55 protein-coding genes and 1 riboswitch (1 of these 56 running past the window's edge) are annotated in these 57,671 nt (G+C 37.9%); of the genes, 15 read left to right on the top strand and 40 right to left on the bottom strand.

Going from position 1 to position 57,671, the window contains the following annotated elements:
* The 3 genes from GH715_RS06055 to GH715_RS06045 all read right to left on the bottom strand — a co-directional run.
* Window positions 1–686, bottom strand: partial view of a CTP synthase gene (locus GH715_RS06055; RefSeq protein WP_163578478.1) — the 5' end (the start) only. Its footprint begins 913 nt before the window's first position; 686 of the gene's 1,599 nt are visible here — the first part of the coding sequence; the start codon lies at window positions 684–686; its stop codon lies off the left edge, out of view.
* Window positions 687–1,004: 318 nt separating this feature from the next.
* Window positions 1,005–1,514 carry a DNA-directed RNA polymerase subunit delta gene (gene rpoE / locus GH715_RS06050; RefSeq protein WP_163578477.1) on the bottom strand — a complete coding sequence of 170 codons (510 nt, stop codon included), beginning with the start codon at window positions 1,512–1,514 and terminating at the stop codon, window positions 1,005–1,007.
* Between the two features lie 111 nt (window positions 1,515–1,625).
* Window positions 1,626–2,213: a P-loop nucleotide/nucleoside kinase family protein gene (locus GH715_RS06045; RefSeq protein WP_163578476.1), complete on the bottom strand. Its 588-nt coding sequence runs from the start codon at window positions 2,211–2,213 to the stop codon at window positions 1,626–1,628.
* 130 nt (window positions 2,214–2,343) lie between these two features.
* Between GH715_RS06045 and GH715_RS06040 the strand changes: the two genes are divergently transcribed.
* The gene (locus GH715_RS06040) at window positions 2,344–3,483 is read left to right on the top strand and encodes a phospholipase D-like domain-containing protein (protein ID WP_163578475.1); all 1,140 of its coding nucleotides are present in this window, start codon (window positions 2,344–2,346) and stop codon (window positions 3,481–3,483) included.
* A 284-nt stretch (window positions 3,484–3,767) separates the two neighbouring features.
* Here the strand turns inward: GH715_RS06040 and argS are convergent, their stop codons facing one another.
* From argS to speE, 5 genes are all read right to left on the bottom strand, one after another.
* Entirely contained in the window at window positions 3,768–5,435 is a 1,668-nt protein-coding gene (gene argS, locus GH715_RS06035; protein WP_153834846.1) for an arginine--tRNA ligase, read from the bottom strand.
* A 13-nt stretch (window positions 5,436–5,448) separates the two neighbouring features.
* Window positions 5,449–5,877 carry a YwiB family protein gene (locus tag GH715_RS06030; protein ID WP_153834845.1) on the bottom strand — a complete coding sequence of 143 codons (429 nt, stop codon included), beginning with the start codon at window positions 5,875–5,877 and terminating at the stop codon, window positions 5,449–5,451.
* Window positions 5,878–5,890: 13 nt separating this feature from the next.
* Window positions 5,891–6,928, bottom strand: a complete 1,038-nt coding sequence (locus GH715_RS06025) for an AimR family lysis-lysogeny pheromone receptor (protein ID WP_153834844.1) — start codon at window positions 6,926–6,928, stop codon at window positions 5,891–5,893.
* Between the two features lie 74 nt (window positions 6,929–7,002).
* Window positions 7,003–7,875 (bottom strand): agmatinase, encoded by an 873-nt coding sequence (gene speB, locus GH715_RS06020; protein ID WP_153834843.1) that lies wholly within the window; start codon window positions 7,873–7,875, stop codon window positions 7,003–7,005.
* Between the two features lie 14 nt (window positions 7,876–7,889).
* Window positions 7,890–8,717 (bottom strand): spermidine synthase, encoded by an 828-nt coding sequence (gene speE / locus GH715_RS06015; protein ID WP_153834842.1) that lies wholly within the window; start codon window positions 8,715–8,717, stop codon window positions 7,890–7,892.
* Between the two features lie 228 nt (window positions 8,718–8,945).
* On the opposite strand from speE, the gene GH715_RS06010 reads away from it, so the two are divergent.
* On the top strand, window positions 8,946–11,015 hold the full coding sequence (locus tag GH715_RS06010) for a transglycosylase domain-containing protein (RefSeq protein WP_228760264.1): 2,070 nt from the start codon (window positions 8,946–8,948) through the stop codon (window positions 11,013–11,015).
* A 140-nt stretch (window positions 11,016–11,155) separates the two neighbouring features.
* On the opposite strand, the gene GH715_RS06005 is transcribed toward GH715_RS06010, so the two are convergent.
* On the bottom strand, window positions 11,156–11,665 hold the full coding sequence (locus GH715_RS06005) for a YwhD family protein (RefSeq protein WP_153834841.1): 510 nt from the start codon (window positions 11,663–11,665) through the stop codon (window positions 11,156–11,158).
* 135 nt (window positions 11,666–11,800) lie between these two features.
* Between GH715_RS06005 and GH715_RS06000 the strand changes: the two genes are divergently transcribed.
* Both GH715_RS06000 and GH715_RS05995 read left to right on the top strand, forming a co-directional pair.
* Complete coding sequence (locus GH715_RS06000) at window positions 11,801–11,983, top strand: 2-hydroxymuconate tautomerase (protein ID WP_018933515.1); 183 nt, start codon at window positions 11,801–11,803, stop codon at window positions 11,981–11,983.
* A gap of 80 nt (window positions 11,984–12,063) precedes the next feature.
* On the top strand, window positions 12,064–12,255 hold the full coding sequence (locus GH715_RS05995) for a hypothetical protein (protein WP_153834840.1): 192 nt from the start codon (window positions 12,064–12,066) through the stop codon (window positions 12,253–12,255).
* A 28-nt stretch (window positions 12,256–12,283) separates the two neighbouring features.
* Here GH715_RS05995 and GH715_RS05990 read toward each other — a convergent pair whose 3' ends face one another.
* Both GH715_RS05990 and GH715_RS05985 read right to left on the bottom strand, forming a co-directional pair.
* On the bottom strand, window positions 12,284–12,778 hold the full coding sequence (locus tag GH715_RS05990; protein WP_153834839.1) for a YwgA family protein: 495 nt from the start codon (window positions 12,776–12,778) through the stop codon (window positions 12,284–12,286).
* Window positions 12,779–12,797: 19 nt separating this feature from the next.
* On the bottom strand, window positions 12,798–14,102 hold the full coding sequence (locus GH715_RS05985) for an HD domain-containing protein (protein WP_153834838.1): 1,305 nt from the start codon (window positions 14,100–14,102) through the stop codon (window positions 12,798–12,800).
* Window positions 14,103–14,178: 76 nt separating this feature from the next.
* Between GH715_RS05985 and GH715_RS05980 the strand changes: the two genes are divergently transcribed.
* Window positions 14,179–15,000 (top strand): lipoate--protein ligase family protein, encoded by an 822-nt coding sequence (locus GH715_RS05980; protein ID WP_153834837.1) that lies wholly within the window; start codon window positions 14,179–14,181, stop codon window positions 14,998–15,000.
* On the opposite strand, the gene menC is transcribed toward GH715_RS05980, so the two are convergent.
* From menC to pta, 3 genes are all read right to left on the bottom strand, one after another.
* A complete protein-coding gene (gene menC / locus GH715_RS05975; RefSeq protein ID WP_153834836.1) occupies window positions 14,993–16,081 on the bottom strand; it encodes an o-succinylbenzoate synthase in 1,089 nt (362 codons plus the stop codon). The two genes, GH715_RS05980 and menC, sit on opposite strands and share 8 nt — an antisense overlap.
* A gap of 71 nt (window positions 16,082–16,152) precedes the next feature.
* A complete protein-coding gene (locus tag GH715_RS05970; protein ID WP_228760263.1) occupies window positions 16,153–17,175 on the bottom strand; it encodes a nuclease-related domain-containing protein in 1,023 nt (340 codons plus the stop codon).
* A 48-nt stretch (window positions 17,176–17,223) separates the two neighbouring features.
* Window positions 17,224–18,204, bottom strand: coding sequence for a phosphate acetyltransferase (pta, locus tag GH715_RS05965; protein ID WP_153834835.1), 981 nt, complete (start codon window positions 18,202–18,204; stop codon window positions 17,224–17,226).
* A 215-nt stretch (window positions 18,205–18,419) separates the two neighbouring features.
* Here pta and hemQ point away from each other — a divergent pair, with 215 nt between their 5' ends.
* The 3 genes from hemQ to GH715_RS05950 all read left to right on the top strand — a co-directional run bounded on the left by hemQ (window position 18,420) and on the right by GH715_RS05950 (window position 20,189).
* The gene (gene hemQ / locus GH715_RS05960) at window positions 18,420–19,166 is read left to right on the top strand and encodes a hydrogen peroxide-dependent heme synthase (RefSeq protein ID WP_153834834.1); all 747 of its coding nucleotides are present in this window, start codon (window positions 18,420–18,422) and stop codon (window positions 19,164–19,166) included.
* A 125-nt stretch (window positions 19,167–19,291) separates the two neighbouring features.
* On the top strand, window positions 19,292–19,810 hold the full coding sequence (gerQ, locus tag GH715_RS05955) for a spore coat protein GerQ (RefSeq protein WP_153834833.1): 519 nt from the start codon (window positions 19,292–19,294) through the stop codon (window positions 19,808–19,810).
* 133 nt (window positions 19,811–19,943) lie between these two features.
* Window positions 19,944–20,189, top strand: coding sequence for a hypothetical protein (locus tag GH715_RS05950; RefSeq protein ID WP_153834832.1), 246 nt, complete (start codon window positions 19,944–19,946; stop codon window positions 20,187–20,189).
* A gap of 44 nt (window positions 20,190–20,233) precedes the next feature.
* Here GH715_RS05950 and GH715_RS05945 read toward each other — a convergent pair whose 3' ends face one another.
* Genes GH715_RS05945 through GH715_RS05935 form a run of 3 tightly spaced genes read right to left on the bottom strand, consistent with a single transcriptional unit; the run spans window position 20,234 to window position 22,262 of the window.
* On the bottom strand, window positions 20,234–20,602 hold the full coding sequence (locus GH715_RS05945; protein ID WP_153834831.1) for a DUF423 domain-containing protein: 369 nt from the start codon (window positions 20,600–20,602) through the stop codon (window positions 20,234–20,236).
* Between the two features lie 19 nt (window positions 20,603–20,621).
* Window positions 20,622–20,900, bottom strand: coding sequence for a YwdI family protein (locus GH715_RS05940; protein WP_153834830.1), 279 nt, complete (start codon window positions 20,898–20,900; stop codon window positions 20,622–20,624).
* 24 nt (window positions 20,901–20,924) lie between these two features.
* Window positions 20,925–22,262: a sodium-dependent transporter gene (locus GH715_RS05935; protein ID WP_153834829.1), complete on the bottom strand. Its 1,338-nt coding sequence runs from the start codon at window positions 22,260–22,262 to the stop codon at window positions 20,925–20,927.
* Between the two features lie 116 nt (window positions 22,263–22,378).
* Here GH715_RS05935 and GH715_RS05930 point away from each other — a divergent pair, with 116 nt between their 5' ends.
* Window positions 22,379–23,242, top strand: a complete 864-nt coding sequence (locus tag GH715_RS05930; protein WP_153834828.1) for a fructosamine kinase family protein — start codon at window positions 22,379–22,381, stop codon at window positions 23,240–23,242.
* Window positions 23,243–23,438: 196 nt separating this feature from the next.
* Here GH715_RS05930 and GH715_RS05925 read toward each other — a convergent pair whose 3' ends face one another.
* The 6 genes from GH715_RS05925 to GH715_RS05900 form a co-directional block, all read right to left on the bottom strand.
* Window positions 23,439–24,482, bottom strand: coding sequence for an acyltransferase family protein (locus GH715_RS05925; RefSeq protein ID WP_153834827.1), 1,044 nt, complete (start codon window positions 24,480–24,482; stop codon window positions 23,439–23,441).
* Window positions 24,483–24,600: 118 nt separating this feature from the next.
* Window positions 24,601–25,833 carry an aminopeptidase gene (locus GH715_RS05920; protein ID WP_153834826.1) on the bottom strand — a complete coding sequence of 411 codons (1,233 nt, stop codon included), beginning with the start codon at window positions 25,831–25,833 and terminating at the stop codon, window positions 24,601–24,603.
* A gap of 116 nt (window positions 25,834–25,949) precedes the next feature.
* Window positions 25,950–27,344, bottom strand: coding sequence for an L-cystine transporter (locus tag GH715_RS05915; protein WP_153834825.1), 1,395 nt, complete (start codon window positions 27,342–27,344; stop codon window positions 25,950–25,952).
* Window positions 27,345–27,954: 610 nt separating this feature from the next.
* A complete protein-coding gene (locus tag GH715_RS05910; protein ID WP_153834824.1) occupies window positions 27,955–28,404 on the bottom strand; it encodes an OsmC family protein in 450 nt (149 codons plus the stop codon).
* 60 nt (window positions 28,405–28,464) lie between these two features.
* Window positions 28,465–29,241 carry a TerC family protein gene (locus GH715_RS05905; protein ID WP_153834823.1) on the bottom strand — a complete coding sequence of 259 codons (777 nt, stop codon included), beginning with the start codon at window positions 29,239–29,241 and terminating at the stop codon, window positions 28,465–28,467.
* Window positions 29,242–29,522: 281 nt separating this feature from the next.
* The gene (locus tag GH715_RS05900; protein WP_153834822.1) at window positions 29,523–31,241 is read right to left on the bottom strand and encodes a phospho-sugar mutase; all 1,719 of its coding nucleotides are present in this window, start codon (window positions 31,239–31,241) and stop codon (window positions 29,523–29,525) included.
* Window positions 31,242–31,388: 147 nt separating this feature from the next.
* Here GH715_RS05900 and GH715_RS05895 point away from each other — a divergent pair, with 147 nt between their 5' ends.
* Window positions 31,389–32,495 carry an AI-2E family transporter gene (locus GH715_RS05895; RefSeq protein ID WP_153834821.1) on the top strand — a complete coding sequence of 369 codons (1,107 nt, stop codon included), beginning with the start codon at window positions 31,389–31,391 and terminating at the stop codon, window positions 32,493–32,495.
* Window positions 32,496–32,610: 115 nt separating this feature from the next.
* Here the strand turns inward: GH715_RS05895 and GH715_RS05890 are convergent, their stop codons facing one another.
* The 4 genes from GH715_RS05890 to GH715_RS05875 form a co-directional block, all read right to left on the bottom strand.
* Window positions 32,611–33,129, bottom strand: coding sequence for a GNAT family N-acetyltransferase (locus tag GH715_RS05890; protein ID WP_018933492.1), 519 nt, complete (start codon window positions 33,127–33,129; stop codon window positions 32,611–32,613).
* A 365-nt stretch (window positions 33,130–33,494) separates the two neighbouring features.
* Entirely contained in the window at window positions 33,495–34,586 is a 1,092-nt protein-coding gene (gene dctP / locus GH715_RS05885) for a TRAP transporter substrate-binding protein DctP (protein ID WP_240469353.1), read from the bottom strand.
* Between the two features lie 71 nt (window positions 34,587–34,657).
* A complete protein-coding gene (locus tag GH715_RS05880; RefSeq protein WP_153834820.1) occupies window positions 34,658–35,929 on the bottom strand; it encodes a TRAP transporter large permease in 1,272 nt (423 codons plus the stop codon).
* Window positions 35,930–35,954: 25 nt separating this feature from the next.
* Window positions 35,955–36,464, bottom strand: a complete 510-nt coding sequence (locus GH715_RS05875; protein WP_324186982.1) for a TRAP transporter small permease — start codon at window positions 36,462–36,464, stop codon at window positions 35,955–35,957.
* 366 nt (window positions 36,465–36,830) lie between these two features.
* On the opposite strand from GH715_RS05875, the gene GH715_RS05870 reads away from it, so the two are divergent.
* The gene (locus tag GH715_RS05870) at window positions 36,831–37,013 is read left to right on the top strand and encodes an SE1832 family protein (protein ID WP_018933487.1); all 183 of its coding nucleotides are present in this window, start codon (window positions 36,831–36,833) and stop codon (window positions 37,011–37,013) included.
* Window positions 37,014–37,026: 13 nt separating this feature from the next.
* Here the strand turns inward: GH715_RS05870 and GH715_RS05865 are convergent, their stop codons facing one another.
* On the bottom strand, window positions 37,027–38,874 hold the full coding sequence (locus GH715_RS05865) for a cation:proton antiporter (RefSeq protein WP_153834818.1): 1,848 nt from the start codon (window positions 38,872–38,874) through the stop codon (window positions 37,027–37,029).
* Between the two features lie 260 nt (window positions 38,875–39,134).
* Between GH715_RS05865 and recQ the strand changes: the two genes are divergently transcribed.
* Window positions 39,135–40,907, top strand: a complete 1,773-nt coding sequence (gene recQ, locus GH715_RS05860; RefSeq protein ID WP_153834817.1) for a DNA helicase RecQ — start codon at window positions 39,135–39,137, stop codon at window positions 40,905–40,907.
* Between the two features lie 167 nt (window positions 40,908–41,074).
* On the opposite strand, the gene GH715_RS05855 is transcribed toward recQ, so the two are convergent.
* The 4 genes from GH715_RS05855 to GH715_RS05840 form a co-directional block, all read right to left on the bottom strand.
* A complete protein-coding gene (locus GH715_RS05855; protein WP_153834816.1) occupies window positions 41,075–42,313 on the bottom strand; it encodes an aminopeptidase in 1,239 nt (412 codons plus the stop codon).
* Window positions 42,313–44,196: an ABC-F family ATP-binding cassette domain-containing protein gene (locus GH715_RS05850; protein WP_153834815.1), complete on the bottom strand. Its 1,884-nt coding sequence runs from the start codon at window positions 44,194–44,196 to the stop codon at window positions 42,313–42,315. The genes GH715_RS05855 and GH715_RS05850 overlap by 1 nt, the downstream gene beginning before the upstream one ends.
* Before the next feature lie 683 nt (window positions 44,197–44,879).
* A complete protein-coding gene (cls, locus tag GH715_RS05845) occupies window positions 44,880–46,322 on the bottom strand; it encodes a cardiolipin synthase (protein ID WP_163578474.1) in 1,443 nt (480 codons plus the stop codon).
* Between the two features lie 82 nt (window positions 46,323–46,404).
* Window positions 46,405–46,860 carry an Hsp20/alpha crystallin family protein gene (locus tag GH715_RS05840; protein WP_153834814.1) on the bottom strand — a complete coding sequence of 152 codons (456 nt, stop codon included), beginning with the start codon at window positions 46,858–46,860 and terminating at the stop codon, window positions 46,405–46,407.
* Between the two features lie 154 nt (window positions 46,861–47,014).
* A riboswitch (SAM riboswitch) is annotated at window positions 47,015–47,126 on the top strand.
* A gap of 75 nt (window positions 47,127–47,201) precedes the next feature.
* Between GH715_RS05840 and GH715_RS05835 the strand changes: the two genes are divergently transcribed.
* Complete coding sequence (locus tag GH715_RS05835; RefSeq protein WP_153834813.1) at window positions 47,202–48,872, top strand: PLP-dependent aspartate aminotransferase family protein; 1,671 nt, start codon at window positions 47,202–47,204, stop codon at window positions 48,870–48,872.
* Between the two features lie 333 nt (window positions 48,873–49,205).
* Here GH715_RS05835 and GH715_RS05830 read toward each other — a convergent pair whose 3' ends face one another.
* Window positions 49,206–50,102 carry a S16 family serine protease gene (locus tag GH715_RS05830; protein ID WP_153834812.1) on the bottom strand — a complete coding sequence of 299 codons (897 nt, stop codon included), beginning with the start codon at window positions 50,100–50,102 and terminating at the stop codon, window positions 49,206–49,208.
* A gap of 936 nt (window positions 50,103–51,038) precedes the next feature.
* Between GH715_RS05830 and GH715_RS05825 the strand changes: the two genes are divergently transcribed.
* Together GH715_RS05825 and GH715_RS05820 are read left to right on the top strand one after the other, a co-directional pair.
* Complete coding sequence (locus tag GH715_RS05825; protein ID WP_153834811.1) at window positions 51,039–51,920, top strand: SGNH/GDSL hydrolase family protein; 882 nt, start codon at window positions 51,039–51,041, stop codon at window positions 51,918–51,920.
* Window positions 51,921–51,932: 12 nt separating this feature from the next.
* The gene (locus tag GH715_RS05820) at window positions 51,933–52,535 is read left to right on the top strand and encodes a YpmS family protein (protein ID WP_153834810.1); all 603 of its coding nucleotides are present in this window, start codon (window positions 51,933–51,935) and stop codon (window positions 52,533–52,535) included.
* A gap of 40 nt (window positions 52,536–52,575) precedes the next feature.
* Here the strand turns inward: GH715_RS05820 and GH715_RS05815 are convergent, their stop codons facing one another.
* The 7 genes from GH715_RS05815 to GH715_RS05785 form a co-directional block, all read right to left on the bottom strand.
* Window positions 52,576–53,214, bottom strand: coding sequence for a response regulator (locus tag GH715_RS05815; protein WP_153834809.1), 639 nt, complete (start codon window positions 53,212–53,214; stop codon window positions 52,576–52,578).
* Complete coding sequence (locus GH715_RS05810; protein WP_153834808.1) at window positions 53,211–54,248, bottom strand: sensor histidine kinase; 1,038 nt, start codon at window positions 54,246–54,248, stop codon at window positions 53,211–53,213. Before GH715_RS05810 ends, GH715_RS05815 begins: the two co-directional genes overlap by 4 nt.
* Complete coding sequence (gene liaF, locus GH715_RS05805) at window positions 54,245–54,964, bottom strand: cell wall-active antibiotics response protein LiaF (RefSeq protein WP_153834807.1); 720 nt, start codon at window positions 54,962–54,964, stop codon at window positions 54,245–54,247. The genes GH715_RS05810 and liaF overlap by 4 nt, the downstream gene beginning before the upstream one ends.
* 141 nt (window positions 54,965–55,105) lie before the next feature.
* Window positions 55,106–55,735 (bottom strand): PspA/IM30 family protein, encoded by a 630-nt coding sequence (locus GH715_RS05800; protein ID WP_153834806.1) that lies wholly within the window; start codon window positions 55,733–55,735, stop codon window positions 55,106–55,108.
* Between the two features lie 23 nt (window positions 55,736–55,758).
* Window positions 55,759–56,067, bottom strand: coding sequence for a lmo0954 family membrane protein (locus tag GH715_RS05795; protein WP_018933472.1), 309 nt, complete (start codon window positions 56,065–56,067; stop codon window positions 55,759–55,761).
* 154 nt (window positions 56,068–56,221) lie between these two features.
* Window positions 56,222–56,383, bottom strand: a complete 162-nt coding sequence (locus tag GH715_RS05790) for a hypothetical protein (RefSeq protein ID WP_163578473.1) — start codon at window positions 56,381–56,383, stop codon at window positions 56,222–56,224.
* Window positions 56,384–56,585: 202 nt separating this feature from the next.
* Window positions 56,586–57,179, bottom strand: a complete 594-nt coding sequence (locus GH715_RS05785; protein WP_153834805.1) for a DUF3889 domain-containing protein — start codon at window positions 57,177–57,179, stop codon at window positions 56,586–56,588.
* Between the last annotated feature and the right edge of the window lie 492 nt (window positions 57,180–57,671).

The following is a 57,671-nucleotide window of genomic DNA, read 5'->3' as shown; positions in this document are numbered from 1 at the left end:
CAGAATAATGCGATTTTCTCTTTCATTTCCTGGCTGATTTCATGCTCTGTACGCAATACAATTACATCAGGCTGGATACCTAAAGAGCGTAATTCCTTCACACTATGCTGGGTTGGTTTGGTTTTTAATTCTCCAGCTGCTGTAATATAAGGAACTAATGTACAGTGAATATACATGACATTCTCTCTGCCAATGTTACTTTTAATTTGACGAATTGCTTCAATAAAAGGTAATGACTCAATGTCGCCAACAGTACCACCAATTTCAGTAATGACGATATCTGCATTTGTCTGCTTTCCTGCTTGAAATACTTTGTCTTTAATTTCGTTCGTAATATGCGGAATAACTTGAACAGTTCCACCTAAGTAATCACCACGACGCTCTTTCTTAATAACCGTTGAATAAATTTTACCTGTTGTGATGTTACTATACTTGTTGAGGTTGATGTCGATAAATCGTTCATAATGACCTAAGTCCAAGTCTGTTTCAGCACCATCATCTGTTACGAACACTTCACCATGTTGGTAAGGGCTCATCGTTCCCGGGTCAACATTAATGTAGGGGTCGAACTTTTGAATGGTTACTTTTAATCCTCTGTTTTTTAAAAGGCGGCCTAGAGATGCTGCTGTGATTCCTTTTCCAATGGAAGAAACAACACCACCAGTTACAAAGATATATTTCGTCACACTGTATCCCTCTTTCTTTTGTAATTGTTCTATCTTTTGCTTAGTATTCTGTTTTTATAGTAGTAGGCATACTAAGCTTGATGAAAAAAATGATTTAAGGGGATGTTCAAAAAGTCCGGGAAAAATTGCATTGAATCTCTGCGTCAGCTTTGCCCTTTTTGTCCTCCTTTTTGAACATACACTTTAAATAATAATTGCTTGTTAAAAAATAAAAAGCGCTCCCCTTGAGCAGGGGAACGCTGTGTAATTCCATTAATTTATGGAGCCCAATAAAAATTTTACTCAGAAGCTTGTGGAAAGTCAAGTACTCTGATGGAACTATTTTTCTAGTTCGTCATCTGTGTCAAAATCATCATCTACTTCATCTTCGATATCATCATCATCGAAGTCAAAATCATCATCCACGATGTCATCTGTATCTAGATCCTCATCGAAACCAGTTAAATCCTCATCACCAATAACTGTTTCATCAAGATCTTCTGTTTCTTCCAATGGTTCCACTGGAGCTTTTTTCTTTTTCGCTTTTTTCTTTTTCTTCTTTTTCGGTACAGGAGTAATGTCTTCATCAATCTCTTCTACCGGATACCATCTTTTTAATCCCCACAGGTTAGAACCTTTCGTCATAAAACGGCCATCTATATTTAAATCAGTATAAAATTGCGAAATCCAGGCATCTTTTTCCGTCTCGGATAATTCCTTTAGCTTTGCAACACGTTCGAAGATTTCACGGAAATCCATTGCTTTATTTTCTTCTTCTAATATTAACGTTGCAATATCAATCATTGCCAATTCATCTATTCTTTCTTTTGTTAAGTCCTTTAAACTCACGCTCTAGCACTCCTTTTTATCTAATCTATGTAAACAAATTCACTGACTAGTTAAGTTCTACCATCATATTATATGGCTTTGTTAATTGAATTGCAACAATCTTTAAGGAAGCTATTTTTGAATGAAACTTACCAGCTTATCAACCTTTTCTTCCGTTAAATCACCGGAATTATCAAAAATGTTGATATTTTCTTTTGGGATATCCCAATTAATGGTTGGTATGAAATCTACTCTTGTTTCATAAGAATCCCAATTTTCCAACTTCCATGTATCACGGTCTGTACCACGCTCTTCAATTCGTTTACGTTGTTGCTCCATATCCTGTAGTGTTACAACTACAACCTTCACGTCAACCTCTTCTTTTGATTTACCACTTGCTGCAATGACTTCTTCGATCCATTCTTTATTTCTTAACTCTGCAGTAAACGGTGAAATCATAAAAACATTTTGTCCAACACGTAAGTTTTCAATACATATATCTTTCGTTGTATCATATTCTAAATCGCGAAGGTTTTCCTTATAAAATGTTGAATCACGATCGTTTGGATCTAGATCATTCATTTCTAGAAAACGCTCTACAAAACGTCCCCCAACTGTATCACGATCAAGAAATGCACACGAGATATCTTCTGATACTTTTTCTGCTACTGTTGTTTTACCTGTTCCTGCTACACCTACAAAAAACACTAATTTTTGCACGATTAACACCTCTTTTATTTATCTGTCCTTCTATATGTTAACTTATTATCAGGAAAAACGCATCCATTATGTTGCTTATGATTTTAACCTTTTTTGGGTATAGTAACAAGAAGAAATGAGGGAAAAATATATGCTTTGGATAATCTTCTTTTTTATTCTCTTACTAATTATTGATTTCCAGCTTGGCCGTTTTCTTGTTTCCCATCGTAATAAAAGTCAGAATTGGCGGACCACTACTGAAGAGGTCGAATTGTTTGCTGACGGAAATTCTCTATTTGAGGCGATGCTTTCCGATATCGAGAAAGCCACTGAGTCAATTGATATGCAATTTTTTATTATTCGTAATGATCGAATTAGTAACCAGTTTTATACCCTGCTCGCACGTAAACATGCGGAAGGAGTTCGTGTCAGGTTGTTAGCCGATTGGGTTGGCAGTTTTAATTTTCGAAAAAAATGGCTTGACCAAAAATTTTTCATGCGTAAAATGAATCCCCCGCGCTTTCCTTTTTTCTACCATCTACAACAGCGGAATCATCGTAAAGAGCTTGTGATTGATCAGAAGATTAGCTACATTGGCGGCTTTAATCTAGGTAATGAATATGTTGGCAAAGATGTGAAACTGGGAAGATGGCGTGATTATCATTTGCGAATGGCTGGGGGAATTAGCGAGGTGTTACAGAACAGCTTTGCTATTGATTGGGGGGAAACGAATACTAGCCAAAATGCTCAAACTGGTGATGTACAGGTATTAGCAACGGAAGGGGATGTATTGGAGAAAGCATTGTTGGCGTATATAAAGAAAGCAAACCGATCAATTGAAATCGGTTCTCCTTATTTTGTACCCACCCGGCAACTTGCAGAGGCTCTTATAGCTGCATTGGTAAGAGGTGTTGAGGTGACCATCTTAATTCCAGAAAAAGCAGATCATATTGTGGCTAAAGCTGCAGCTCTTCCTTATTTGAGAAAACTGAAAGAACATGGTGCAACCATTCATCTCTATGTTGATGGCTTTTTTCATGCAAAAGTGATATTTTTTGATCGAAAAACTTGTGATGTAGGTACAGCCAACTTCGACCGCAGAAGTCTGCAGTTGAATCAAGAGTTAAACCTGATTGTTAGCCATGAGCATCCTATTTACCAGAAAATGCGCAAAGCCTATGATGCGGATATCAGCAACAGTAAATTAATGACAGATACTTGGCTCACTCACCAACCGCTATACCTTAGAATCCTGTCATGGGTTAGCATTCCATTCCGGATCTTTTTATGATTGGTTTGGGGCACCTTTCATTTCGTATTTCATTCACTCTATAACGTTTGGCACTAAATCAAGATACACTAAGTACCAAATATTTTTCTGCATGATTAGTTTTGGTACTTAATTGCAATTTAAGTACCATTTTTCCTTCTGTACCATTTATTTTGGTACTTAATTCTATTTAAGTAACAACCTTGCTTCTTCAAGATTAAAATTTGGCATTTAGTGCCAAAGGTTTATTCAAAAGAAAAAGGGCAGTCATAAGTCTTTAACTAAAACTTATGACTAGCCCTTTCTTACATACTTTCCGGTGCGTGGACACCGATTAGTTTCATTCCGTTTGCAAGTGTGATGCGAACTGCTTGCATTAATGCGAGTCGTGCTTTTGTTGCATCTAAATCATCTTCATTGATTACTTTTTCGGCATTGTAGAAGCTGTGTAAGTTTGCTGCTAGATCAAAAATGTATTGAGTGATGCGATGTGGTGTACGGTTTTGGGCTGCATCGGCTACCACTTGGGTGAACTCGCCCAGCTTTTTCAATAAATCTTCTGCTTTCTCAGACTGCAAAATGGTTGCATCATAATCTGTAAAGTTGATCCCCTTCTCTTCAGCTTGCTTCAGCATCGTACAAATACGTGCGTGCGCATATTGCACATAATAAACTGGGTTATCGTTAGACTCTGACTTGGCTAAGTCCATATCAAAGTCTAGATGAGAGTCAGCTGAACGCATAACGAAGAAATAACGCATCGCATCAATCCCTACTTCTTCCATTAACTCTCTTAATGTTACTGCTTTACCAGTACGTTTACTCATTTTTACCTTTTCACCATTTTCGAAAAGGTTGACCATTTGAATGATTTCCACTTCTAATGTATCGGCATCATAACCTAATGCTTGGATCGCTGCGCGCATTCTTGGGATATAACCGTGGTGGTCTGCACCCCAAATGTTAATCAACTTATCAAAGCCGCGATCAAGCTTATTTTTATGATAAGCGATATCTGGTGACAAATACGTATAAGAACCGTCTTGCTTGACTAGAACACGATCCTTATCATCTCCGAAATCCGTTGTGCGGAACCATGTCGCACCATCTTGTTCATAGATATAGCCTTTTTCTTTTAATAATTCAATTGCCGGGACAATTTTGTTTTCTTCATATAAGGATGTTTCGGAGAACCAATTATCAAAGGTTACACGGAATTGTGCTAGATCCTCTGCTAATTTATCTAATTCGAATTTCAATCCATATTCACGGAAAAAGGATTGCTGCTCTTCTTCTGTTTTTTCCAACAACGCTTCTCCATGTTCCTTTGCTAACGTTTCTCCAATTCCGATAATATCGGCACCATGATAACCGTCTTCTGGCATTGGAAAATCTTCCCCGAGTGCTTGCATGAAACGAGCTTGTACGGATAACGCTAGGTTATTAATTTGATTACCAGCATCATTAATGTAATATTCACGCTGCACATCATAGCCTGCTTTAGCCAAAATATTGCACAGTGCATCACCGACAGAAGCACCACGAGCATGACCAAGGTGCAAGTCTCCTGTTGGGTTTGCTGATACGAACTCTACTTGAATTTTTTCGCCATTACCAGTGTTTGATGCTCCGTAGCTTTCAGCTTGTTCTAAAATAGTTGGAATTAAATTTGTTAAGTACTGATTGTCGATGAAAAAATTGATAAATCCTGGGCCCGCGATATCAACACTTTTAATTGAAGCTTTCGATTGATCTAATTGTGCAACAATGTCTTCTGCAATTTGGCGTGGTGCCTTTTTAGCGACTTTAGCCAGTTGCATCGCGATATTCGTTGCATAATCACCGTGCGCTTTGTCCTTCGGTTGCTCTAGGACAACAACAGGAATTTCTGCTTCCGTTGCCAACTCTGCCGACAGGACCGCACACTTTATTTCTGCCTTTAAATTTTCCTGCATCTTTTGCATCACGTTCATACAATAACCTCCATTAATTTTCTTTTGCTAAGCTAATCGTTAAGCGATGACGTCTCGGTGTTTCCCCATTCAAACTGGTTCGATAACTGATGAATAATTTACCATCTTGATTTGCAACAGGTGGTTGGTATACTATTTGATCTGTTTCAGTTTCCATATGCATCGTACCAAACTGATGCCGATAAACATTTTCAGTTATTTGCTTGCTTTGAAACTTTTGTAGCATCGATACTGCTCCAGACCTTTTCACACTAACTTGGTCCGGTTGAATCGTAATCAAGGAATTGGTTTGTTCATTATTTTCGTTTGTTTCACTAAATTTCAATACAGTAGTATTATCTTTCTCCAATAAGTGACCTTTTTCTTCAACAACCGTAACATCTTTGTTTCCTAGTTCGGTAATTTCCATCGTCATTTTAATCGATACGGAAGATTTATTCATTTAATTCATCCTTCTATTGATCAAGGGCGTTTAACGCCTCAAGAGGTAATCTCGCATAAAAATAATCATCACGTTCTTCAATAAAACGTTGATAAGATGTGCGTAATAAATACTTATCTTGCTTAGCTCGTCCTAAATAATATTGTTGAAAAGGGGTAAGTTGCTCGAAACTTTCTAATATACGGATACATTTGTCTAGTTCATTTTCTGCCAAAGCAATATGGGCTTGCTCTGCCTGGTCTTCACTTGTGACACCTACTGTCTTTTTATAATAAGCGGCGATAAAAGGCAAGGTGAAGTTTTTCAAACCATACATCGCTCGTTCATATTGCAATTCACTAGCAATTTCCATTGCAACAGAAACATGGTACATAGCCTGATCATAGCTTTCAAATAAGTAACCTTGTGCCAAAATGTTATGAATATCTATTTTTTTACATGGATTATTGGTGTCTGTTAATAACTGATACCCATACTTTCGTGACAAAATCAGTTCATTTCGCTTCCAATGATAAATAAATAACGTCTCATTCAATCTCGATTCTAATAAATTATACAATAATGGATCTTTTACATGGAGAAGATCTCTTTTAATCGATTGATTAAACGTCCCAATTTTGCCATATTGATGCATATCAAAGTAACAGAAAATATGAACAAGATCACGAAGTATTTTCAGAGAGTACTCCTCATCATTTATCCTCAATCGATTTACGGCTTTGATATATTTTGCTGGTGCATCTGGCTTCAGTTGTTTAGCTCTTAGTGTTTTCCGATCATACATGATTTGATAAATTCGTGATGTTTTACGAACTAGCTTGTTAGTAGCATATTCTGTCTTTTCAATCAAGAGCTTTAATTCAGGAAATAAACCATTGGCATACAAATATTCCATCGCGGCACATTGATTTGCTGCACCTTTACTTTCTAAGCAAATCTCACTCATATCTTCTATTTCATTGGGCTGACCTTTCAACTGCTGATATACGACATGTAACGGCATCTCTGTCTCATTCAACAAAAAATCTCTCACGATTTGATTCCTTTTCATGTAATATCCCCTAATCCAATATAAACTGTAACCTATTTTATCATATTTACGTCATAGTTTACATCTCGTGTGACCTATTTTACCCAACCTAACAACATTTCTCGGATAAACTTGCTCGCTGCAATTACAGTCTGTTCCGTTGGGTCATAGTTTGGTGCTACTTCGACAAGATCTGCTCCGACGACATGCACATCTGACCGAGCAATCAAATGAATAGCTGCCAATAATTCTTTCGACGAAATCCCTCCTGCCTCCGCAGTCCCTGTACCAGGTGCAAAAGAGGGATCTAATACATCAATATCTACGGTAACATAAACGGGACGACCCGCTAATTTTGGCAACATCTGCTCTAACGGTTCAGCTACATCAAATTTCGCCATATACATTCCACTTTCTTTGGCATAACGAAACTCATCACGATCACCAGAACGAATCCCGAAGGAAAAGACATTATCGGGTCCGATTTTTTCACAGACTTTGCGAATTGGTGTCGAATGAGATAATGGCTCACCTTCATATTCCTCACGCAAATCTGCATGGGCATCAATATGGATGACCGCAAGATCTGGGTATTTTTCATAAACTGCTTCGATAATCGGCCAACTGACAAGGTGTTCGCCGCCTAGGCCTAATGGGAATTTCCCTTGAGCTAAAATTTGATCGATATAATCCCGAATCATCTCTAGGCTCCGTTTTGGATTACCAAAAGGGAGTGGAATATCACCTGCATCAAAATAGTTCACTTCTTCTAAATGACGGTCTAAATAGGGGCTATACTCCTCCAGACCAATCGATGCTTCCCGAATTCGGTTAGGGCCAAAACGTGACCCCGGACGGAAGCTGACTGTCCAATCCATTGGCATCCCATAAAGGATGACATCTGCCTCTTCAAAATCCGGGCGCGTCATAATAAATACTTTTCCTGAATAGGCTTCGTCAAATCGCATTAAGCTACCCCCTTCTAAACAGTTAAATCTTCTATAAATTTCGGTAAAACAAAACAAGCATGATGCAGCTGCTTTGTATAATATTTCGTGTCTATTTCAAAAAAGCGTTCCTCTTTTACTTTTAATGGATCATGAATTTTACTACCGATCGTAAATGTCCACAATCCACTTGGATAAGTTGGAATATTCGCTGTATACAAGCGGGTAACAGGAAAAATTTCTTTCACGTCTGCATATACTTGGCGAATTAATTCTGCTTTAAACCAAGGATTATCGGTTTGTGCCACAAAAATACCGTCATCTTTTAATGCTTTTGAGATCCCTGCATAAAAGCCTTTAGTAAAAAGGTTAACAGCTGGCCCTACTGGTTCAGTAGAATCGACAAGAATGACATCGTACGCCTTTTCACTTTCGGCGATGTGCATAAAGCCATCTGCTACACGTACCTCCACACGCGGATCATCTAATTTCCCTGCGATCGACGGTAGATATTTTTTAGAATATTCAATGACCTTTCCATCGATATCTACCAGTACTGCTTTTGTAACAGAAGGATGCTTTAAAATTTCACGAATCACCCCACCGTCACCACCACCTACAACTAGTACTTCTTTCGGATTGGGGTGTGTAAACAGTGGCACATGTGCAACCATTTCGTGATAGACAAATTCATCTTTCTCTGTTGTCATTACCATGTCATCCAATAACAGCATGTTGTTCCATTCTGCCGTTTCAACCATGTCCAGTTTTTGAAAAGCCGTTTGTTCTGTATGGTAGGTTTGCTTAATTTTTGCAGTAATCCCAAAGTTGTCTGTTTGTTTCTCGGTAAACCATAAACCCATCTGGATCGCTCCTCCATCTATGCGTACAAATAATTATTTTAGTAGTAAACAATACTATTCTAGAGTTTTTCCGTAAAAAATCAAGTAATTCTTCCATCTTGTATGTTTATCACCGGTTTTTTTTATCCATAATGCTAATGATGATAAATTGCTTCTTAATGACATAAGAAGTGGAGGTGTGGTCCGGTGAGGCGTAGATATAGACGCAGGAAGAGAAAGAGACGGTTATTGAAGTTTAGTTTTTTTCTAGTATTAATGATGGGGTCTTGTATTGCAGTACTGTTGATTGCTAGCTTTTTACTTGGTCCACCGTCCTTAGAACGACCGCAGAATACGATTTATTATAGTAATACAGAAGAAGTGATCGGAGAGGAGTATGGTTCAGAAAAAAGATACTGGGTACCCCTTGCTGAAATAGATGACCGCTTGGAGCAGGCAACGGTCTTAACAGAGGATCAACATTTTTATGATCATTTCGGATTTGATTTTAAACGATTAGTCGGAGCAATTTGGAAGGATATTAAGACGTTGTCTCTGAAAGAAGGGGCAAGTACGATTACACAGCAGTATGCTCGAAATCTTTTTCTTACACATGATAAAACATGGAAACGGAAATTATATGAGGCATTTTATACAATTCGATTAGAAATGTTTTATGATAAGGACGAGCTGTTAGAAGGATATTTAAATACGATATATTACGGACATGGTGCGTATGGTATCGAAGCTGCGAGTAAGTACTTTTTTGATAAATCTGCAGCTGATCTTAGTTGGGCCGAAGCTGCGATGTTAGCAGGAATACCGAAGGGGCCGTCTCACTACTCGCCATTTCATAACTTAGATAATGCGAAAAACAGACAAGAATTAATCTTAAGCAATCTTCATGAGGAAAACGTGATCAATGATAGCGAATATGAAACAGCCATGAATGAAGAATTATCTTTTTCAGAGGATCGTGATATTGCTAGCAAAAGTGTCGCACCGTATTTTCAGGATGTCGTTGTAAAGGAATTGCAAGAATTGCTGGATGTAAACATCGAAGACATTCGTTCAGGAGGCTACCAAGTTTATACGACATTAGACTTGAAACAGCAACAAGCAATGGAACAAGCTTCTGAAGCGATCGATAGCGACTCAGAAATTCAAGTTGGTGCAATGGCAATGGATCCAGATACAGGAGGTGTTACCGCTCTGCTTGGTGGCAGGGATTATGAAGATTCTTCCTTTAACAGGGTAACACAAGCAAAAAGAATGCCAGGGTCTGCTTTTAAGCCGTTTCTTTATTATACAGCTTTAGAAAATGGGATGACGCCTGCCACTACCTTAATGAGTAAACCGACTACTTTTGAGTTAGCGGATGGCAAAAGCTATCAGCCTAGTAACTATAATGATTATTATGCCAACCAACCGATTACAATGGCCCAAGCAATAGCGCTTTCTGACAATATATTTGCTGTTAAAACGAATTTATATGTAACACCGGAACGGTTTGCACGAACAGTCAAAAATAAATTTAAATTTAATAGTGAACTGGAGCCAGTCGCATCATTAGCATTAGGAACAGAGGTGGTAACGATGCGGGAGATGGTGACAGGATACAGCATGATAGCAAATGGCGGTCTAGATGTCGAAAGCCATACGATTACAAAGGTGACCGACGCGTATGGAGAAGTGTTGTACGACCGAGAGGAAGAACAGTCAGAGAATAAAGGATGGAATCCATTCTCTAAACAAGATGATAAGCAAGTATTGCGAAAAGAATATGCCTATATTCTCGCTGACATGATGAAAGGAATGTTTGAGCAAGAATTAAACGGCTATATGAGTGTGACTGGTGCTTCAATCGCCGATAAGCTGACACATGAATATGCTGGAAAATCTGGAACAACCAATGTCGATAATTGGATGATGGGATTTACCCCTGCCCTGACTGCTGGCGTTTGGGTTGGTTATGATGATAATCGCGAAATTGTACGAACTAGTGAACAGCAGTATGCAAAGGAAGTTTGGGCAAGTTTTATGGAATCAGCTCATAAAAATTTACCTGAAGAACATATCGTAAAACCTGACAATGTGGTGGAGGCATCGATTGATTTAAATACAGGTTTCCTGGCAGCAGATGGATGTGGACAGACACACACGATGTCATTTGTCAGAGGAACAGAGCCAACAAGGTATTGTACCGCCCATTTAGATGATGAGCATGAGCATCCTGAAGAATTGGATGAGATGATCCCGGAAGACCGCCTGCTAGAGAATTGGTGGGAATGGATGTGGACAGGAGAAGATGAGCAATAGAACGGAAAAAGGCTGGGCAAACGCCCAGCCTTTTCCGGTCCTAGTAACGAAGAGTTACCATGTGTGTATATTTTATAAAAAATTGATCTCTTAGGACAAGTATAATCGCTCATTTTCAGATAATGTTCACAAAATGTTCATTATTCTGGTAAAGCTTGCTTTAATTCATCGGATGAATTTTTCCACATCTCTGGATCAAATTCACGTAAGAAATCAGCGAGTAACTTTTGTGACTTCTCATCCATATGCTCGACAATCACATGTCCTTTCATCGATTTATCCATATGATTGACATGCTCTGGCATTGATTTATAAGCACGTTTGATCGAACGGTCGACACGGATTTCACATCCTGTTACACCATGATAATAAGGACCGATTTCTCCACGTTCAACCGTAACCCAAACAATCCAGTACAGTTTACCGTTTGGCACATCTTCTTTATTCGGAAGAAACTTCACACGACGTTCTACTTCACTTCTTGCGTGCATCGCTCCCATATCAACAAAAGCACGATCTTCATTCGGATCGATAATCACTGGGGAGATATTTTCTAGACTAATCGACCCGACACCATATCCGCCATGACCATCCGTGGAATCGTCCTTCATGATCGTAAATTGATTGGATTTCTTTTTTTCTTCACTCATGACAATCCATCCTCCTACTTATTTTACTTATTATTGTAGCATGTTTAAAACTGAGTTTTCATCTTCTGTGTTTCCCTCTTTTTGTTTTTACGATACAATAATATCGATATCCCATAACAGAAGGAGAGAATACATATGCCATACGTAACAGTACAAATGCTAGAAGGCAGAACAGATGAACAGCGCAAAGCTTTAATTGAAAAAGTAACAGATGCAGTTGTAGAAACAACAGGGGCATCTCGAGAAAAAGTTGTGGTGTTTGTCGAGGATATTGACAAACGAAATTATGGTGTTGGCGGCAAGCGGTTAATCGATTGATGCGTATTCGGATTTGACGCCCATCCACTTCCATTATTATCCTTTAGTTGATATACTAGGAATAAAAGGATGTGTTTTATTTGCTTTACGCGGATATAGGTGGATTGCAAGGTGGCGATATGTTGTTCGCTCTTATTTCGTTTATCCTATTTCTAAGCATCATTATGATTTTAATCCTATTGATATTTCGTTTTGGAAGGAAAAAGAAACAATTAGAACGAATCGAAAGTAAGCTAGATCAATTGTTAAATGAGCAGAATAACAACATATAATTGCAAACAAAAATAACCCATCACAGGGTTATTTTTGCAATCTATCGATAAATGCCCAGGCTTCTTTGATATCCTCTGGTGTATAGTTCGACTTCTTTTTCACTTCTTGTACCTTTTGTTCGATCTCAGGCTTTGGTAAATGATCGAAATATAGCATCGTACTAACAAGCTCCAAAAAGCGTGAGCTCTGTTCTTTCATCTCCTGCAAAAGCGACTGTTCTAATGGCAGCTCGGTGTTGGAATGTTTGAGAAAATCTTCTCCCTGCTCTGTTACTTGGTATCGATATTGATAATAATTGCTCTTCTTTTCTCTTACTTCTGAGACAAAACCTAGGTTAGTAATCTCCTCAATGCGCAAACTTAACTCTTCAGAATACGGCCCGTAAAAATAGAACGTATACTTTTCTTCAAAAGGTAGTCCAAGTTTTTTCATGATGTAAATGATTTTTTGCAACTTTTTGCGCCCGACAATTCCTTCCGATGCTGCGATCACTTTTACAAGCTTTGCATGATTATCTAGCAATGAAAACACCCCAGTTTCTTTAGCTTTCTTGTTTATGTAAAATTTTCTTTATTTGCTGTTTCTCCGGTCTATCCTCTGGCAACTTTTCGATTAAATCTTTTGGATAATATAACTTATGATCGGTCCGTTTCTTCCCTGATATCGCCTCTACAATATCAGACTGACGAGATAATTCACGTAATTCCTTATTTGGCATTAGCAAATGAATCGGTAACCGTTCTTCTTCCTCTCCTGGCCGGTAAAAATCATACGGCAAATCGGAGGAGGAATCTACTACTAAATAATAGTCTGGATCTAGGTCAATATCGCGGAACAGTTGATACAACTCCATCCATTCATTCATTTGCAAATTTGGATTAAATTCGGCATATTTAAACAAACGACGATTGATAAAACGATAGGCCAAATCACTTAAAATCGGATCATCTTCTTCCGACCACATTTGGAAATAATACAAGACTACCGCTTCATCCAACTTAATGTAATCTTCCAGTGACACTTCTTCCTTGAAGAAAGATACAAATGGCGTCGGCTCCACTTTAAACGTGTATCCCCCGTCATATAATGCTTTGACACGGTGTAAAATCTTCGTCAAAATCACTTCAGCACTACGAGTAACCGGGTGGAAATAGACTTGCCAATACATCTGGTAACGGCTCATAATATAATCCTCAACTGCATGCATACCCGATTCCTTGATCACGACTTGGTCTTCTACCGGTCGCATAACACGCAAAATCCGCTCCATATCAAAGTGGCCATAGCTAACCCCAGTAAAATAGGCATCACGCTGTAAGTAATCCATCCGGTCCGCATCAATCTGACTCGATATCAAACTTACTACTAATTTGTCGTGATAGGTCTTATTAATAACATCGGCAACTTTTTGTGGAAATTCAATACTAATATTTGTTAATACTTGATTTACTTCGGTATCACCAAGAATAATTGCTCTCGTGAAATCCTCGTGATCTAATTTAAAGACTTTCTCGAACGAATGAGAGAACGGCCCATGTCCTAAATCATGAAGCAATGCGGCACATAAACAGAGCAATCGTTCTTCATGATTCCAGTTAGGCCTGTCCTCAAAATTGATGAGTATTCGACGGACAATTTCATAAACTCCTAATGAATGATTAAAACGACTATGTTCTGCTCCGTGAAAGGTTAAAAAAGATGTGCCTAATTGCTTGATCCGTCTCAGTCGCTGGAATTCTTTGGTGCCGATCAAATCCCAGATCACTCGATCACGAACATGGACATAGCGATGGACTGGATCTTTAAATACCTTCTCCTCGTGTAACTTTTCATCTTTATAAGCCATGGCAAATACCTTCCTCTTTTTTCTTACTATTAGTATAATATAGTTTTAGGTGAACGAAAAGGTTTGGAGGATAATAATGAAAGATTGGAAGCAATTTTTTAAAGATAAACAAATAAGAGTGATTGACCATAGTGATCCGGAGGTGCTAGGAACAGCGATGGCATCATTCGCAGTCGATGATACGTTGTGTGAATCGATAGGGCGAAGCAGTAACAAGGCTGCGTGTCGATTCTGGGTCCATGACAACACGGTTGTTCTTGGCATTATCGATAGTCGCTTGCCAGCCGTGGACGAAGCAGTCGTTTTTTTACAAGAAAAAGGGTTTGATGTTGTCGTTCGGAATTCAGGTGGTCTTGCAGTGGTGCTCGATCGGGATGTCTTGAATTTCTCGTTTGTGGTGCCGGATTTGGATGAAATGGGGATTCATTCCGGGTATGAGCTGATGACGGCGTTTGTCCAGGATATGTATGCAGATCTTACGGATGGAATTGAAGCGTTTGAAGTCGTTGGATCGTATTGTCCTGGTGATTATGATTTGAGTATTGGTGGCAAAAAATTTGCTGGTATTTCACAACGTCGGGTCAAGAAAGGAATTGCAGTGCAAATTTATATTTGTGTACGTGGTAGTGGAGCAGCACGTGCTGAGTTAGTTCGTGATTTTTATCGTGTGGGACGTTCGATTGATGATGAGCGGTTTGCGTATCCGGACGTGGAGCCTGATACGATGAGGTCCTTGTCAGAGTTGCTTGGTAAGGAGTTAACAGTCGAGGACAGCATAGATCGAGTTTTGCGTTTGTTAGGAGATGTACAGTACACTGACTTAGCTGGTGATGAGTTAGCTATTTTTGAAAAAAGGATGAAACAAATGGTAGAGCGGAATCAAAAAGCACTTAAGTGAGCACTTTTTGATCCGTTGTGGGCAGGTTGAGATCGTAGCCGATTCCTGGCCTTTTTGGCAGCGTAACATAACCATTTTGGACTTCAACCTCTGGAGTGATAATATCTTGATGCCAATAACGGTTGGATGCTCCTGGGTCTGCGGGTAGCGTGAAGTTCGGTAATGTTGCTAACGCCAATGATTGGGCGCGCCCGATTCCTGCTTCCAACATTCCGCCACACCAAACAGGAATGTTGTGTTCTTGGCAATAGTCATGAATCTTAATCGCATTTGTGAAACCACCGACTTTTGCTAATTTAATACTAATGATTTTACAACTATTGAGTGAAATCGCTGTTTGAACATCTGCTAGAGTATGAATGCTTTCATCAAGACAAATGGGTGTGTTGATTTCATGCTGGAGTTTGGCATGATCGATGAAATCATCAGATGCTAGCGGTTGTTCAATCATCATTAAATGGTATGGATCCATTTTTTTAAGGTGGTCGATGTCGTTGATTGTATATGCAGAATTGGCATCGACCATTAGTGGTGTTGTCGGAAAATGGTTGCGCACTGTTTCTAATGTGTGCAAGTCGTTTTCCGGCTTTATTTTTAGTTTGATTCGCTGATAGCCTTGCTCTAGTGCTTGTGCAATTTTTTCAATAAGTTGCTCATCGGTGGATTGGAAGCCAATCGCTGCTCCTACTGGTATTTGGTTGGTTGTCCCTCCGATTGCCTGATAAAGTGGTTGTTGCGTTCGCTTCGCATAGAGATCCCACACTGCTCCTTCGATAGCAGTTTTTGCCATATGGTTACGGCGAATGTTGTGAAGCTTGAGTTCTGTCGGATGATTGATCTGCTGCTTTTTGATCAATGGCCAAAGGTGATGTTCCATCATATATTGCACTGTATCTGTCGTTTCTTCTGTGTACCACGGTGAATCAAAGGCTACAGACTCGCCGTAACCGATGATTCCATCTTGATCATGAAGCTCGGTAATGATGATATCCTTTTCTGTAATCGTTGTGCTACTGTTCGCAAACGGATACTTAAGCGGCATTTTCAACCGGTGCATGATTATTTTTTTGAATGAGATCATATGCGTGGCTCCTTTTTATGGCCACTTTTGATACTTTTATGGCCACTTTTCTATGTTTTATGGCCACTTTCTTATGTTTTATGGCCACTTTTGATACTTTTATGGCCACTTTTCCAAGTTTTATGGCCACTTCTATTTTTCGTTACGGCTAATATATCAGGGTGTGAGTAGTAAGCTCCTTTTTTTACTCCATATTTTATATATCCCGCTCTAACAATTAATTTTCGAGTTGCTTCTGATGATGACATTTGCATCATGTTTTGTGCTAACTGCTTTGTCACTCTATTATTCGATAATAATGCGATTTTGTATAACAGCTTTTCGTGTGCATCGGTACTTCTCGTTCGACAAAAAGGACATTGCCAACGCATTCGCTCTCTTCGCATGGACCGTTTGTTACATGTGGGGCATGGTAATCCTTTGTGTAAATCATCCCACAAAATGGCGTGTTTTTCTAGTATCGAAATCGCACGCTCACGATGATTTTCCACTAAAAATTGTTCGATTTGTTGGTTTGCTTCTTTGGAAATAACGGGAGGGTGCTTTTCTGCTAAATTTTCTAAAATTGCTGGCACTCTTTGGGATGTTAGTACGCGTTGATATTCAGGATAGTCATGTAAACGGAGGATCGCGTTAGGATTGACAAAAACTGCGAAGCGATAAGTTGGTAATTGGTCGATGTTGTGAGCGGTAAAATAGGATCGTAAATTAGCATATTGGCGATCGACTTGCAAAAGCGGATCGTCAAAACCTTCTTTGATGCCGTCTATGATACGTGTCAACTGATGGGATTTTGCATCAAAATAGATTTCTCCTGTGTGACTTTTCACTTCAAATATAACTCGGAATCCTAATCCAAGAACGAGCCAATCGAGTTGGAATGCACTGTGGTGTTCGAGTCGTAACCTTTTGATACATGTTAGAGATGGGACCTGTGCTTGATTGAGGTAATAGGCGAGGTTGTCTTCTCCAGCTTGTCCAGCTTCTTGGCGCCGGAAATGGTTGATAATGCTTGGGTACTCAGGATGTTGTTCTGGAAGGAGTTCTAGGAGTGCCCGATATTGTTGCAATAAAATGGGGCTGTCGGGTTTCATATCTATTCTCCTTTCTCCCCTTAATATAGCAAAAAGCACAGTAGAAATCTACTGTGCGTCTAATGCTTGTGCTGCGGTGATTAGTGCTAATTTATAAGCATCTTCACTGCTGCATCCTCGTGATAAGTCATTCACAGGCTGGTTAAGTCCTTGCAGAATTGGACCAACTGCATCAAAGCCACCTAAGCGTTGGGCAATTTTGTAGCCAATGTTACCAGCTTCAAGGCCCGGGAATACAAAGACATTTGCGTCACCATTCAAAACAGAGCCCGGTGCTTTTTTCTCTGCTACGGATGGTACAAAAGCAGCATCAAATTGGAATTCGCCATCTAATGTTAATTCCGGAGCTTTTTCTTTTGCGATGTTAACTGCTTCGGCAACTTTCTCTGTTTCTTCAGATTTTGCTGAACCTTTTGTTGAGAAGCTAAGCATTGCAACGCGAGGGTCAATATCAAACAGTTTTGCGGTTTCGGCACTGCCGACTGCGATTTCTGCTAAGTCTTGACTGTCTGGTGCAATATTGATCGCACAGTCTGCGAAAACATACTTCTCCTCTTCACGCACCATAATAAAGACGCCAGAAGTTTTCTTAATACCTTCTTTCGTCTTGATAATTTGTAATGCTGGGCGTACTGTGTCAGCTGTAGAATGAGCCGCACCACTTACTAAACCGTCTGCTTTGCCCATGTAAACAAGCATCGTACCAAAATAATTTTCATCCAATAACATCTTACGTGCATCTTCTTCTGTAGCTTTCCCTTTACGGCGTTCCACGAAAGACGTAACCATTTCGTCAAATTCAGCGTAAGTGCTTGGATCGAGAATTTCCACTCCATCGATAGCAACACCTAGCTCCTTCGCCTTCTGTTCCACTTTTTCATGTATACCGACTAATACAGGTTCAACTAATCCATCTTTTTTCAACATGCTTGCTGCAGTTAAAATTCGTTCGTCTAAACCTTCAGGAAACACGATTTTTCGAGCATTTCCTTCTAATCTACTTTTAATATCCGCAAATAAATCGCTCATGTTATAACCCTCCAAATTATTATCTGTATTATATGATACGCGTTTTTGTGTAATAATGAAAGTAGGAACCAAAATGAATGCGTTTCATTATTAAAATTTTTAAAAATGTTCATTTTTCTGTAAAAATTTGTTATTTGACACAGCATTTCAATAAGTATTTTTCCCCAAATATGTTATATTAAAACGAAAGAATCAATTCTAAGGAGTGAATCAAAATGCCAGAAGCAGTCGAAACAATGGATGGTTGGTACTGTTTACACGATTTACGTAAAATAGATTGGACAAAATGGAAAAAGGCTTCTGAACAGGAGCGCAAAGAAGCAGTCGATGAATTACAGAAGATGCTCCGTGAATGGGAAGAAGTATCAGAAGCACGTGATGGCAGTCATGCGTTCTACTCTATAATGGGACAAAAAGCAGATATCATATTAATGATTCTTCGCCCAACAATGAAAGAACTAGAAGAAATCGAATTGCGTTTTAATAAATCAAAATTTGCTGAGTTCACAACGCCAAGCTATTCTTATGTTTCAGTTGTAGAACTATCCAAATATATGTCGAAAGAAAATGACAACCCTGAAGACAATCCTGGTGTTCGCGCACGCTTGAAACCGAAGTTGCCACAATGGGATCATATTTGTTTCTACCCGATGGACAAGCGTCGTGAAGGTAATGATAACTGGTATATGCTACCGATGGATGAACGCCGTCAATTAATGTATGAGCATAGTTTGACGGGCAGAAAATATGCTGGTGAAATCAAACAAATCATTACCGGTTCTATGGGCTTTGATGATTGGGAGTGGAGTGTAACGTTATTCGCAAAAGACGTGCTACAACTAAAAAAAATTGTCTATGAAATGCGGTTTGATGTTGTCAGTGCACGATATGGTGAGTTCGGACCATTCTATGTTGGCAATATATTAAAAACAGATGAGATTCCAGCTTATTTAGCTGTCTAAACACACGGTATTTGCCGTGTGTTTTTCTTTATGCATGTTTACGAAACAAAATGCATATAGATGGCTAGTAGGAATGCGGAAAAAGCACGAGCATATTTCCGATTATAGAAAGGAGTCTTTTATCGATGAGTCAAAATCAAAATCAGAACCAACAGCAACCTGTAAATATGCAGCCATATACGCCACAAGGCTATTATGGTATGCAAAGCGGTTATGGAGGATATCAGTATCCATATGGACATATGCCACGGATGGATCAACTTGGACAGATGGGTCAGATGGGGCAGATGGCACAGTCAGGAGGACCGATTGGAAATGGACAACAACAGCAGCCATCTGTTTCAGACGTACCTGGTATGCTTCCGGCAGAGGAATCCTATATTGAAAACATCCTTCGCTTAAACAAAGGCAAAAGGGCTACCGTATACATGACGTTCGAAAACAATGACCGCTGGAATGCAAAAGTGTTTAAAGGAACTATTGAAGCAGCAGGCCGTGATCACATTATTTTAAGTGATGCAGAAACAGGTAAGCGTTATGTGTTATTAATGGTATACTTAGATTATATTACATTCGATGAAGAGATAAATTATGACTATCCATATAATCAAAATCCAGGTAACGTAAACTATTCACCACGCTAAAGCTTATCGCAAACTGTGGCGAAAGCCTGAGTACCTACTTTACTGTAAATTACTTTCCTAACGTGGACAAAGAATAACTTCAACAGCCCAGACACAAGTAATTGCTTGTGTCTTTTTTATGGAGGTAAAGATCGTGAAGAAAAAAGCTTCAATCGATGAAATAACGGTTGCATGTTTTAGTTTGACACTCGTATTCATTATACTTGCATGGCAAAATCAATCGACTTTGCTAGGGGTGATTGCTTTAGCAAGTTTAAGTATAAATTTATTTATCGAAGCTTGGAAAGAGTGGAAAAAGGGGCATTCATATTTCTTTTCGCAATTTATATTACGAGGTATTGGCATCCTCGGAATTATGGCTCTTATACTTTTTCTATAGGTAAAAACAATGACCCTTTGGTGGTAGCAAAGGGTCATAAAAAGCTAGATATACTTAATTACGGCATAGCCTAACAACACCCAGCCGACTAAAAATGCCAGTCCGCCAATTGGTGTAATCATCGCAAATGTTTTGATCTGGGTTGTGGCATAGATATAGAGACTGCCAGAGAACAAAATGATCCCCGCAAAGAAAAACCAGCCTGCTGACACGATACTTCCAGACGTAATTTTAGGCATTAATAAACCTGTTGCAAGTAAGGCGACAGTATGAAACATCTGATATTGTACTGCTTTTTCCCACGTAGCAAGCATCTTCTCTGATAATTTACCTTCTAGACCATGAGCACCAAAAGCTCCCAGAGCCACGGCTAGAAAACCATTTAGAATACCTAATAATAAAAAGATTTTCATCTGTATCTCCACTCCCTATTTAAAAGTCAAGTAGTGAATCTCCATTAGCACCGTCATCTTCCGCCTTTTTCTCTTGTTTTATCGGTGGTTTCGGCGCAGGTTGTCCCACCATTTTCTGCCACTCTAAATCATCAATTGAGCTCGTAGATTGAGCCGGCGCACTCTTATCCTGATCCAATAATAAATCTGTTAAAGATTGCACTGCTTTCGCATGCTCTCGTACTTTACTATCATTGTTTAATGCTTGTTCACATTCGGCTATTATCTTTCGTAAAATCTGCTGATTGGTAATCGCCATAATCGCTCATCCCCTCTCCCGCTATTATACAATTCCAAGCGAATTTAAGAAAATGATAGCAATGATGAATGGTGCAATAAATTTCACTAGTACATACCAGAGACTACCAATTGGATTATTCGTTAAATCCGATGCCTCCAACGCCTCTTGTTTGGTAAAATACCAACCGACAAATAATGCCATCGTTACTCCCCCAATTGGTAAGAACACATTGGATGATAGAAAGTCCATCGAATCTAAGATGTTGCGATCGCCAATTAGGGTGATACCACTCCATTTTCCCATTCCTAAGGAAACTGTGACACCTGATGCAAAAATCACGAGTCCAACAATAAGTGATGCTAATTTTCTCGACATATTAGCCGCACGCATCAAATAGGCAACCGGTACTTCTAGCAATGAAATCGAAGAAGAGATCGCCGCTAAGCTTAATGCTGTAAAAAATACCAAACCAATAACACCACCGAAATTCATTTGATAAAAAATTTCCGGTAATGTGATAAATACAAGTGGTGGTCCAGAACTAGGGTCAATGCCAAAGGCAAATACAGCTGGGAAAATGACAATACCTGAAATGATCGCGAATAAAGTATCCATCACACCAATTCCCACTGTCGCACCTGGTAACTGATGTTGTTTCGTTAAATAACTTCCGTACGTCATCATCGTACCAACACCTAAACTTAGTGAAAAGAAGGCTTGTCCTAATGCAGCAATATAGACAGAAGGGTCATCTAATACAGACCAATCCGGCTGAAAAAGAAAAGCAAGTCCTTCACCTGCGCCAGGCAATGTCACACTATAAATCGCCAGCGCAACCATCATTAATGCTAAAATCGGCATTAATATTTTATTGGCTAGCTCTATTCCCTTCTTTACTCCGACTAATACGATAAACATGGTAATCCCCATGAAAAGCGCATGCCAGAATAATGGCGCATAATCCTGTGATATAAAAGCCTCAAAGGATCCACCAAATCCAATGTCCGGCATCTCGGTCATTGCACCTGTTACATATCTCCACCAGTAGTACAACGCCCAGCCAGCTACGACACTGTAGAAGCTTAGAATCAGAAAGGCACTCGCAACACCTAAATACCCGACCATAAACCATGGTTGTTTCGGTGCTAATTTCTTATACGATCCAACTATATCTCTTTGCGCATTTCTTCCGATACTCACTTCTACTAATAATAATGGAATACCGATAACTAACACACTCAAAATATATAAAATTAAAAATGCGCCTCCACCATTTTCACCAGCAACATAAGAGAACCGCCAAATATTACCTAAGCCAACAGCAGAACCCATTGCAGCTAGCATAAAACCTAACCTTGATGCCCAATTTTCTCGTTGCATATATTCTTTTCACCTCTATTACCTATTAATAAATTCTTTCCTATTGTACACGATAGAACCTCGCTTTTCTACCTTGATTTTTAGATGCTATACTAGTTTTACAAGGAGGGAGCGTTATGCACGAAAAGTTACAATTAATCGGAGATGATTCCCCTGTCCAGCTTGTTCAGCCAATAGCTGGTGGTGATATCAACCAGGCTTATTATGTCCAAACAGCTGAGAAGCATTATTTTATCAAAACCAATCAACATGTACCTGCAGATTTCTTTAAAATAGAAGCGGATGGCTTAGAACGAATTCGTGCTACCAATACCATTGCTGTACCAGAAGTATATCATTATGACATCGCTAAAGGTGATGAAGAAATGGTGTTAATCATGGAATGGGTGGAAGGAAACAAAAGTATCTCGACTGGCCGAGTATTAGGAGAGAATTTAGCAGCTTTACATTTAGCTGAGACAAGTTCATCTTATGGGTTAGATCAAACAACTTTTGTCGGGGAATTGACACAGGAAAATATCTGGTATGACAGTTGGGTTGACTATTATCGGGAGATGCGCCTTCGCCCACAAATGGAACTTGCTATGGAAAAAGGGAGAATGAAGGGTAAAAGACAGAAACGGATGGAATCTTTGTTAGTAAATCTCGACCAATACATACCGAAAACTCCGCCAGTATCACTGCTGCATGGTGATTTATGGGGTGGTAACTGGCTTGTTGGAAAAGACGGAGAACCTTATTTAATTGATCCATCTGTTGTTTACGGGGATCATTTATTCAAAATAGCGTTTACTGAGTTATTTGGCGGTTTTCCGGCTGATTTTTACCAGAGTTATCAAGCAGTGTTTCCTTTGGAGAATTATTATGAAGAAGTAAAGCCAATTTATCAATTGTTTTATTTGCTTGTTCATTTGAATTTATTTGGTGAAGGATATGGCGGGAGTGTAGACAGAATTCTTGCACGGTATGGCACGTTTTAAAGTAGTTGACTGGTATATAAAGGACAAATCTTTTTTCGTGATAGAAGATTTATCCTTTATGCAAATACTGAGCAAAATCCGCTCGAAAAAGTGGATCTTCAGGCCAAACGATTCCCACAAGAGTGGAAGTGGGCGGCCTTCGCTAGCATGATGTAATTCGGTTGTTATACTTTCTTTCCATACAAGAAAAGCCATCTTATGATGACTTTTCTTGGTATTGATATACTTGATCTGACGATTGGTGTTTATTTTTTCGTTCTTTCCACCATTGTTGAATGCGGTCTGTTCTTCCTTCAACGATTGGTTGGGTGAAGGTTACAACCCATTTGGATGCTAAGAACCATACAATGGCAGCCGCAATGACAGCAAGACCCAATGTGTCAAGATTTTGATCTACTGCCAATAAATGCGCTTGTCGTCCGTATTGAATAAAAACACCATGTAATAAATAGACATACATCGTGTTTTGACCAAGTGTTGTAAAAGAGTAATGTTTATTCGGGACTAAAAGTAATACCGAAAAAACCATTATTGTTGCTACGATATATAACAATGCACGAATCAAACCACCATTAGCCGCTGCATCCAATACTTGATAAGAATGGGAACCAAATAACCATTCGGATGGTATTGTTGGTGTCACATAACTTACAATAAACACCGCCATTAACGCGCCTACTGCGATTGCCTTTTTATTGACTGTTTGCCATTTAAATATTTGATCCTTGCTCAGCCAGTATCCGATTAAGAAAAAAGGGAAAAAGACAAGCGTTCTTGATAAACTAAAAGATGGTCCGATAAATGGTAAATACCCAACCAAAACACCTATTACAAAAGCTAAAGAAATTCCGTAAAAAGGTTTTAACTTTTTAAATCCAATCAATAATATGTGCCAGCTAAATAAACTTAATAAGAACCATAATCCCCAATGTGGATCATACAACGTGGTATCCCAGCTATTCTTACCTATGCTTAAAAAGTAGACAGAATAAAATACCTGGAATAAGAAATATGGAATTAGGATCCTTTTGGCTAATTTAAGCAAGTAGCCTTTATCACTTGCACCTTTCGCAAAAAAACCACTTACTAAGATAAACACCGGCATATGAAATAAATATATCCATTGATATAGAACATTGACTAATTCGATATGCTGTTTTAAAGGTTGAATTAAATGACCAAACACAACTAAAAATATAAAGACTAGCTTGGCATTATCAAAATAAGCTTCACGTTGCATCTATTTATTCTCCCTTTTTTAACGGTTTTATACTATCTTACCCTCTATAAGGAAGAACAAAAAGTAATTCCGTTTATTGTTAACAATTTGTAAATGTTGTGTTAAAGTTTTGAAATTTTTAGAAAGAGATCGCCCATGTACCATTACGGAAAATCGCCTCTTTTTCTCCATCTTTTGTAATGCCATCAATATTCATATCTGCAGAACCAATCATAAAATCTTCATGGACAATACTGTCATTGACACCGTGTTGATCCATCTCCTTCTCCTTCATATCAGAGCCGCCTTTTATATTCGTTGGGTACGCTTTTCCTAAAGCTATGTGACACGAAGCATTCTCATCAAATAGGGTATTAAAGAAAATAATCCCCGCTTGGGAGACTGGAGATTCATGCGGTACTAAGGCAACTTCACCTAAGCGAGATGCTCCATCATCATCTGCTTCTAATAACTGTTTAAGCGCTTCTTTTCCTTTCTCGCATGAGTAATCAACTACCTTACCGTCTTTAAATGTCAGGGTGAAATTCTCAATTAATTGGCCTTGGAAACTAAGAGGTTTTGTACTAGTTACTTGACCATTAACTCCGTATTTATGTGGCATCGAGAATACTTCCTCTGTCGGAATATTCGGATTGAATGTCACACCATCTGTCGCCTTTGCTGCTCCTCCATGCCAAATATGTCCTTCTGGTAATTCAATCGTTAAGTCAGTACCTGTCGCTTGAAAATGGAGTTTTGCATAATTTTTCTCATTTAAATATTCACGTGCATTGCGTAATAATTGATTATGTTTATTCCACGCTTCGATTGGATCATCTTGATCAACACGCGCAATACGGAAGATTTCTTTCCAAAGTTGTTCCTTCGCTTCTTTTGCATTTAAATCTGGATATATTTTTTGTGCCCACTCCGTCGTTGGGTAACCAACAATCGACCAACGCGCTCGATCGTTCATCATGTAATCACGGTATTCTTTTAAAGCAATAGAACTTGCTTTCGTTACGGCTGCCATTCGTTTCCCGTCGATATCTTGCAAGAGGTCAGGGTTTTCACCATAAATATTTAATACTGCATAGCCCTCCTTCACCATGCTAACCATGGCATCTTTTCGCCATTCGGGGAACGTTTCTAATACTTCCATTGGCGCATGTTTCATTTTCAAATATGTTAATTGATCATCTTTCCATTCAACATGGACATTTTTTGCTCCCATTTCATACGCTTCTTTGACAACGATTCGGACTAATTCAATCGCTTCAATCGGGGCCTGGACTAGTAATCCTTGACCTTCTTGTAAATTCACGCCTGTATGTAATGCTAGTTGAGCATATTTTTCTAATAATTCCTGCATATTTCATCCTCCTCCAAAATATTCCTTACAATATTATGCTAACTGAACGGATAAAAAATGCAAAACTTAAAGCATTATAAAACCCCTCAAAGTTTCATAACTCTGAGGGGAGTGTATTATACTGCGATGTCTTTATTGATTGCTTCTTTATCGTTATATTTTTTAATGTTTAGTTTTTTCATTATTTTAGATGTTATTGTGCCTGATAATATCGAGTCATTAACGTTTAACGCTGTACGCCCCATATCGATTAGTGGTTCTACTGTAATAAGTAAACCTGCTAATGCTACTGGTAAGTTCATCGATGATAACACGATTAATGCAGCAAAAGTTGCTCCACCACCAACACCGGCAACACCGAATGAACTAATACCAATGATTAAAATCAATGGCAATAAGAAACCTGGTGATAATGGATCAATTCCTTGCGTAGGTGCGATCATAACAGCTAACATCGCAGGGTAGATACCCGCACAACCATTTTGACCAATTGTTGCACCAAATGATGCTGCCATATTTGCTGTTCCACTATGGACACCTAGACTTTCCTTCTGTACCTGAATCGTTAACGGAATAGTACCTGCACTTGATCTAGATGTGAAGGCAAAGCTTAATACTGGCAATACTTTTCGTATATAAGTCAATGGATTTAATCCAAACAATGCTAAGAGAATCATGTGAATGATAAACATGATAATCAATGCAACATAAGATGCACCAACAAATTTACCGAGCTCAATAATACCTGCTACATTTGTTTGTGCTACCGTATTTGCCATTAATCCTAAAATACCAAATGGTGCTAAACGTAAAATGATGGTTACAATACGCATAATTACGGTGTAGAAAGTGTTAACGATATCTACAAATTTCTCTGCTTGTTCCGGTTGTTTTCTTCTTACACCTAATACAGCAACCCCAACCAGAATAGAGAAAATAACAACAGCAATAACAGATGTTGCACGTTCTCCTGTCATATCTAAGAAAATATTAGATGGAATAAATTCTAGAATTTTTTGCGGTGTCGTCATCCCTTCAACTGATCCTAGTGTTTCTTCTAGTGACTCCGCTCGTTCTTGTTCAGCTTGCCCCATTTCAATTTGGTCTGCATTTAAATTAAAGATAGAAGAGCTAGTTACACCAACTACTGCAGCAACCATAGCGGTAGAAACAAGAATACCAATAATCCATGCTGACATTTTTCCTAATTCAGATGATTTCTCTAAATTAATGATAGATTGAATAATAGAAACCATTACTAATGGTATAACGATCATCATTAAAAGGCGAACATAGCCACGGCCTACAATGTTATACCAATCTGTCGTAGCCGTAACGACTTCAGAATCTGCTGAATAAGCAATCTGTAAAAAAGCGCCTAGAAGAATACCTAGACCTAAACCTGCGAAAACTCGTTTACTGAACGATACATATTTTCGCTGCATACCTATTAAAATACCAATGAATAATAGCATAATGGCAATATTGATAATTATGAAGACTGTGTTCATCTTTTTTCCTCCTTTTGATTAATCTGATATAAATACTTGGAATATCATACAGTTAATTATGTATTATGTCAAAACTTATGTTTTGTGCTTGTATCAACGTTTATTTTGAGATGGATATTGGGCGTAACAACCGCTGCGGCTTGCCCACTTCGCTTTCCGTGGGGCCGTGTCTTCAGCTAACTTTTGTAAAGAAGATCGCTTTACAAAAGTGGATCTTCAGATCACGCTGATCCCACAGGAGTCGAAGTGGACGCCTACGCTAATGAATGCTCTACAATGAGTGTACTCGCTGACATGCCAATTTTATTACTCAGGTTAAGAAAGCTCGAGAAGTTAGCAGTCACAAACGTTGTAGAATAGTTTCATAGCGGAGGCCGTCCACTTCCACTCCTACGGGATGATTTTCGACTAAGATCCACTTTGGTAAGTGCTCTTTGCTTACCAAAGTTAGCTTAGGCGAAAATCCCGTGGAAAGGGGAGTGGACAGCCGCAGCGATGGTTTCCTGTACATGCTATTTCAAAATGGCTACTCTGCTTACAATTGCGTTGATACCGCGGATTATACACTTTCCTATATTACAAAAAAACTTGCACTCACGAGGAGTACAAGTTAGCTTGCAATTGAAAGGTCTTCTTCTAAGACTAGTTCGACGTTTCCTTTAATTGCTCGAGAGATCATACAGGATGACTCTGCTTGTTTAACGATATTTTTTAGTTTTTGCAAATGATCGGCCGTTGCCTCTTTTTTTAATACGACAACAGGACGATGAGTGATTCTTTGATAAGTAAATACTCCATTGGTGACATCCACATCACCTACAGAGCTTAACTCTATGTGTTCAAGAGGTAAATGCGCTCGTTCGATCATCGCTGCCATCGTAATTAAATAACAAGTAGCAGCAGCACCTAATAACATTTCATCTGGATTCGTACCAACTCCTGGACCATTCATTTCAGGTGGAATGGAGATCTTAGTGTTTAAATTACCTGATTCAATATGTCCTACTTCATTTCTGCCGCCAGGCCACGTGGCATTTAATGTAAATTGGTGTATCGCCATTTATATCATCCTTTCTATTTCCATTATAGGTATTGGAATCCAGACGATAAAATGATTTGTTTACGCTTCGGCATCTTTCTTTTTACTAGAAAGGAACCAACCAGCTACAGCGATAGCCACTAAGATGATATAGAATGTTAATTTCCATGGTGTCGAATGCGGGAAATCATGTGGTATTAAGTGTATATCTTCGTGAGCTAATACACTAACAACTAATTTTATCCCTACCCAGCCAACTATAACAAATGCAGCCATTTCCAATCCTGGGCGATCCTTCAATAATCTAACGAACACATTTGCTGCAAAACGCATAATAATTAAACCTATCATTCCTCCAGCAAGTACTACAAGGAACTGGCCTGTATCAAGACTACCGACCGTACCAAGGTTTGTTACAGGTAATGCTTGAGCTAACGCAACAGCCGCTAAAATAGAGTCAACCGCAAATGCTAAATCAGCAAATTCGACTTTAAGTACGGTCATCCAGAAGCCTTTTCCACCTTTATTCTCAGCTTGTTCTGCTAGTTCTTCTGCCTCTGTTTCACCTTTATTTTTCTTCTTAAATGTATCATACAAGTGCTTAAAGGAAATAAACAATAAATAAGCGGCCCCAATTGCCTGTACTTGCCAGACATCAACTAGGAACGAAATAATGAATAATGAACCAAATCTTAAGATAAACGCACCAGCCAAACCGTAAAACAATGCTTTTTTTCGTTGTTCTTCAGGCAAATGCTTCACCATAATCGCTAAAACAAGTGCATTATCTGCTGCTAAAATCCCTTCTAAACCAATTAAAACTAATAAAACCCATCCGTACTCTAATAATAATTCCAAACTACTCCATCTCCTTTAAAAAATATGATCTCCACCAGTTGGTAAAGATCACACAAAAAAACGAGACCTTTACCACTGGTGGTAAAGGTCTCGCCAACAACGCCTGAGTTGCCAATAATGCCGGAGATAATTCTCGAAATGACGACATTTATTGTAACAGCTACTCCCCTTTATGTATGTTATTACTATAAGTCTTTTTTTACTTCCTGTCAATCTCTATCCTTCAAAAAAGAACCTATACCATCGCAGTGATAGCATTAGGTTCTTCTTTTTCCCACTCATTATACATGAATAATCTTATTTATTCTTTCCTCTACTTCTGTTTGGATAGTTTGCAATAGCGATTTGCTACTATCTGCGTTATCTGTTTTAACACCGAAATAGCTTTTAATTTTAGGTTCTGTACCTGAAGGACGGAAGCATACCCATGCATCATTTTCTAGTAAAAATTTCATAACGTTTTCTTTTGGTAAAGTAATGTCTTCCTCGGTTGCATCTACTGGTAACTGACGCTTGCTACTTTGATAATCTTCAATAGCCATAACTTGTAATCCACCTAATTGTGTAAATGGATTTTCACGAATATCTTCCATAATGGCGGCAATTTGTTCCGCACCATCTTTACCTTTCAATGTTAAAGACTTCTGCCCTTCTAAGTAATAACCGTGACGTTCGTACAATGTGTCCAATGCTTCTAATAATGTTTTGCCCTTCGCTTTCCAGTAATTCGCCATTTCACATGCTGCTACTGCTGCTTGTACCGCATCTTTATCACGAACGAAATCTCCTATTAAATAGCCATAACTTTCTTCATAGCCGAAAAGGAAATGTCTTTGGTCTGATTCAAATTGCTTGATTTTCTCACCGATAAATTTAAATCCAGTTAACGTGTCAAGCGTATTAACACCATAATAGGAAGCAATTGCTCTTCCTAACTCTGAGGTTACAATCGTTTTAATTACTTGTCCATTTTCAAGTTCCTTCTCACTTACATGAGATAATGTGTAATCTAATAATAATGACCCAAGCTGATTACCTGTTAAGACTTGATAGGATCCACTTCTATTCTTTACAGCAACACCTAAACGGTCAGCATCTGGGTCTGTACCAATTAAAATATCCGCATCGATTTCTTCCCCTTGCTTGATTGCCAACTCAAATGCTTGATGCTCTTCCGGATTTGGCGACTGTACTGTCGAGAATTCCGGATCAGGCTTTGCTTGTTCTTCCACGACATGTACTTGGTCATAACCAATTTGAGCTAACCCTTTTAATACAAGGTCATGTGCCGTTCCGTGCAATGGAGTAAAGACTATATTCACATTATTTTCTTCTGCTTGCTTTTGAATGGTTTTGAGCTCGCTAAGATAGGCATTATCCACTGTTTCGCCAACCCATTCCAATAGACCAGCACTTTCGACTTCTTCCTTGCTTTTGACAGTAACATTTAATTCATCTTCTACTTTATTTACTTCTTCTATGATCGCAGCAGCTTCTTGTAATGGTACTTGTCCGCCATCCTCGTTATACACTTTAAAACCATTATACTCAGGCGGGTTATGACTGGCGGTAATCATAATACCGGCAGCTGTCTTTAAATAACGAACTGCAAATGAAAGTAATGGTGTTGGGCGTAATGATTCAAATACATATGCTTTAATATTATGCGCACCTAAAACCTTTGCCACTTCAACAGCAAACTCCTGTGACATATAGCGAGAGTCATATGCAATGACAACTCCTCTGTTATGCGCATTATCTACATTTTTCGTTATGTAATTTGCTAACCCTTCAACCGCTTTACGAACGGTATAAATATTCATTCGATTGGTTCCAGGCCCTAGCATTCCTCGCATTCCACCTGTACCAAAGGTTAAATTCTTGTAAAAGGAATCTTCTAACTCCTTCTCATTTTGGGATAGTTGTTTTAATTGTTCTTGTAAATCTTCATCTAGCGTTGCATGGGCTGTCCATCTTTTTAATGTATCTTGCCATGACATGTGATTTCCCCCTTAGTCCTACGTTATATATTCTTATACTAGCATAGACTTTCTACTGTTTCTATTGTAATCTCACACTATTTGGTAGAGACTTATGTTCAAAAAACCATTTTTTTCATTTATATGATAGAATAGGATTAACGAATAATGAAAGAAAAGGTTGTGGCACTTTTGTTTGAAAAAAAGAGCATACGGATTCTCGTAACATGTATACTTATTTTTACGCTAATCTATCTCCTCTCTTTAACTAAGTTTATATTTGAACCTGTTGGTGCTTATCTGACTGCCATTGCGGTTCCTATCATAGGAGCTGGGATTATCTTTTATATTACAAATCCTATCGTTAATTGGTTAGAAAAAAAGAAAGTACCGCGAATTGCCGGTACGTTTATCGTATTTCTAATCATCGTCTCAGTGATTACAATTATTATTAACTTCGTTGCTCCTATTGTACAAAGACAATTTTCAAACTTTGTCGATAGTATCCCAAAAATGGTAGAAAATGCAGAAAGACTATTTGAAATGTGGCAGGAAAATCAAAACATTATACCACCGCAATTTGAAAATGCGATCCAAAATGTAATGGATAACCTGGACCAATATGCAGAAACCATTACGTCCAGTATTATCGGAGTAATCGGCCAGATTTTTAGTTTTGTTTTTGCCTTTTTCTTAATTCCATTCTTCCTTTTCTTTATGTTAAAGGATGGATATAAATTTGTACCTTTTATTTCAAAGTTTCTAAGCCCTAAAAAGGCACAAAGCTTTAAAACTTTAACTACAAACATTAATCATACATTGGCATCCTTTATCCAAGGACAGTTTATCGTCAGTGTTTGTGTCGGTGCAATGCTTTATATCGGTTATTTGATCATTGACCTTGATTACTCCTTGTCCTTAGCGTTGTTCGGATTATTAATGAACTTCATTCCATTCTTAGGTCCGTTTTTATCAGCAATTCCTGCTATTATCGTTGGGTTCTTTCAAGAGCCGATTATGGCTTTTTGGGCTGCAATCGTGATGATAGTCGCACAACAGATTGAAAGTAACCTTATCTCACCAAATGTAATGGGAAGAGCGCTATCCATTCATCCGTTAACGGTTATTACCTTGATTCTAGCAGCTGGGGGAATCGCAGGATTTTTAGGATTATTGTTTATCATTCCTGCTTATGCAGTTGTCAAAACGATCATTGCACATTTCTATCGTGAATGGAAGAAAAAACAACCAGAAGAGGATCCAGATTTGTTTTAAGAGTGAAGGAATTGATGATAGTATAAGATACCATGGCATTTCGCCAATTAGGTTGGCGAAAGCCTGTTACCTTATAAGAGAATATAAGACTTATAGTAATGAAATACATTTAATATTATTTTAACTGCTTGACCATAATATAATTATTTTGTTCCTCGTCTCCTATATATATCGAGTAGGATCCTCTCTTTTCAAATCCCATTTTTTCATGAAAATCAATAGCATTTTTGTTTTTTCGCCAAATGCCTAACCAGATCTCACTTTTATCTCGCTCTCTTGCGATATCAATTGCTGTTTGTAGTAATAATTTCCCTAATCCTTTCTCATGAAAGGTATTTTTCACGTAAATGCGTTCGATTTCCAGTGCATTATCACCAATTTGGTATGTTTGAGCTTCTCCTTCATTTACTTTTAAGTAACCTGTTAGCATGTTGTCTACGTATTGGAATAAAAATGTTGAGGATGGATTGGATAATTCTTTCGTAAGTTGTTCTGTATTGAAGGCTTGGTCTAAATATTCGTTAATATTTTCGGGTGTGTTTAGATGACTGTAAGTTTCATTATATGTTTCTGTACCTATGTCCTGTAACAAATGCAAATCTTCGAGTGTACATTTCCTGATACTTGTCTTCACTTAACCCTCTCCTTTATAGTTTAGATTTACATTAAACTTTGCTTATGTAGCAAAATTTAACGGCAGATAATTTAAGTATATTGTGAAATTCTTTCAGAGTCAATGAAAGCGAATTCAGATTTATAAATATTTTCTGGAAATTTATAGATAATATACTCATTATATTATCACTTTGCAAAGTTAGTTGTGGCCGTGCCCGTGGAAAGCGAAATATACTTCAAACATTTCAAAATAACTACTTCGATTAACAAGGTCATCGCTCTGATTTTATACTCTCTTCCCTTATAACAAAAAATCCTCAAGCTATTATAAGCTCAAGGATTTTTCATGCATATTAATAATCATGTGAATTTTTGGTTGTTAAATTACTCGCCAGTAATTTCTTCAATTTCTTGTTCTAGTTTGTCAAGAATTGCTCCATCAACTGTTGAGATGTTCTCACGATAGAAGTCACGTACTGGCATTGCTAGTTCTTTAAATTCTTCACGATCTTCTTCACTGATTTCTACAATTTCAGTCGTTTCTTCAATGACAGATAAGAATTCTTCATTTTGACGCTTTTGTTCGTCAAACACCCAGCTTTGTAATTCTTCCACTGTTTCATCGACTAGAGCTCTTTCAGCTTCTCCTAAACCATCATACCATTCTTGGTTAACTGTTGTTGTTGCTACATAGTTGTTATGGTTAGAAAGAGTCATATAATCTTGAACTTCGTGGAACGAAGCATCAGCAATAAAGAAAATTGGGTTTTCCTGCCCATCCATTGTACCGTTTTCTAATGCTGTGTAAAGCTCACCCCAGCTATAACCATCTGGGTTTGCTCCATATGCTCCATAAGATTCGTTTTGTAACTCGCTACCTTGCGTTCTCATTTTAAAGTTTTCAAAGTCTGCTGGTGCAGCTAAAGGTTTATTACTAGTCCATTGCATAGCACCTTCTGTCCAAAACGCAAGCGGCTCTAATCCAACCTCTTCATATTGCTCTACTAAATCTACATTGATTGCTTCACTTTCATTTAAAACTTGTTGTGTTTCTTCTACACTTTCAGGAAATAAGAAGTGTAAACCAAAGATTTGACTTTCCTTTACTGTGTTCCCAATAAAACCTGGAGATGTTACTGCTAGCTGAGCAGTCCCTTCTTGTAATTGTACAACTTGGTCTGTTTCACTACCAAGTCCACCAAATTCATAAGTTTCTACTGTGATATTTCCACCAGATTTCTCATCAATACGCTTTGCAAATTCATCTGCATAAGCCATTTGTACTTGTTCACCAGTTTCTTCTGTGATGAAAATCCATTCCTGCTCTTCAAAATCACCAGAAGCTTCTTCACCAGAACCGTCATCTGTAGTTTCTTCTGTGTTGTCGCCTGTATCTTCACCGCCGTTATCTGCTTCTTCTTCGTCTGTGTCTCCGCCACATGCTGCTAACAAGACACCTAATGCTAATAGTAACACTGCTAATAGCGAATACTTTTTGTTAATAATGATAAAAACCCCCTAATAAATTTTTTATAATTAAATTCCTCTTACAATAAAGCAAGAGAAATCTGTGGAAACAGAATTAATAAAACAGAAATCAGTACCATAATGAGAATATATGGAGGTGTACCTTTTATTACTTCCATATATGGCTTATTAAAGACGGCACTGGCTGTAAATATATCTACACCAAATGGTGGTGTTGCAGAACCTAAAGCTGCTTGGAATGTTATAACAATACCTAAATGTATTGGATCAACTCCGACTTCACTTGCTATTGGTGCAAAAATAGGAGTTAACACTAAGATCACTACTATAGGATCAACAAACATACATCCCACAAAAAAGAATATGGTTACAATAAGCAATACATACATTGTACTAGGATCTGACCCTAATACTGCATCAGACAGCATTTGTGGGATTTTTTCTAAGTTGACAAGATAGGTGAATACTTGACCACCAGCAACTAACACAAATACGGCTGATGTAACTAGCCCTGTTGATAAGGCAATACTAGGTAATTGCTTGATATGCACAGCTCTAAAGATAACTACTTCTAATATTAAAGCATATAGAACAGATATCCCTGCTGCTTCTGTTGCGGAGAACCATCCTAAATAAATACCACCAATAACTAATATCGGAAATCCTAAAGGAAATAACGCTCTTCTAAATGAATAAAATCTTTCTTTCCATGTTGCTTTATCTGACAATGGAATATTTTTCACCTTTGCGTAGATTACACTGTAAAGCGTAAATGCTAAGAATACGATAAGACCTGGAATAATACCGGCAATAAATAATTCCCCGATGGATTCTCCAGACACTAAGCCATACATAATTAAACCTATACTAGGCGGAATTAATAAAGCTACATCACTTGAATTAATAATTAAAGCCATTGCACTTGAATCTTTATAACCAACTTTCAATAATCTTTCACGCATTGGTTTACCTATTGCTACTACCGTTGCTTGAGTTGAACCAGAGATGGCACCGAATAAAGAACAAGCTGCTGCTGTTGTCACAGCATATCCACCTCTAAGATGACCTATGAATGAACCTATAAAGTCTAATAAACGTTGTGATGTTTTACCTGCAGTCATGATATCAGCTGCAAAGATAAATAATGGGACACAAAGTAATTGATATGATTCAATTCCTGTAACTAACTGCCCCACCATAACTGAAGAGTCAATTGGGAACTTTGTATATCCTAATAAGACAACTACAAATGGTGCAACGATAAGTGGTATCATCATTGGAAAGTTAAGCAGAAGTAGAATGACCATAATTCCTAATAATATTGTAAGCATTTTGGCTTCCTCACTTTTTTACTAATTATACTTGCATTTGATCATCAATATGACGATCTTCTGGTTTATTATCATTATAATCCAACGCATCTGTCCCAATGTAAACCTCTTTATTGACAATGTTTACGAATAAATTTCTCACAAATTGAATACCACCCATAAAGAAACCTAATGGTATGAATAAATACATTAAATATGTAGGCATACCCAAATACGCTGTTGTAGTACCTCTTTCGTATTCATTCACTACATACTCAAAGGATACATAGGTTAAAGCAAATAATATCAGCGCTGTAACTAGTGGTATTAAAATAGCCATTGCTTTCCGAATACGCCATGGCACAGTATCGTAAATAGCAGACATACTAATATGTCTTCCCTTTCGTGCAGCGTAACTAATCCCCATAAATGTTGAGATCACAACAGCAAACTTGGCTACTTCTGAGTGAAAACCGATACTAGGACCAAAAAATTGCCTACTAATAACATTCATACAAATCATTAGCGCGATAACAATTATGGATCCTCCTAAAATGAATTCTTCTATTTTAAGTATACATTTATCTAATAATCGAAAGAATTTGATAACTATTTCCTCCTTTTAAGAAAATACCGAACTATAAGTTATATTTAATGTTACAAAAATGTTGCATTCTTCACAAATTTACTATGCCCCGATTGAGATCCATTAAACCACAAATAGTCGTATATAAAAAAAATGTTCGGCTTTCATGGATATATAATGTCATATGCTCATAAATAATTCATAATCCTCCAAAAAAGGTACATCCTTTTCATTTTTTTGGTAGTTTTTGTTTATTTTAGCATGTTACTTGCCTATTATGGCTAACTGATTTACGCTTTACATAGAGTTATAGAATTTATATTTGGAGTGAAAAGGATGAATAAAAAAGAAATCGAAGCGGAAATAGAAGATTTAAAAGCTGATTATACAAGGCTATCTGCCGACCTTGAGAAATTAGTATATGTTGGCGGTAACACAGAATATAATGAAAAAGAATTGGAGCGCTTGGCAGCTAAAATTTCCTCCCTTCGCCAAAAGCTCCAACAGCAAAAAAGCTAGCAACTGTTTGTTGCTAGCTTTTTTCATTTCTTTTTTCCTCTAGTTTTTCCTTGATTTTATGAAATTCTTTACTTGGTGGTGTTAAGCTGACAATCGTATCGCCTGCTGTTGCTGTTGTCTCTAAATCTTCGGTAAAGAACTCGATTTGTTTAGACTGTTTTAACACAAATAACAGTACGGTTTCCTTGTCACGATCTTTCAAATAATCTTCATACAAATAACGATCTGTTAGGGATGTTTTTCGTAAAACATAACCGCTCTTTAATTTGTATTTCAATTCTTCGATGCCTTCTGTAGGTGTAAATACTTCTCTTCCACCAATCGTATGATCAATATCTACTAAATGATCTCCGCTATGATTTTGTTTTGGTAAACGGAATACATTCTTTCGACCAAACTCAGGCAAGAATGTAGAACATACTAAGGCATTATAGGAATCATATTCAGTCGCTGTTAACAAGTAATCATATGGTGTGAAATCCATCGTATATTCTGTTTGCTCTGATAAAATTTCACAATGGTTATGCTGAATACCTGCTTTTCTGGCACCGTTTAGACGATCCCACGATGAATCAACCACTACTGCTGGGATACCTAGTTCTTTCATCGCCTTTGCTAATCCATTTGTAAAGCGGTTAGAACCGACAATTAACACACCAGGGTTTCCTTCTGATGAAAGGTTTAGTTTTTTCGCTAGCCAACCAATTGAAAAGCCATGAACAACAACCGTTGAGAATACTAATGCAAAGGTTAAAGGTGTAACAAGTGAAGCACCTGCAAAACCTTCATCTGCCAGAATTGTTGCAAAATAACTTGCTACGGTTAAAGCAACAATACCTCGTGGTGCGATCCAGCCAACCAATGTTTTCTCTTGCAACGATAAACCCGAGTTAATCGTCGATAAGAAAATCGATAATGGACGGACGACAAACAGCATTAGTAATACATATCCAATAATTGATGGTTGGAAAACATCCATTAATGTTTCCATTGTCAGCGATGAAGTTAAAAGAATAAATACTGTTGATATTAAAAGCATCGAGATATTCTCTTTAAAGTGACGCATATCCCTAATAGAAGATATACCAAGGTTCGCTAACGTCATCCCCATTGCGGTTACTGCTAATAAACCTGTTTCATGTTTCACTTCATCCGCTATGATAAAACAAGCAATAACTAATGCGAAAACAGCAGGTGATTTTAGAAATTCTGGTATATGGCCTGACTCAAACATCCATCCAGTAATCTTTCCAAAGACAACCCCAAGCACTACAGCAAATAAGGATGCTAATAAGAAAAACAATAATGCTGTTGCATCTCTTCCGTCAGCTAACAAGAATAAAATGAATTCAAACGCAAAAACAGCTAATAAGGCACCAAATGGGTCGACGACAATCCCTTCCCATTTTAATATTTTTGCTGGTGTTGGTTTTAATTTTGATTGCCTTAACAATGGTAAAATCACGGTAGGACCTGTTACAATAAAGATACCACCGATGACAAATGCAACTGCCCAGGATAAACCTGCTACATAATGGGCAGTTAACGATCCAAAAATCCAGGCAAGAAATGCTCCCCATGTAACAATACGAAAGACTGGCTTTCCTAACCCTTTTACTTCTTTAAAATTCAGATTCAAGCTTCCTTCAAACAGAATAATCGCCACAGCTATGGAAATAAATGGGCGATATAAGTCACCGAAAGCTTCCTCTGGATTCATTAGTCCGAATATCGGCCCAGCAAGTAAGCCGGCTATCGACATCACGACGATTGCCGGCAGTCGAAATTTCCAGGCTACCCACTGCGAACCAACCCCAAGCACAGCAATAAACATGAGTATTAATAATAATGAGTCCATCATTATCCCCCTTCACCTTTTATCTTTTATCTATATATACTTTCATTAATTTCAGCAGAAGCTAGCATTATTTTAAAGGTTAATAGGAGGGATGTAAATATTTTTATTTCAAACTTTTTTCTTTGAACGATAAAGGGATTGATTTCTATGGAAGTATAACAATGAAATCCGCCAAAATAACAGCGACAAGCCAAGTTTTACTATATGTATCAGGCATAAAAAATGTTATGCTAACAATGAGTTTATTAAAAGGATGATATTTTATGAGTACGTTGGATTTATTAAAAAAATATTTCGGGTACGATGCTTTCCGACCTGGACAAGAAAAAATTGTGAACCAAATCCTCCATCAAGAAAATACGCTAGCTATTATGCCTACTGGCGGAGGGAAATCAATCTGTTATCAAATCCCCGGTCTTGCACAAGAGGGGATTACCGTCGTGATCTCCCCACTGATTTCCTTGATGAAAGACCAGGTGGATGCTCTACAATCTTTAGGTGTTGCAGCTACCTACATAAATAGCTCCCTGACAACAGATGAACAATTCAGCAGATTAGCTGAGATTCGTAACGGTGAATACAGGTTTGTCTATGTTGCACCGGAACGGTTTGATTCTAATGCTTTTTTTAGTGCCATTAATTCGCTGAATGTGTCATTGATTGCTTTTGATGAAGCTCATTGTATTTCACAATGGGGGCACGATTTCCGTCCCAGTTATCGGACCGTTGTCCAAGCCGTTCATCAATTACGGAACCGACCTGTACTGATTGGGTTAACAGCAACAGCTACCGCGGAAGTGATTCGTGATTTGCAGCAACTGCTCGATGTCGAGAATAATGCTGTTGTTAACACTGGCTTTGCACGTAGTAACCTTACCTTTCAGGTTGTAAAAGGACATGATCGTCAAGAATATGTCACGGATTATTTAAAGGCGCATCAAGATGATACTGGTATTATTTATGCGATAACCCGGAAACAAGTCGATCAGTTATATTATTTGTTACAAGAAAAAGGATTTTCTGTTAGAAAGTATCATGCGGGTATGTCAGAGGAAGCTCGAAAAGAAGCACAAAATGATTTCATTTATGATAATGCACGAGTAATGGTCGCTACCAATGCATTTGGGATGGGGATTGATAAATCCAATGTCCGTTATGTACTCCACTATGCCTTACCGAAGAATCTAGAAAGTTATTATCAAGAGGCCGGACGCGCTGGACGGGATGGTGAACCAAGTCAATGTGTGATACTTTTTTCTGGACAAGATATTACGTTGCAAAAATATTTAATTGATCAGTCGGAAATGATGGATGAGGAGAAAAAGAAAGGTGAATATGATAAATTACAGGCAATGATTAACTATTGCCATACCGATCAATGCCTGCAGCAATATATTCTCCGTTATTTTAATGATACCATTTCTTCAACAGAAGCATGTGGCAATTGCTCTAACTGTGACAGTGATTTAGAAAAAGTTGACCGCACAAAGGAAGCACAGATGGTATTATCTTGTGTCAAGCGAATGGATGAACGATTCGGAGCCAGTTTAGTAGCGAAGGTGTTAAAAGGATCCAATGACAAAAAGGTAAAGCAATTTCGCTTTGATCGACTATCCACGTACGGATTGATGAAAGAGATGACAGAGAAAGAGCTTGTTTCCTTTATTCAATTTTTAGTTGCAGAGGATTTTTTAGTTTCTGAAGGCGGGCGTTACCCGATCCTACGTCTAAGCAAGCGAGCTCTATCCGTTTTAACAGGAGAAGAAAAAGTATATGTACAGGCTGCCAAAGTGGAGACCACAGAAGTTGTTGCATACGATACGGAAATGTTTGAACAATTACGGAGATTGCGAAAGACTTTAGCAGATCAGCAAGGTGTTCCACCATATGTGATTTTCTCTGATAAAAGCTTACGCGAAATGTCTGTAGTCAAGCCAAAATCGAAATACGAAATGCTACAGATACATGGTGTTGGTGAGCGCAAGTTCGAACAATATGGAGAAGTCTTTTTGGAGTGCTTTTTGGAAAAGGCCTAGATTTTATTGGACACTTTTTATGAATTACTGGACACTTTCGAAGATTTATTGGACACTTTTTGAAGTTTACTGGACACTTTCAGCTGTTTATTGGACACTTTCCACATTTTACTGGACACTTTTTATTAAAAAGAACTCTCGAAACGAGAGTTCTTTCTTTTCCTATATTAATCAAAATCAATGGCCCATGCACCTTGACGGAATACCGGTTCTTTTTCTCCGTCTGCCGTTTCTCCATCGATATCTAAGTCAGCAGATCCGATCATGAAATCAACATGTGTCAGACTATCATTGACACCATGTTTATCCAGCTCTTCCTCATTCATATCAGAGCCGCCTTCAAGGTTTGTTGGATATGCTTTTCCTAATGCAATGTGACAAGAAGCATTTTCATCATACAAAGTGTTATAGAAAATTAGACCTGATTGTGATATCGGAGATGCATGTGGTACTAATGCTAATTCTCCAAGTCGTGTTGCTCCTTCATCTGTCTCCAATAAATGCTTTAATGTATCATAGCCTTGTTCTGCTTCAAAATCGACTACTTTCCCATCCTTAAATGTTAAACTGAAGCCATCAATCATATTACCACCATATACAAGTGGTTTTGTTGCAGTTACTTTACCATCTACTTTGTATTTATGTGGCATTGTAAAGACTTCTTCTGTCGGCATATTCGGGTTGAAATTATTACCATTTGGTAATTTCGCAGATCCACCCTTCCAAATATGACCCTCTGGTAGTTCAAAGCGAATACCTGTACCTTCTGACTTGAATATTAACGCTTTATAAGATTTTTTATTTAAGTATTCTCGAGCTTGTTTTAATGTACGATTATGTTCATCCCATGCAGCTACAGGATCTTCCTGATCAACACGAACGATTTTAAAAATCTCTTCCCATAAGCTTTCGATTGCATCTTCTTTCGATTTATCTGGGAAGATTTTTTGTGCCCAGTCACCTGTTGGAATGGAGATGATTGACCATGGAATCCGATCATTCATCGTATATTGACGAAACTCCTTCATCGCTTGCCCACTTGCTTTGTTTGCTTTTGCGACTTTCGCAGAATCGATATCTTTCAGTAAATCCGGATTAGTCGAGCGGATCGATAATAACGCCGCACCATCTTCAGCAAAATCTAAATGCTTCGCTACTTGCCATTCCGGTATATCTGTTAACACTTCTTCTGATGCATAGTTAAATTTCAAATAGGTAAGCTCATCATCTGACCAATTAATATGGACATTTTTAGCACCCATTTCATATGCCTTACGGGCTACAATTCTCGTAAAATCTGCTCCTTCAATGGAAGAATTGATCACTAGTGCTTGTCCTTCTTGTAAGTTCACACCTGTTTTTAATGCGAGTTCTGCGTATTTTTCCTGTAGTTGTTTGTCTGCCATTATGATTCCTCCTTCAGTTCTTCTATTAAAAGGGATAGTTCTTCCCATCTTTCCATTTTTTCTTCTAGCTGTTGCTCGATTTCACTTTGTTTATTGTATAGTGGTTGAATTTTGCCTATATCACTACCTGCTTCGGCAATTTCTGTAGCGATTTGCTCAAGTTCTGTTTCCAGTTCGGTTATTTCATCTTCAATTGTATCCCACTCTTTTTGTTCATGATAGGATAGCTTTTTCTTTTTTCGTTTCGGTTTATGGTTGGATGTCGTTTTGTTTTGCTTATCCTCTGATTCTTTTTGCTGTTCGCGGAATTCAGAATAATTGCCATAAAAAAAGGTTAAAGTTTCATTCTCGGTAAAGGCAATAATCTGTTCAACGGTTTTATCCAGAAAGTAGCGATCATGAGATACTGTGATTACGACACCAGGAAATTGATCTAAATAGTCCTCAAGTATCGCGAGAGTTTCGGTATCCAAATCATTAGTTGGCTCATCGAGAAATAATACATTTGGTTCACGCATTAATACGGTTAATAAATATAATCTGCGACGTTCCCCACCTGATAATTTCTTAACATATGTCCATTGTTGTGATCTTGGAAATAAAAATCGTTCCAGCATTTGTTCAGCGGTGATAACACTGCCATCTATGGTATGGACAACCTCTGCTACGTCGCGGACAAGGTCAATTACTTTGACACTATCATCTAGTCGTGGATGATCTTGGGTATAATAACCGATTTTCACGGTTTCCCCGATATCGATTGTGCCTGTATCCGGCTCGAGGCGACCAGCTAAAATATTCAGTAATGTCGTTTTTCCACTACCATTAGCACCAACTATCCCTAGTCTGTCACCAGGCTTAATTAGAAAACTAAAATCTTTAAACAAGATTTTTCCGTCATATGATTTACCTAGATTTTTAACTTCCATGACTTTTTTTCCAAGGCGAGTGGATCCGACTTGAAATGATAGATCCTGTTTTTTTGTGTCGAAGGTTTTCTCTTTCATCCCCTCAACACGATCAATTCTTGCTTTTTGTTTCGTTGTTCTGGCCTTCACACCTGCTTTGAGCCAGGCAATTTCCTTTTTAAGAATATTTTTATGCTTTTGTTCTGCTTGTATTTCTTGTTCTTCTCGTATCGCTTTTTGTTCTAAAAAGGTTTGATAATTGCCTTCATATGTATATAAGTTACCCTTATCCAACTCAAAAATACGGTTGGTAATTCGGTTAAGAAAATAGCGATCGTGTGTAACAAGCAAAATAGCTCCCTGATAAGTTGGTAAATATTCTTCGAGCCATTCGATCGTATCGTTGTCAAGATGGTTGGTTGGCTCATCAAGTATCAGTAAATCTGCTGGTTGAATTAAAGCTTTGGCTATTGCTACACGTTTACGTTGACCGCCAGAAAGATTTTCGGTTTTTTGGTCAAACGCCGGAACTCCTAATTTGGTTAGGATTGTTTTAGCAACAGTCATGGCGTCCCATGCTTCGATTTGATCCATTTTTTCCTGCATTTTCAAAAGTTGATTTTGCATGGTTACATTTTCAGGATCTCTTTCTAAAGCTAATACGGCTGATTCGTATTGTCGTAAGGTGACCATCATTTCAGCATCACCATAATATATTTGATTTAGCACCGTGTCCCCATCCATTAACTGCGGATCTTGATCTAGGTATTCTATTCGGTAATCGTTTGGGTGATCGATCATGCCGGATTCTGCTTGATCGATACCTGCTAATACTTTTAGCAAAGTGGATTTCCCTGTACCATTAACCCCTATTAAACCGATACGATCGCTGTCTGTAATCGAAAACGATATCTCGTCAAACAATACTTTCTCACCATACGTTTTGACTAGATCCTCTACTTTAATCGTGCGCATTGTATCTATCCTTTCTAGTTAAGAAAAACTAAGCAAAACCTCCACGTTCCTTTACGTTCACCTGATTCCTAGTCGATATATACTGCGAAGTAATGTGGTAGATGTGCGGTCACCTAAGAGATAATATATCGTGATGACAACTACCACTCCGGCTGCCCACTTCCCTTTCCGTGGGTTTGCCCTTCAGCTAACTTTTTCGAGCAAAAACCGCTCGAAAAAGTGGATCTTCAGGTCAAACAGGTCCCACAGGAGTGGAAGTGGGCGGCCTTCGTTAAGATATGCTCCACAACGCTTATCCGAAATCAGCTAGTCGATTTCTCCACCATATGTAGCGTAGGGTACGACTATGCTAAAGAGGCATTCACACCCAATTAGTACTGTAATAAAACAGAAAAATTTAGTTCCATAAAGTTCATTTCTTTCTATAATTAGGGAACAAAAATAGCGTAGGCAGAATACGGAGACTCCTGTGGGACAGCGAGAGCTGAAGATCCACTTGGTGAAGCGCCTTTCTTCACCAAGTTAGCTGAAGCCGAGCCCACGGAAAGCGCAGTATTCTGCCGGAGCGGTTTACATGCACTCTCTAAGTCAAGAATGATGGTAGAAAGCAATTCCTTGTCCTCGTTACTGCGCAGTTTATGTTTTTTGTACAGCAAATTGATTCTGTTTCTTTGTCCGAATTTCTACAAAATCGGTGAAATCAATCTTGAAATAGACTCTTTAAAACGAATCCATAAGGAACGTTGTTGATAGAGAGAATATGTAAGATTGGTTACGTGCTCCATATCTTTTTCAAATTCATCAACTAGCATTTCTGCCATCGTTTCATTATATAAAAAAGCATTTACTTCGAAGTTAAGACGAAAACTTCGCACATCAATATTTGCCGTTCCAATCGATGCTATTTTGCTATCGACTACTATCATTTTAGCATGCAGGAAACCTTTTTGATAAATATAAACGGTTGCTCCGGCTTTTAACATTTCCCCGATATAGGAATAGGTTGCCCAGTAAACAAAGGGGTGATCCGGTTTGTTCGGGATCATTATCCGAACGTCCACACCTGACAGACAGGCAATCTTCAAAGCATCCAACAGGCTTTCATCTGGGATAAAATAAGGCGTTTGTATAAAAATATAATCTTTTGCTGACATAATCATTTTTATATAACCATGTTTTATCTGTTCCCATTCGGAGTCCGGACCACTTGAAACAATTTGCATGCCGACATTACCAGCAGGGACAGGTATATAATAACGTTCATTATATTCAATATCATGACGGGATGCCTGATTCCAGTCCAGAATAAACCGTGTTTGCAAATGCTTCACCGCGCTACCGGTAATGCGCAAATGCGTATCGCGCCAATATCCAAATCGCTTATCTTTCCCCAGATATTCATCACCAATATTAAAACCACCTATATAGCCGACTTTGCCATCAATAATAACCAGTTTACGGTGGTTACGGTGATTGATCTTTAAATTAACTTTCGGAATCAATGGTGGGAAAAATCCTTCAACCTCTGCCCCCGCATGCCGCATTTTTCGAATTAACTTTCTGCTTAACGTTCGGGAACCTAAATCGTCATATAAAAAACGGACTTCGACTCCTTCTTTTGCTTTTTTTATCAACGCATCTGCCAAGCGGGAACCGAGATGATCAGATCTAACTATGTAATACAGTAAATGAATATGATCGGTCGCATTTTCGATATCTTCCAATAACGAATTAAACTTTCGATTGCCATCAGTAAATATGTTAACTTCGTTATCCTGTGAAAAGATGGCATCATTATTCCGTAAATGCAAGTAAAATAAATCTTTGTATTGATACATCCTAGGATCATTAATAAAGAAATCTCCATTTTCAATGTCTCGCAATTGATGCTGTACAGCGGTTTTGACACCTAGCTTGCTTTTGGTATCCCATGTAAAAATCGTTTTATTACTTAATTTCCGACCAAAAATAAGATATAAGATAAAACCAAAAATTGGGATGAACGTCAAGACCATAATCCAAGCCCATGTAGCAGTAGCATTTTTGCGCTCTAAAAAGATAATGGTTAAAGATAAAAGAATATTAAAAATTAAGATAAAACTAACGACTAGTTGTGTAATCTCCACATGAAGCCCTCCCTTCCCTTGACACCTTACACACTATAAATATAGCACAATTATGACCAAGCTAATAGCAATCGCTATCAGCTTAGTCGATCGTAATCGAATCATTGTCTTTTTTCGTTTTAGGACCTCTAATTTCTAACACTCCATTTTGGAAGCTTGCTTTGGCTGTTCTTTTATCAACTGCATATGGCAATGTAATGGTGCGCTCGTTACGATGCTGTCTTCTTTCCTTATGATAATAATGATACGATTCATCATACTGTTCGGTTTCCTCAAGATGATCTATCATTACTGTAATTTGATTACCAACTATACGCAGTTGTATTTGCTCTTTTTTTAGACCTGGCAAATCGACACGAACGATCCACTCTTGCTCTGTTTCAGCAACATCCACAGGAATTTGTTTTGGTACTTTTGCTTGTTCAAAAAAACTATCGATTGTTTCCATCACATTGCGTGTCGGTTTTTCGTAAAGAAACGCATCTAATTTCTTAATGAAGTCTTCTCCCCACTCTGGGATTCCACCTTTCTGTGCCATTTTGCTCACTCCTTTCTAATAAAATTCCCACTTTATTTTATGCATCTAGGTGACAAATGATCCTGTCGTTAATTTTTATTAATATTCTGATTTTTTATTGACGGTTTCCAATATATAACTTATAATAAGTACAATTGAATTGTATAAGTAGTAACTCTTATCTAGAGTGGCAGAGGGAATAGGCCCTATGAAGCCCGGCAACCGTCAGTTTGAACATCAAATTGAAAAGGTGCTAAATCCTACAGGTTCAACCTGAAAGATAAGAGGAGGACAACTAGTATTTTCAACCTCTTCTTACCTTTTGTTAAGAAGAGGTTTTTTATTTTTAAGGAGGGTACATAATGACAAATTCGTTCCAATTTCCAGGTAGTGAAACCAATCTATTACACGGAGGACAACAAGTAGACCCTGCAACAAATGCCCGTGCTGTTCCAATCTATCAAACTACGTCTTACGTATTTAATGATACGGAACATGCACAGAATTTATTTGCTTTAGCAGAAATGGGCAATATTTATTCTCGGATTATGAATCCTACAGTCGATGCGTTCGAACAACGTATTGCCCTGTTAGAAGATGGCGTAGCGGCAGTCGGGACAGCATCTGGTGCATCTGCTATCACGTTAGCTATTTTAAACCTTGCTAATGCAGGGGACGAAATTGTTGCAGATAGTAATTTATACGGTGGTACTTTCAATTTGTTTAACAAAACATTACCTAAATACGGTATTGACGTGAAATTTGTAGACGGAACAGATCCAGAAAATTTCCGAAATGCGATTACACCTAAAACAAAAGCAATTTTTGGTGAAGTAATTACAAACCCTAGTTTGAATGTATTTGATATTGAAGCTGTCGCTGATATCGCACATGAACAAGGTGTACCATTAATTATAGATAATACTTTCGCAACGCCATATGTATGTAAGCCGATCAGTTGGGGTGCTGATATCGTAGTACACTCCGCAACTAAATGGATTGGCGGCCATGGGACATCGATCGGTGGCATTGTCGTAGATAGCGGCAGATTTAATTGGAATAATGAACGATTCCCTGGCTTCACTGAACCTGATGAAACATATCACGGTATACGTTTTGGAATTGATATTGGACCACCTGCATTTGCCATTAAATTGCGGGTACAATTATTACGCGATATCGGTCCATCTTTAAGTCCACAAAATGCATTCTATTTCTTACAAGGACTAGAGACGTTACATTTACGTATTGAGCGCCATAGTGAGAACACGAAGGCTGTTGCAAATTACTTAGAAAACCATCCGCAAGTTGAATGGGTATCTTATCCTGGTCTTGAAAATCATCCATCTCACCAATTAGCAAAAAAATATTTGTGTAACCATTTTGGCTCTATTATCGTCTTTGGTATAAAGGGTGGTAGAGAATCAGGTCGTCAAGTGATAGATAATATTAATCTATGGTCTCATGTGGCCAACGTTGGTGATGCAAAATCATTAATAATTCATCCTGCATCTACTACACACCAGCAGTTAAATGAAGAAGAATTAGAGTCTTCTGGTGTTAAAGAAGAATTAATTCGTTTGTCTGTCGGAATTGAAACGGCAGATGATATTATTGCAGACCTGGATCAGGCAATTGCAAAAGCAACAAATAGTGAACCGACGATCCAGCCAAATACTGAGAAAGCCATTGCATGGGCACTTTCATCTCCATTAGCTCGAGAGAATGGCGATATTCGTCCGAAAACAATTGCAGTAGCAGGTGACATCGAAGGTTCAGAAGCACTAGCTAAATTGAAAAAGTTAGGCTACCAAATTGTTTCTGCAAATACTGCAGAGGGTGAAATTGATATTTTATTTGTTACTGATAGTAAGGAAGCAGCAACTGCATATACTGATCAAGCTAAAATTGTCTGGTTTGCCAAAGAGCAAACAGATACTGAAACGAAGACTAAGGCGGAAGCAAATGGACAAATTGTCGTTGAAGATAAATGTCCGTTCCAAGAAGCAGATCGCTTACGCCGAGGAGAATAACTTTTCTCCCTGAACATCGTTATTTATCTCCCCAAGATAAATATAAATACACACAGAAAACGCCGGAATATTAAGTATATCCCGGCGTTTTCGCATTTATTGGCATTTAAGATCACCAATAAGTCACCTTTTAAACAAATTATATTCTTTCTAATTTTATTTGAATGGTACCACTTAATTATTTTAGAGTAATATATCCCTTTTAATCTACCACTCATTTGATAGTTCTTCTTCAAAATAAATGTCATTATCTTATGAAAGTCAATAATAGCTTCGGGCTAACTCTTTAATCCTTTAGCAGCTTGACTGCGATTGATAGAATAATTAATTTTCCTAATAATTATCATTTAACTCTTTTATTAATTCTACCGCCTCATCCACATCATGTACACCTATCACTTCGATAGGTAGATCATATGCTTCCTTTATTTCTTTTGCTTCCTGCATATTTTCAGTTGGTATTATTATTTGGTTGAATCCTGCATCAATTGATATTAGTATTTTTTCCTTGATGTACCCCACTGGATAGACCTTTCCTTCTTTATTAACTGCGCCAGTTACAGCAATAGGTTTATTATTTTCAAGTTTTCCTTGATAGACAAGGGATGATAGAATCAAGGATAATCCTGAACTATTCCCCCCTGTGTTTTCCCTATCAAAATATTTTTTTATTGAACTAGGGGTTGAATGCAAATAATCTGTAACAACTTTAGACATTTTTTCAAAGTCACTCTTTAGTTGTATCCCCATCATGTTAAATATTTCAGTGTTTTTATTCTTATACCTATTTTTGTTTTTAATATCTATAACTTCGTAATTATTTTTGTCTGATTTTACGTTTTTGATGAATTCCTCTTCATTCTCAATATAACTAATATAGGTTAGATTAACTCCTAAGGAATAAATTCCTGTGTCTTCTATTATTTCTTCTGGTTCACTATAAGAGGTAATAGCATATTGGTAGGTATCTAGTAATACAAGAGGAAAATCGAATACGAGAAAGAATACAGACAAAATTAATGATATCAAAGCCGGACGTTCCAATAAGGGAATTTTCCATATTTTCGAATTGAAAATTAATAAAAATATAATGTTTGCACATAACAATAATACAAAGACAAAGGAGTTAATGAAATCCACTAAATAATAATAAAATTCTGTTAAATATATGCTACATATAAACCAAAAAGGAGCATTTCTGTTTATATTTACTACTTTCTTCACAAACATTTTGATACACCTCCATTACGCTTATACTAAACAATATCTTCAGAATAATGACATCTTTCGAAAAAATTATTTATACACTTATGTAATAGCGTCTTAAAGTTAACTTATAAATAATCGAAACGGTCGCATTAAATTATCATATCAAGTTAGTATCAGATCCTTACATGATAATTCTAACATAATATTCCATATATTTACTTACTATAAATATAGATGCCTTTATAACTTTAAAACCAAAAAACTAATAGAGTCTTTGTATCATTCAGAAAGAAAGAAAAAGTATCCTGAACGTTGGTTCACAATAAGAAATGAGAAAATACATGAAAAAAGTTGCACTCTATCCCATATGATAGCAGGCAAAAGAAAACATGCAAAAATTTAAGATGAAAAAGGTCTCATCTCCCCAAGATAAATATAAATACATAAGACCGCAGACCTTTTATACGGCACATTTTCCTATTTACCATAAAATCTTTCATGTGATACAATACATACCATTATACAAAACAAGCATTTTCAGCCCATGAATTGCATATCCTGTAACACATAACCAAAGATTAATTGCCGAGCTCTGTTCTAATTATCTGATACATACTGCGAACTAGTGATCTAGGTGCAAACGTTTATGAAGCGGACATTTAATACGTTATTTGACTGAAAACCACCTATTTTTCGATGTTAGCGGACATTGAATCCCTTATTTGGTTCATTTCGGCTTCCATTAGCACTATTTTCGATGAATAACGGAATCGATGTCCGCGACTACTCTAAAATCGGCACTTTTGCGACAAATAGCGGAACAAATGTCCGCGCTCAGCCCAAATTCACTTGGGAGTCCACTTTATTTCGCAGTTTGTACTATATTTAGATTTTCTGTTAACAAATTTAAAAGACGGGTATAATCAAGTAAGAGACTTTTTAATGTAGGTGTTGGTAATGAGCAAAAAGGTGTTCATTTTTCTTATTATATTTATCTTCGTTGCTGGGATCGCTATCTTTCTATTGTTTTTCCAAACGGATAATAATAAAACAAATGAATCTATTTCACAACCTAGTGAAGAATCAGCAGAAGAGACGACAGAACAAGAAACAATTGAAGAGGAAGAAGAAGAATCACTTAGCCAAAACGTACGCAACGCAGTAAGAGAGGCACTTAGTTTTTTTCAAAAAGATACACATATTACTGCGATAGGCGATTCCTTAACTCAAGGGGTTGGCGATGAAACAGGCAATGGTGGTTATATTGGTATTTTAGATGAACGATTGGACGAACAAGATATCGATGTTACATTTGATAACTTTGGCAAACGAGGTAATCGTACCGATCATTTGTTAAAAAGATTAGAGGAGAATCCTGAGATTAATGAATCTTTAGCAAAAGCAGATATGGTTCTTATAACCATTGGTGCAAATGATATTATGCAAATTATGAAAGATAATTTTATGAATCTAACAGAAGAACCTTTCATCGAAGGACGCGGACCATATGGTGATCGCTTATCACAAATATTAGATCACATCATATCAGTACAACCAGAAGCAGAGATTTATCTGTTAGGCTTTTTCAACCCTTTCGAGAAATATTTTGGTGATATTGAAGCCTTAAATCAGATTTTGACACGTTGGAATAATGAAAGTTTACAAGTTACCAATCAATATGAACAGGTTCATTATATTCCGATGCAGGATATCTATCAATACGAGACAGATAATGTATTTTCAGATGATAATTTCCATCCGAATCATAAAGGATACCAATTGATGGCAGAACGAGTTATTACTTATTTAGAAAATGATTTAGAAGAAGCCCAAAACTAAAGGATGACATGAATGAAAGACAAAATAACCAATTGGAAAAAATTATTTATTACTTTAGCTTCAGTTAATCTTGCTCTTATTCTGGGGATTTTCCTTTTCATTTTCTGGCCAGCGCCTGGTGCGGAACCACCAGAGAAAGTATTTCTGGAGGATGAAGCTGGGGCGGAATTTACCATCCGCTCTAGCAAAGATAACTTGAATGAGCTTGTCAACGCTTATATCGCGAAATTACCGAAGCTGGATAATATACAATATTCACTTCGGCTAGATGAAGAAGTCCATTTAATGGGGAGTGTGGAAGCTTTTTCAAAAGAAGTCCCCGTTAACATTTCGTTTGAACCGATCGTACAAGAGAATGGTGACGTTATTCTTCAATCAACCGGAATGTCACTGGGATTATTACGATTACCACAAGATCGTATCTTGCAATATGTTAGCAGTCGAGTGACAACGCCCGAATGGATAACAATCAACCCAAAAGAAGAACATATTTATATTGCTTTAACTCAGATGGAATTAAAAAGTAATTTCCGTGTACGGGCACAGCAAATTGATTTAATCAATGATAATATTTCATTCCGTATCAAAGTACCAAATGACACTTTGGGATTATAAAGAGGCAGGGCAAAGTTCCCGCCTTTTTTGTGGCTACCTACTATTCATTTTCAATTAATCCGTTTTGGTAGGCATAGACCGCTGCCTGTGTACGGTCTTGTACCTCCAGCTTGCTTAAAATATTGCTGACGTGGACTTTTGTGGTTTTGAGTGCAATAAAAAGGTCATCCGCAATTTCCTGGTTCGTCTTGCCTTGGGCGATCAATAATAAGATTTCTAGCTCTCTTTTAGTTAAGCTGTCATGTAAGCTTTTCGACTTTCGATTACTGAATTTCGCCATCATTTTAGCAGTCACTTCTTTTTCAAGAACTGATTCGCCAGCATAGGTATCACGAATGGCTTTAGCAATTACCTCTGCCTTGGAAGTCTTTAATAAATAACTTGTCGCACCTGCTTCTAAAGCAGGATAGACTTTATCATCGTCAATAAAACTCGTAACAATTAATATCTTTGCTTCCGGCCATTTAGCGATAATTCTTCGTGTTGCTTCGATGCCGTCCATCCCATCCATGACTAAGTCCATTAAAATTACATCAGGTTTATGTTCCAGGGCTAATTCTACTGCTTTTTGACCATTATCCGCCTCTGCAATCACATCGATATCATCTTGTGTCATCAAATAAGCACTCACACCGATTCGCACCATTTCATGGTCATCAACAAATAATACGCTTATCATTCTTTCTCACCTTCTTCACTGATTAATGGAACACGCACTTCTATTTTGGTCCCCTCATCTGCCAAACTTACGATGTTAAGCCTGGCACCCACTTCTGCTGCTCGTTCATACATATTAGTGAGACCATATGAACTTTCCTTTTTTTCCTGTACATTAAATCCAATACCGTCATCGACGATTCTGAGTATTAAAAAATCATCGCGTTCGATTAATAATACGTCAATCGTCGAAGCTTTCGCATGTCTTAACGCATTGGAAAGCGCTTCTTGTAAGATTCGGAACAGCTGATCTTCAATTCCTTTGTTTACTTTGATTTCTTCCAAACGCCAGGAAATATCCATCGGAACCTTGGCATGAAGCTCTTCTAATAGTTGCTCCACTCCTTCATTCAATGATTTATCTTTCAATAAGACCGGGCGTAAATGTAACAGTAATGCTCGCATTTCTAATTGCGCCTGTTGAATCATTGCTTCAATTTGGTGTAATTGTTTGGTCTTTGTTTCTTTTTGCTCCTGATTTGATGCTATCACAGCAGAAACAAGCATAGAAGCGGCGAAAAGCTCCTGACTGACAGAATCATGCAACTCTCTTGCTAAACGATTACGCTCCTCGGAAATAACTTGATTAATCGTCTCTTCCTGTGCACTTGCTCTTTCATCGATTAGTTTCTGGGTTCGCTTCGTTTGATCCTGAATGTATTGCTGGACTTCCTTTAACCGACTAAGCACATGATTCATTTCTTCATACGATACAGGATCAGAAAAAGTTTGGTTTTTCAGCAGTCTTGCTAGACTATTTTCTAAAAATTGAATACGACGTTGCCAAATCGCAGCGATAATAATACCGATAATTGAGCCGAAAAGGATCGTAATAGTCGGTAGCATGACGACAAATGGAATCTCTAAAACTTTTGTCGCCCATAATAATTGCCAATTTTCGATAGGAAATGCTAAATAATAAAATACACTTAAAATAATGAGAAGGAATAAAGCAAACAGAGAACCGGTAGCGATCATTCTTGTATACATTTTCATCCTCTTCTCACCTCAAGCTTTCCGGCAATCATTTGGGTAAAGATTTTTACCCTTTGAGGTGATTCATGGTACCCTTTTGTTTGCAATTGAATGTGTCGGTTGAAGGCGTTTTTCTCCTCATGATCAAATGCTTCAATATCACCAAATACAACTGTATGATCGATCGTAACTTCTACATCATACGGTACGACAATAACAATTTTTCCTGCAAGATGGCGAATCACCATAACTGACTCTTCCTTAGGCAGCATCGTATCATTTAAATCAACGACAACATCACCAACTGCTGATTGAATATTAAGGTCTTGCCAGGAGAAACCATTTTGAGTTGTATGGTATTTGCCACACCATTTATTTTGAATAACACGGTCTTCATATAGTGTTTCTTCTGTTATATCAATATGATTAGGCAACGGCTGCTTTTCTTTTTGTTTTTGTTGATACCAATGCCAAGCGAAATAAAGTATAATAACAAAAATAAAAAAGCGTATTACAAATGTATTAATAACAGCAATAAAAACAATGAATGCGCCACCCCAGAAGAGCGTTTTACCTGTTGTTGTATGAAAGGAACGCCTTCCGAAGTACATGCCGACTGCCCCTAATGCAATAAGAAAAAGGAGGCCAGCATCCATAAAAATAAATTCTACAAGTAAAAATACACAGCCAATGATCAACAAAGTCTTTAATAGATCATTATTTGGTTTGATTGACATTGGTGCAGACCTCCTTTTTGTACATTTTTAACGGGAAGTAAAAGGTGCAGTATAGACTGCACCTACTTTTATTACTTCGCTAACGGTCATGGGGAATTACTTCACCATGATCGTAGTCCCTCTTTATAGGATAGCATGTTTTTAGTTGTTTGTTGTAGCTTTTTTTTCTAATTCTTGAAAGCGTGCATCTAAAGTATGCAGGCGATAATCTGATTGGACACGCTGTTCAATGCGTTCGATGTAGCTTTCAAACTCTGCAAATTTCGAAGCACTTTTGGAAACTAATTCGGTTTCCAAGACCTTGTTCATCCCTTGTTTCGTACGAGCAACATTTTCTCTGCTACGTAATTCCAGTCGCTTTACATAGAGGTCTTTTAATTTCTGCTTCATTTGAACATATTTTGTCTCAAGGGTTTCTAGATCTTTGACTGATTTATCGGACATTTCATTTAAATGAGCAACGCGTGCTTCGAATTGCTCTAATTCTGTTTGTGCCTCCGTCTTCAATTCCGTTTCTTGCATTTCTTCTGCTAATTGAACTTGGGGTTTACGCTTTTCCACCATCATTTTGGCGTGGTTTAATTCTTTAGCAATATCCTGTTTTATTTCATATTGTTTCTCCACCAAACGTTTGATTTTCTTTACTTCCTGCTCACACTCACGAATGTATTGGTTAACGTGTGCGATTGGGTTTTTCTCCTCTTTTCGATCCATAGCCTCGTGTAAATCTGCCATCACCGAATCTTTAATACGTGTAAATAAGTTTGACATATTATATTCCTCCTTCATTTGATTTAAAGCTTGTCCCACTCTAAGTAATCTTGACGTTCTTTTTCTTCCTGATATTTTTTATAACTGTAATACAAAACGACTAAAGCTACTACACCGATTAGTGCCGGGATGTTCGACAGTGACATGGAAACACCAATTAAGATGACTATTCCCCAGCCGACTTTCTTTCCGGTAGTATTCGCTAAGATGAATTGCTTCACACCATAGTAAGCAAGCACCACACTAATCAATAGCATGATCATCGGGCCTAGATTTGCTAGTAAAATGATTGAGGCGATCACCGCTAAACTGATAAGTAGAAATGTTTTCAACTGCGTTCCCTCCTTCCATAACTTAATGATAGCTTGTCTCATCGATTTGGGTAACGGACTGCGGATATATTTTAGACTAAGACCCGAGGCTTATTATTACTAGGACCATGCGTGTGACAGTTCAAGTCAAGTTCCTCCCCACTCAGTCAGTCGTTCAGATTCGATTTGGAGAAAGGTTGGTTGAGCGGACATTTAGTGCGTTATTTGGTAAAATAACACCCTTTTTTTGATGTTGGCGGACATTTAATCCGTTATTTGGTTCAATTTGGTTTACGATAGCACTATTTTCGACGAATAGCGGAATAGATGTCCGCATGCATCCTATATTCAGCGATTTTGTCGCAAATAACGGAACAAATGTCCGCACTCTTTCCAGATTTACTAGGAGATAATCTATGTCCACTTTTTTTGCACATTCAGACTAAAACTAAAAACACACGCAACTCGTGAAAACAGAATGCGTGTGTTTCATTCGGCTAACAGCCAAACAGTGCTAGCAACTGATGCCCTATCCTATTCTAAAGTTCTCTAATATCAAATGATATAACTCGTTCTGTTGTCGGGTTATAAACTACTGTTCCTCTGACAGTTATCCGTTCTTGCGTGTTTTGTAAAGAATAATCGTAGACTTCTCTCACTTGATTTTGTGACGGCTGTGTTTTTTCAACAAAATTATAATCTCTCACATTATAGTTGGGATAAGCAGTCTGGATAACTTCTAACAAATACTTACCCCATTTAACCTGCTCCAATTCAGGTGATGGTTCAAATTGAATGGACAACACTCCTACAGATGGATTTGCACCTAATGCCTCAAATGCCCTGCGATGCAAGTTTAAGTTTGTTTCCGGTGCGTTCGGCACTGTATCCACGACCGTCACAATAACTTCTCTAGCATTCTGCGGGTTTCTTACTTTAATCGTTTGACCACATTGATAAGGGGAATTGGTGCTGACCGCTACTGTCATGTATTGATTATAAGACCAAGGAATATTACATTGGGTTACATTCCCGCCTTCTGTCCAAGTTGCCTGCCCATTAATGAAATTCTGCCGGAAATCATACGGAAACATTTGATATTGCGGATAGCCGTACTGGTAATATGGGTACATATTCTTTTCCTCCTAAACATTTACTCAAGATATTCTATGAAAAACTGGGCAAATGTTGTGACTGGAAATATCCGATAGCAAGCTTATCTGAACCTTTTCATTAAATAAACTGTGTAAAGCCCCATCACTAAATGCTAAGTGGATCTGCGATTGTTTTAGTGGCCATTGTGAATTATATGGACTGCTTGACCATCACTCCGGCTGCCCACTTCCCTCGTATGATATAGGTAACCTTAATTTTAAGGTATCCCCATGAAATTGTATAATGGGGGTAATCAGATGGAGGTATCGTTACTTCCCTTGAAGCTTAGTCTTCGTCGGAAAGTCTGATGCCTGCTTCTTTATAGAATGATTCGTATCAGCTGGATGACACAGACGTTGTCGAATATCGAACGAGGATGGATAGCTATAAAGATGCGGAGGTTTCCTCTTTTCTGATTAATCTATCATACAGGTGGTGTTTACATGTACTACTTAGGGATTGATATTGGT

It is taken from the genome of Gracilibacillus thailandensis, from assembly GCF_010994055.1.
Taxonomy (GTDB): domain Bacteria; phylum Bacillota; class Bacilli; order Bacillales; family Amphibacillaceae; genus Gracilibacillus; species Gracilibacillus lacisalsi.
This window is presented reverse-complemented; position numbering and strand designations above follow the sequence as displayed.

Bases quoted from the DNA above. Each gene is read 5' to 3' on its own strand.
- recQ (WP_153834817.1), top strand. From the start codon at position 39,135: ATGAGTACGTTGGATTTATTAAAAAAATATTTCGGGTACGATGCTTTC.
- GH715_RS05800 (WP_153834806.1), bottom strand. From the start codon at position 55,735: ATGTCAAACTTATTTACACGTATTAAAGATTCGGTGATGGCAGATTTA.
- GH715_RS06030 (WP_153834845.1), bottom strand. From the start codon at position 5,877: ATGAATAAATCTTCCGTATCGATTAAAATGACGATGGAAATTACCGAA.
- GH715_RS05835 (WP_153834813.1), top strand. From the start codon at position 47,202: ATGACAAATTCGTTCCAATTTCCAGGTAGTGAAACCAATCTATTACAC.
- GH715_RS06005 (WP_153834841.1), bottom strand. From the start codon at position 11,665: ATGAGTGAAGAAAAAAAGAAATCCAATCAATTTACGATCATGAAGGAC.
- GH715_RS05910 (WP_153834824.1), bottom strand. From the start codon at position 28,404: ATGGCGATACACCAATTTACATTAAATGCCACGTGGCCTGGCGGCAGA.
- GH715_RS05895 (WP_153834821.1), top strand. From the start codon at position 31,389: ATGAAAGAAAAGGTTGTGGCACTTTTGTTTGAAAAAAAGAGCATACGG.
- GH715_RS06000 (WP_018933515.1), top strand. From the start codon at position 11,801: ATGCCATACGTAACAGTACAAATGCTAGAAGGCAGAACAGATGAACAG.
- GH715_RS06040 (WP_163578475.1), top strand. From the start codon at position 2,344: ATGCTTTGGATAATCTTCTTTTTTATTCTCTTACTAATTATTGATTTC.
- GH715_RS05790 (WP_163578473.1), bottom strand. From the start codon at position 56,383: ATGCGGACATCTATTCCGCTATTCGTCGAAAATAGTGCTATCGTAAAC.
- GH715_RS05935 (WP_153834829.1), bottom strand. From the start codon at position 22,262: ATGCAACGAGAAAATTGGGCATCAAGGTTAGGTTTTATGCTAGCTGCA.
- GH715_RS05810 (WP_153834808.1), bottom strand. From the start codon at position 54,248: ATGAAAATGTATACAAGAATGATCGCTACCGGTTCTCTGTTTGCTTTA.
- GH715_RS05815 (WP_153834809.1), bottom strand. From the start codon at position 53,214: ATGATAAGCGTATTATTTGTTGATGACCATGAAATGGTGCGAATCGGT.
- argS (WP_153834846.1), bottom strand. From the start codon at position 5,435: ATGAACGTGATGCAAAAGATGCAGGAAAATTTAAAGGCAGAAATAAAG.
- GH715_RS05900 (WP_153834822.1), bottom strand. From the start codon at position 31,241: ATGTCATGGCAAGATACATTAAAAAGATGGACAGCCCATGCAACGCTA.
- speB (WP_153834843.1), bottom strand. From the start codon at position 7,875: ATGCGATTTGACGAAGCCTATTCAGGAAAAGTATTTATTATGACGCGC.
- GH715_RS05855 (WP_153834816.1), bottom strand. From the start codon at position 42,313: ATGGCAGACAAACAACTACAGGAAAAATACGCAGAACTCGCATTAAAA.
- GH715_RS06025 (WP_153834844.1), bottom strand. From the start codon at position 6,928: ATGAAAAGGAATCAAATCGTGAGAGATTTTTTGTTGAATGAGACAGAG.
- GH715_RS05940 (WP_153834830.1), bottom strand. From the start codon at position 20,900: ATGGCGATTACCAATCAGCAGATTTTACGAAAGATAATAGCCGAATGT.
- GH715_RS05970 (WP_228760263.1), bottom strand. From the start codon at position 17,175: ATGAAACCCGACAGCCCCATTTTATTGCAACAATATCGGGCACTCCTA.
- GH715_RS05980 (WP_153834837.1), top strand. From the start codon at position 14,179: ATGAAAGATTGGAAGCAATTTTTTAAAGATAAACAAATAAGAGTGATT.
- liaF (WP_153834807.1), bottom strand. From the start codon at position 54,964: ATGTCAATCAAACCAAATAATGATCTATTAAAGACTTTGTTGATCATT.
- GH715_RS05920 (WP_153834826.1), bottom strand. From the start codon at position 25,833: ATGCAGGAATTATTAGAAAAATATGCTCAACTAGCATTACATACAGGC.
- GH715_RS05785 (WP_153834805.1), bottom strand. From the start codon at position 57,179: ATGTACCCATATTACCAGTACGGCTATCCGCAATATCAAATGTTTCCG.
- menC (WP_153834836.1), bottom strand. From the start codon at position 16,081: ATGATCTCATTCAAAAAAATAATCATGCACCGGTTGAAAATGCCGCTT.
- gerQ (WP_153834833.1), top strand. From the start codon at position 19,292: ATGAGTCAAAATCAAAATCAGAACCAACAGCAACCTGTAAATATGCAG.
- GH715_RS05880 (WP_153834820.1), bottom strand. From the start codon at position 35,929: ATGCTTACAATATTATTAGGAATTATGGTCATTCTACTTCTGCTTAAC.
- GH715_RS05850 (WP_153834815.1), bottom strand. From the start codon at position 44,196: ATGCGCACGATTAAAGTAGAGGATCTAGTCAAAACGTATGGTGAGAAA.
- GH715_RS05985 (WP_153834838.1), bottom strand. From the start codon at position 14,102: ATGGCTTATAAAGATGAAAAGTTACACGAGGAGAAGGTATTTAAAGAT.
- GH715_RS05945 (WP_153834831.1), bottom strand. From the start codon at position 20,602: ATGAAAATCTTTTTATTATTAGGTATTCTAAATGGTTTTCTAGCCGTG.
- GH715_RS05925 (WP_153834827.1), bottom strand. From the start codon at position 24,482: ATGCAACGTGAAGCTTATTTTGATAATGCCAAGCTAGTCTTTATATTT.
- GH715_RS05825 (WP_153834811.1), top strand. From the start codon at position 51,039: ATGAGCAAAAAGGTGTTCATTTTTCTTATTATATTTATCTTCGTTGCT.
- GH715_RS05915 (WP_153834825.1), bottom strand. From the start codon at position 27,344: ATGAACACAGTCTTCATAATTATCAATATTGCCATTATGCTATTATTC.
- pta (WP_153834835.1), bottom strand. From the start codon at position 18,204: ATGAGCGATTTATTTGCGGATATTAAAAGTAGATTAGAAGGAAATGCT.
- GH715_RS05865 (WP_153834818.1), bottom strand. From the start codon at position 38,874: ATGATGGACTCATTATTATTAATACTCATGTTTATTGCTGTGCTTGGG.
- hemQ (WP_153834834.1), top strand. From the start codon at position 18,420: ATGCCAGAAGCAGTCGAAACAATGGATGGTTGGTACTGTTTACACGAT.
- GH715_RS05870 (WP_018933487.1), top strand. From the start codon at position 36,831: ATGAATAAAAAAGAAATCGAAGCGGAAATAGAAGATTTAAAAGCTGAT.
- GH715_RS05930 (WP_153834828.1), top strand. From the start codon at position 22,379: ATGCACGAAAAGTTACAATTAATCGGAGATGATTCCCCTGTCCAGCTT.
- GH715_RS05820 (WP_153834810.1), top strand. From the start codon at position 51,933: ATGAAAGACAAAATAACCAATTGGAAAAAATTATTTATTACTTTAGCT.
- GH715_RS05830 (WP_153834812.1), bottom strand. From the start codon at position 50,102: ATGTTTGTGAAGAAAGTAGTAAATATAAACAGAAATGCTCCTTTTTGG.
- speE (WP_153834842.1), bottom strand. From the start codon at position 8,717: ATGGGTTTATGGTTTACCGAGAAACAAACAGACAACTTTGGGATTACT.
- GH715_RS05840 (WP_153834814.1), bottom strand. From the start codon at position 46,860: ATGGCACAGAAAGGTGGAATCCCAGAGTGGGGAGAAGACTTCATTAAG.